This window comes from Caulobacter sp. DWR2-3-1b2, assembly GCF_049896345.1.
GTDB lineage: Bacteria > Pseudomonadota > Alphaproteobacteria > Caulobacterales > Caulobacteraceae > Caulobacter.
The window spans coordinates 1,105,786-1,160,633 of the sequence record NZ_JAFCUC010000001.1 but is presented as its reverse complement, the minus strand read 5'-3'; the positions used below and the strand labels follow the sequence as shown (position 1 = coordinate 1,160,633).

The window sequence follows — 54,848 nt, the reverse complement described above, 5'->3', positions numbered from 1 at the left end:
ATGGATGTGTTCAAGGACCCGGCGGCCCTGGTGCGCGGCTTCGCGGGCTTTCTGGCTGGCGAGACGGTCGAGATCGACAAGACCGTCGCCGCCTCGGAGCTGGCCACCGCCCACCAGAACCGCGCCATCGCCCATCTGATGCGCGGCAAGGGCACGATCAGCCACGACCCGGAAGCCGTGGTCGCCGCCTATACCCGCCAGTGCGCCCTGACCATGAGCTGCCGCCAGCTGGCCCGCGCCATGCTGCCCCTGGCGGCTGGCGGCTTCTCGCCCCTGGCCCAGGAGACGATCTTCCCCGAGCGCCTGACCCGGCGGCTGAACGCCCTGCTGCTGACCTGCGGCATCTATGACAGCGTCGGCAGCTTCGCCTATCGCGTCGGTTTGCCGGCCAAGAGCGGGGTCGGCGGCGGCATCGTCGCCGTGGTCCCCGGCAAGGCCACCATCGCGGTGTGGTCGCCGGAACTCGACCGCTTTGGCACCTCGGTGGTCGGCACGGTGGCCTTGGAGCGGTTCACCCAGCTGACCAATTGTTCGGTGCTGTAGGGGGTAACGGCCCGTGGACCCAATCACGACTCCGGCGCGTTGACCCGGCTCATCTTCCAATCAGGAGCACGGCGACCATGGGCATCTTCAGCAACATCATGGACAAGATCTTCCATCACAAGCCCAAGGTGGCCCCCGCGCCGACCACCCCGACGCCCGCGCCGCAAGCCGCTCCGACCGCCGCCGCGCCCGCCCCGGCCCCGCAGGTCATCGACGTCACCGCCTCGCTCGACGACATGGCCGCCAATGCCGGGCAGCAGCTGGACTGGCGCCATTCGATCGTTGACCTGATGAAGCTGGTCGGCATGGAGAGTAGCCTGTCGGAGCGCAAGGAACTGGCCGACGAGCTGGGCTATAGCGGCGACAAGAACGACAGCGCGGCCATGAACATCTGGCTGCATAAGCAGGTGATCAAGAAGCTCTCGGAAAACGGCGGCAAGGTGCCGGCCGAGTTGATGGACTAAACGAGCACGCAAGACTCCCTCCAGCCCTCCGCGCCATCTCCCCCTCTGGGGAGCCGTCGCGAGCGCCCGAGGGGGTCTTCACTCCCCTTCGTACCCCACCCCCGTCAGATACAGTCCGTCGGCCGGCGCGACCGGCCCACAGGCCGTGCGATCCTTGGCTTCCAGCGCCTCGCGCACGTCCTGAGCACTCCACCGCCCGATCCCGACCTCGGCCAGGGTCCCGGTCATCGACCGCACCTGGCGATGCAGGAACGACCGCGCCTCGAACACCAGATGCACCTCGTCGCCGACGCGGGACACCCGCGCCACGTCCAGCGTCTTCAGCGGCGACTTGGCCTGGCAGGCCATGTCACGAAACGTGGTGAAGTCGTGCAGGCCCACCAAATGCCGGGCCGCCGCCTGCATGGCCTCGGCGTCGATCAGTTTCTTGACGTGCCAGACCTTGCCCGCCTCCAAGGCCGGCGGGGCGGGGCGGTTGAGAATGCGGTAGAGGTAGCGACGCTCGACCGCCGAGAAGCGGGCGTGCCAGTCGCCCGTCACCACCACCGCGTCGAGCACGCTGACCGCCTCGCGCGCCAGGTGGGCGTTGAGGGCGTTCACCACCGTCTGAGCGGGCCAGTCGCGCTCTAGATCCAGATGCACCACCTGGGCCGTGGCGTGGACGCCGGTGTCGGTACGGCCGGCCGCAGCGATGCGGATCTCCTGGCCGCAGAACGCCTTCACCGCCGTCTCGATCGCCCCCTGCACCGACGGCAGCGCGGCCTGGGCCTGGAATCCGTTATAGGGCCGGCCGTCATATTCGATCGTCAGGCGGTAACGAGGCATCAGGCCAGCGCCGTGCCGGCCGCCAGCGGGAAGCCTCGAACGAAGACCTCGGCGTCCTGGGCGCCCTTGCCCTCGCGCTGGGCCTTGAGCAGGCGCACCGCGCCGTCGCCACAGGCGATGAGCAGGGCGTCGTCGAGCACCGCGCCCGCCGCGCCGTCACCGTCCTCAACCCGCGACAGCAAGGCCTTGACCCGCACCGGCCCCTTGTCCGACGGCGCCTCGAACCAGGCCCCGGGAAAAGGCGAAAGCCCGCGGATGTGGCGGTCCACCTCGGCGGCCGAGCGGGTCCAGTCGATGCGAGCCTCGGCGGGCTTGATCTTCTTGGCGTAGGTCACGCCCTCGTCGCTCTGCGGCGTCTCGCGGGCCCCGCCGCGCTCGATGGCGGCCAGGGCGACGGGCAGGATGCGCGAACCGACGGCGGCCAGCTTGTCGTGCAGCGAGCCGGCGGTCTCCAAGGCGTCGATCCGCACCTGCTCGCCCATCAGCACAGGGCCTTCATCGAGGCCGACGCTCATCCGCATCACCTGGACCCCGGTCACCGCGTCGCCGGCCATGATCGCCCGCTGGATCGGCGCGGCGCCCCGCCAACGGGGCAGCAGGCTGGCGTGCAGGTTGAAACAGCCCAGGCGCGGGGCGTCGAGCACCTCGGCCACCAAGATCTGGCCAAAGGCGACCACCACGGCGGCGTCGAGGTCCAGGGCCTGAAAGGCTGCGATCTCCACGGGCGACTTCATCGACACCGGCGTGCGGACTGGCAGGCCCAGGCTGTCGGCGAAGGCGTGGACCGGCGAGGGCTTGAGGTCCTGCCCGCGACCGCGCGGCGCGGGGGGTTGGCTGTAAACACAGGCGATCTCGTGCCCGGCGGACATTAGTTCGGCCAGGCAGGCGACGGAGAATTCGGGCGTCCCGAGGAAGGCGATGCGCATGGCCGCCGGTTTAGACGGCTCGGCGTCCTGGGGAAAGCTTGAGAGTCGGAACCTTCACCATGGACCGCCGTTATAGGAAGCGACCTTTTCCAAGGAAGAACCGTCATGCGCTCCATCGCCCTCATCGCCGCCGCCGGCCTGGCCGCCCTCTCGCTGGCCGCCTGCTCGGACGAGCACGCCGCCCAGATCAAGGAAGGCGCCAAGGCCGCCGGCTCCGAGATCAAGCAGGCCGCCACCGACATCAAGAACGATCCCGACGTCAAGGAAGCCGGCACGGCCCTGAAGGAAAGCACCAAGGAAGCCGCCGCCGACGTCAAGGTCGCGGCGGGTGAAGCCGTCGATGCGACCAAACAAGCCGGCGCCAAGGCGGGCGACGCCACCAAGGAAGCGGCGGGCGACCTCAATCGCGAAGCCAAGGAAGCCGGCCAGGACGCCAAGCAAGAAGTCCATAAGGCGACGCGGTAAATCACGGACGGGGACACGTCCTCGGGCGTGTCCCCGATAGAGCTAAGCCGCGCGGCGGGCCTTCTTGACCTTGCTGATCGCCCGGTCGCGCTTCAGGCGCGACAGATGGTCGATAAACAGCACGCCGGCCAGATGGTCCATCTCGTGCTGGAAGCAGACGGCGGAGAGGCCCTCGGCCTCTTCCTCCACCGTCTCGCCCTGGTAGTTCAAATAGGTCAGCTTGACCTTGGCCGGACGCTCGACCTCGTCGTAGACCTCGGGCACCGACAGGCAGCCCTCTTCGTAGACATAGAGCTCTTCCGACGCCCAGGTGATCTTGGGATTGACGAAATATAGCGGAGCCGGCGGCTCGCCTTCGCGGGCCAGGTCCATGACGATCACGTTGAGCGGCTCGCCCACCTGCACGGCCGCCAGGCCGATGCCGGGGGCGTCGTACATCGTCTCCAGCATGTCATCCATCAGGGCGCGCAGACCGTCATCGACGGCGGGGACGTCCTTGGAGACCTGCTTGAGAACCGCCAGATCGGCGGCGTTATCGACGGTGAGGATGCGACGTATAGCCATGATGGTGCTCAGGTAAGGGCCGCGCCGCCCGGGGTCAAGACGACGGAAGGGCGCGGGGGAGCGTCACGCCTGTTTCAAAATCCGCTCATCCCGGCGAATGCCGGGACCCCGATCCCGTAGCGGTGTGGCCGATTGGAGGGGCTCAGCGCTCATGGCCTCAGCCTCAGAGCCATCCCATCTGGGTCCCGGCATTCGCCGGGATGAGCGGAGAAAAAAGCGCTAGAGGTTCGCTTGCAGCTTCGGCGTTTCGTCCACCGCCAGCTTGATCAGCGGCCGTACCGAGCCCTCGACCGGCGTCAGCTCGCCGATCTCCTTGCCCTCGTGGTCCACCGACAGGTCCTCGAAGCGGCGGGCCTGGGTCAGCACCTGGCTTTCCAGCGAGCCGACGAACTGGTTGTAGCGACCGACCGCCGCCTCCAGCGCCTTGCCCACCGAGCCGGCATGGGCCCCCATCACGGCGATCCGCTTGTAGAGCTCGCGACCGACAGCCACGATATTGGCGGCGTTCTTGGCCTGATCCTCGGCCCGCCAGCCATAGGCGACGGCCTTGCACAGGGCGAACAGGGTGGTGGGGGTGACCAGCAGCACCCGGCGGTCCATGGCCTCGGTCATCAGGTCGGGCAGGCGGTCCAGGGCGGCCGCGAGAAAGCCGTCGCCGGGCACGAACATCGCCACGAAGTCGGGCGAGCCTTCGGACGCGAACTGGTCCCAATAGGCCTTGGCCGACAAACCCTGCATGTGGTTCCGGACGCTGGCGGCGTGGCGGATCATGGCGGCTTCGCGCAGGGAATCCTCGGTGGCCTCCTGGGCCTCCAGAAAAGCGTTGAGCGAGCACTTGGCGTCGATGACGAACACCCCGCCGCCGGGCATCTTGACCTTGACGTCGGGCCGGCGACGGCCCTCGTCGCTCTCGACGCTGAACTGCTCCTCGAAGTCGAAGCGGTTCGTGAGGCCAGCGGCCTCAAGAACGTTACGTAAAGTCTGCTCGCCCCAGCGGCCTTGTACGCCGGCCCCGCGCCGAAGGGCGGCCGACAGCTTGCGGGCCTCGAACTGGGTGGCCACCGAGGCTTCCATCAGGGCGGTGATCTGGGCCTTGAGGCCGCCGGTCTCTTCGGCGCGGGCCTTTTCGACGGCGGTAACCTGGGCCTCGAACTTGGCCAGGGTCTCGGCCACCGGCTTCAGCTGAGCTTCAAGACGGGCCTGAGACAGTAGTTCGCGGCTTTTGAAGTTCTCCTCGGTGCGCTTGATCAGCGCCTCGGCGACGGTGTTGGCGGTCATGGTCGCCTGCTGGGCGGCCTGGGCGCGGATCAGTTCGCCTTGGGTGACGGCCTGGTCTTCCAGCAGCCGGGCCCGCTCGTCGGCCTGGACCAGCCGGGCGTTCAGCTCCCAGGCGCGGCCATCGGCGGTGGTCGCCCGCTTCTGGCTGTCCAGGGCCCACAGCACGGCGCCGGCCGCCAGCAGGGCGAAGACCAGGGTGAGGATCAGGAACGGATCGGAAAAGTTCATGCTCCGTTCCTATAGGGAGTCGGACGATCTAGGAAGCGGCGGACTTGCCCCCTACGGACCGCTTCGCGGTCGTCTTCCCCCACAGGGGGAAGAGCCTTTGGTTGAAGCCGCGCTGGAGGCTCCGCCCCCTATGGGGCGGACAGACGGCGCAGCCGTCGGGTGGGGGCAAGTGTGCGAGCTCTAAGCCGGCCGCCGGGCCCGCAACGCCTGGGCGATCGTCCCATCGTCGAGCCAGTCCAGGTCGCCGCCCACCGGCACCCCTCGCGCCAGCATGGTCACCGACACCCCCGACGGGATCAGCCGATCGGCCAGGTAATGCGCGGTCGTCTGGCCATCGACCGTGGCCGGCAGGGCCAGGATAACCTCGGAAATCTCGCTGCCGGTCGCCCGGCTCAGCAGCTCGCCCACCCGCAGGGCCTCGGGGCCGATGCCGTCCAGCGCCGACAGCAGCCCGCCCAGCACGTGGTAGCGGCCCTTGAACGACTGCCCGCGCTCCATGGCCCACAGCGACCCCACCTCCTCGACCACGCAGATCAGCCGCGGATCACGGGTCTGGTCGGCGCAGATCGCGCAGGGATCGGAGGTGTCCAGCGAGCCGCACACCGAGCAGGTGCGCACCTTGGCCTGGGCGTCGACCAGGGCGGCCGTCAAAGGCGCAAGCAGGGTGTCACGCTTCTTCAGCAAGGCCAGCGCCGCCCGCCGGCCCGAGCGCGGGCCCAGGCCCGGCAGTTTTGACAGCAGGGCGATCAGCCGCTCGATCTCGGGTCCGGCGGAGGCGGCCAAGGCCTAGAACTTCATCCCAGGCATGCCGCCCATCAGCCCCGCCATCGGGCCAGCGGCTTCCTGCATCATCTGGGCTTGCTGGGCGTCCAGCTTCTTCTTGGCGTCGGCATGGGCGGCGACGATCAGGTCGGCGATGACCTCGCCTTCGCCGGGCTCGATCAGGCTCTCGTCCAGCACCACCTTGAAGAGTTCGCCCGAGCCCTTCAGCGTGACGGTGACCATGCCGCCGCCCGAGGTGCCGTCCACGGTCAATTCCGCGAGCTTGGCTTGGGCGTCAGCCAGTTTCTGTTGCATGGCCTGGGCCTGCTTCATCAGGCCGCCGAGGTCTTTCATGGGTCTAGGCTCCGCTCTTATGCCCCCCTCCCCCTTGATGGGGGAGGGGCTGGGGGTGGGGGTGACAGCGTCGGCGGGCCTTGGCGCGGCAGGGCCACATCCTGAAACGCTTTCACCCCCATCCCCGACCCTTCCCCCATCAAGGGGGAAGGGAGATTTCTATTCTTCCAGCTCGTCCGGCTCGATCGGCGGCGCCTCGGGCGTCAGGATCTTGCGGATCTCGACGATCTCGGCGCCGGGGAAGGCGCTGAACACCGAGGCCACGAACGGGTCGGACTTGATCGAGGCCATCTCCTCGCGGTCTTCGCGCTTTTGGCGTTCGATCAGGCTCTCGGCCCCGCCGCCGCCCTCGGCCGCCACCAGCCAGGGCTGGCCGGTCCATTCCTTGAGCGCCCGCACCAGCCGGCCGGCCAGGTTGCCGGGCGCGCCGGGGGCGGGTTCGAAGGTGATCGCCCCGGGCCGGAAGCTGATCGGACGGACATATTGCTCGACATCCAGCCGCAGGCCGATGTCGCGTTTCTCGGCGATCAGCTTCACCACGTCGTCGAAGGACGACAACACCGGAAGAGCCGAGGCGGCCGGCGCGGCCATCATCCGGGGCTGAGCGCTGACCGCGCCGCCATTCCCGCCGCCGCCGACCGAGCCGCCGCCGCCGCCGCTAGGACCGCCACCAGCGGGCAGGCCGTCGCGCAGAGCCTTCAACGCCTCTTCCGGGCCCGGCAGGTCGGCGGCATAGCACAGTCGGATCAGCGCCATCTCTGCGGCGGCCCGGGCATCGGGCGCGCGGCGCACCTCGTCATGGGCCTTGAGCAGCATCTGCCACAGCCGCGACAGGGTCCCGGCCGAGGTCTGGGCCCCGATCGCGGTCAGGCGGGCCGCCTGTTCCTTGGGCAGGGTCAGGGCGTCCGGCCCCAGGGCCTTGGCCACCGAGGCGCCGTGGCAATGGTCCAGCAGGTCGAGCATGACCACCGCCGGATCGGCCCCGAAGCCCCACAGGGCGCGGAAGCCGGCCAGGGAGTCGCCGGGCTTGCCGCTCATCACGTTCTCGAACAGGGCGATGGTCTGGCCGCGGTCGGCCAGGCCCAGCATGTCGCGGACCACGGCGGCGGTGACGGTGGAGCCGCGCTCGCCTTGAACGATGGCCTGGTCCAGCAGCGAGAGGCCGTCGCGCACCGAACCCTCGGCGGCGCGGGCGATCAAGGCCAGGCCGTCTTCCTCGACCTTGGCGCCCTCATTGGCGGCGATCTTGGCGAAGTGCTTGACCAGCACGTCGGGCTCGACCCGGCGCAGGTCGAAGCGCTGGGTGCGCGACAGGATGGTCACCGGCACCTTGCGGATTTCAGTCGTCGCAAAAATGAATTTGGCGTGCGGCGGCGGCTCTTCCAGCGTCTTCAGCAGGGCGTTGAACGCCGCCGTCGACAGCATGTGCACTTCGTCGATGATATAGACCTTGTAGCGCGCCTCGACCGGGGCGTAGCGCACGCCGTCCAGCAGCTCGCGCATCTCGTCGACCTTGGTGCGGGACGCGGCGTCGAGCTCCAGCACGTCCATGTGCCGGCCCTCGATGATCGACTTGCAGTGCCGGCCCTCGACGGTCAGGTCGACCGAGGGCTGGTGCACGGTGTCGGTCTCGTAGTTGAGGGCCCGGGCCAGCAGGCGGGCGGTGGTGGTCTTGCCCACCCCCCGCACGCCGGTGAGCATGAAGGCGTGGGCGATGCGCCCGGTGGAGAAGGCGTTGGCCAGGGTGCGGACCATCGCCTCCTGGCCGATCAAATCCTCGAAGGTGCGCGGCCGGTACTTGCGGGCCAGCACGGTGTAGGCGGCAGCGGGATCGGACGCCTGGGAGGTCATGGGTGTGACGGCGGGCGCCGCTTCAGCCGGAAGCGTCGCCACGGGCGCGGCGATGGGCGCGGCCCCGAAGATGTCGGCGGTGTTCGCGTCGCGCTCGTGCTCTGCCCCAGGGGGAGCTTCATCCCACGGCGGCGCGGAATCGGTGAGGTCGTCGTGGTCGGCCATGTCTCGACTGTAGAGCGCGGAGAGGCGCAGCAAAAGGCTCGGCCCGCGCTTGCAGGCCAGATGCTGTCAGATTTCAGGGGGAAGGTGGAGACCGACAGCCGACCCGAAGGTTAACTCGTTGTGGCTGCTGCCTCTCGGCCCTGACCAGATTGGCGAGCGCTTCGCCCGTCGCCGATCTCCGAGGCCTATATCGCGACTCGTCGTGAAGGATGCAAGACATCAAGCGCCGGGCCGTGACGACTCTTCGTCGCGGATGCTACAGAAACGCCATGGCTCTTTCGATCATCACCAACATCTTCGCCGGCAACCCGCTGGACCGCGCCGGCGAGCGGCGCGGCGACGAGTCGTGGCTGGCCGAGAAGGCCGACGATCCGCATTCGCTGGCCGTGGCTCTCTGGAATGGCAAGCCGCTGGTCGAGGACGCGCCTGCGTCCCAAGACAAGGATGGCGAGGACAAGCCGGCCAGCGTCCAGATCGCCTATCTGCGGGCCGACATGGCCAAGGACTTGGCCGGCACGCCCGAGCGGCTGCTGTTCATGGGGCTGTGGAAGGACATCGCGGTGTTCGCGGTGGATCTCGAAGGCTCGGCCGATCCCGTCGAGGGCCCGCTGCAGGGCCTGGGCCGGTTCGAGGAGCTGCGAGGCGTCGCCCCGATGCTGCCGCCGCCCGACGCAGGCATATTGGCCACCGCCAAGTCGATGTTCGAATGGCGTCGCAAGCACCGGTGGTGCAGCGCCTGCGGCCAGGAGACCGCCGTCACCGATGGCGGCTGGAAGCGGCTCTGCCCGGCCTGCCACACCGAGCACTTCCCGCGCACCGACCCGGTGGCGATCATGCTGGCCCTGCACGACGGCAAATGCCTCCTGGGTCGCCAGGCCGCCTGGCCGGCCGGCATGTATTCCGCCCTGGCCGGCTTCATCGAGCCCGGCGAGACGATCGAGGAAGGCTGCGCCCGCGAGCTAAAGGAAGAGGCGGGCCTGACCGCAACCGCCGTTCGCTACCACTCCAGCCAGCCCTGGCCCTGGCCGTCGTCGCTGATGATGGGCCTGATGGCCGACGTCGACAGCGACCAGGCCGCCCCCGACCAGACCGAGCTGGAAGCGGTCAAGTGGTTCACCAAGGACGAGGCCAAGGCCCTGATCAGGGGCGAGATGGAGGGCTTCTTCGCCCCGCCGCCGCTGGCGATCGCCCACCAACTGATCAAGGCGTGGGCGGAGGACTAAGTCCTGCCCCTGTGGGGCAGGTGTCGGCGAAGGCGCCGGAGGGGGAGGATCCGGACAGTGTCCGCGCCCTAGATCGCAAGAGCCTAAAACTCCCCCCACCGATCGCCTTCGCGATCGCCTCCCCACAGGGGGAGGACCTTGTCCCATTCAGCCGCCGAACACCCTGACCAACTCCCGCACCACCATCACCGCCAGGGTGATCGTCGACAGCGAGAAGGCCAGGAACCGCAGCGCCACGACATTGGCGCTGACCTGGACCAAACTATGAACCACCCGCAGCGCCACATAGAGCCAGGCCAGACGCAGCGCCCAGCCGTCGAGGTGCCCCGCCACCTGGATCGCCAGGGCGGCGGCGTAGAAGATGGTCGGCTGCTCCATCAGGTGGTTGTAGTTGTTGGCCGCCTGCCGAACCCCGGCGGGCAGGAGGTCGAGACTGCCTGGAAATGCCGCGTCCTGCGGCTTGAGCCCCGCCTTGCTCATCGCCGGTAGGCGGCGGACATACATCCACAGCCAGATCAGCAGTGACCAGGCCACCAGCGCCATCACTGGCGCGATCATCGTATGCATAGCGTCCCTCCCAGGATCGTTTTCGGGAGGTTAGGCGCCGATTGCCCAATAGCGAAGCTTGCCGCGACGGCAGGGACGGTGCGTCCTTCGAGGCTCGGCTGCGCCTCGCACCTCAGGATGAGGAATTCAGCAACAGCGTTCCTCATCCTGAGGCGCCCGCGGAGCGCGCCTCGAAGGACGCACGGCGCTTAAACCCGATCCCGGAACGGATCGGCTGGGTATACGCCCAGGATTTCGAACTTGTCCGAGAAGAACTTCAGCTCATCGAAGGCCAGGGCCAGCGAGCGATCCTCGGGCCGGCCATCGACTTCGGCATAGAAGAAGGTCGCCGTGAAGGCGCCGCCCTCCATGTAGCTTTCCAGCTTGGTCATGTTGACGCCGTTGGTCGCAAAGCCGCCCAGCACCTTGTAGAGCGCGGCCGGCAGGTTGCGCACCTTGAACACGAAGCTGGTCACGCAGCGGTGGGTGAAGGCCGGCGCCTCCGGGGCCTTCTCCGCCGTCATCACCAGGAATCGCGTGGTGTTGTTGCGTTCGTCCTCGATGTCGCGGGCCAGGATGTCGAGGCCATAGATCTCGGCGGCCAGGGCGGGCGCGACGGCGGCTCGGGTCGGGTCGGGCTTGAGGGCCAGGGCCTTGGCGGCGCCGGCCGTGTCGCCGGCGCTCTCGTGAGCCAGGCCCAGCTTCTTGAGGCTGTGGCGGCACTGGCTGAGCGCGATCGGCATCGAGCAGGCGGTCGTCACCGTCTCCAGCGTCACGCCCTTATTGGCCATCAGCTGGAAGCGGATCGGCTTGAAACGCTCGCCGATGATCTTCAGGCCCGAAGCGGGCAGCAGATGGTGGACGTCGGCCACGCGGCCGGCGATCGAGTTCTCGATCGGGATCATACCCAGCTGGCAGGCGCCGGTCTTGATGGCCTCGAACGCCTCCTCGAAGGTGGCGCAGGGCACGGCCTCGTAGTCGGGGAAATAGGTGCGGCAGGCTTCGTGGCTGTTGGCGCCGGGCTCGCCCTGGAAGGCGATCTTCTTGAGGAGGCTCATGGGTGGTTCCCGGCGTGCAGGGTCAGGGCGAACTGGCGCGCCGCATCGAGGTCGGAAGGGTTGTCGACGGAGATCGGAGCCTCGGGCGCCACGGCGGCGTGCAGCACGAGGCCCAGCTCCATGGCCCGCAGTTGCTCCAGCTTCTCGCGCTTCTCCAGCGGCGAGGCCGGGGCGGCGTTGAAGGCCTGCAAGGCGGCGCGGCGATAGCCATAGATGCCGATGTGTCGCCAGATCGGCGCGTCGCCATAGAGGGTGGAGCGGGTGAAATAGAGGGCCCGGCCGGAAAAGCCGTCATGTTCCATGGCCAGAACGGCCTTGACCACGTCGGGATTGCTCCGGTCCTGCGGCGAGGCCTCCGGTGCGACGACCGTGGCGATGTCGCAATCGGGATAGGCGCCCAGCAGGTCGGCGCAGGCGGCCAGCATCGAGGGCTGCACGAACGGCATGTCGCCTTGCAGGTTGATCACCACGTCGTGGGCGCCGTCGGGATCCAGCACGTCCAGCGCCGCCAGGATGCGGTCGGAGCCCGAAGCCAGGTTCGGGTCGGTCAGAACGGCTTGGCCGCCCGCCGCCTGGACAGCCTCGAGGATCGCAATATCGCCCGCCGCCACGACCACCGGACCGATTCCCGCCGCCTGGGCTTGACGCAGAACCCGTACGATCATCGATACGCCGCCGATGTCGGCCAGGGGCTTGTTGGGCAGGCGGGTGGCCGCCATGCGGGCCGGAATGACGACGATGGGGTTCATGGAAACGCCGATGCTGGGCAAAACCGTTGCTGGCCGGTTGCGCCTGGGGCGGTAGCGTGTAAGAGACGCGAGCGCAACATGGAGCGTACGGGGGAACCTCCGGGCGCGAACTCGGGCCTGTCGTCAGACGGCCCCCAAGAGGCTGGTAAGGCTTTAGATGAGCGACCTGACGTTCAACAAGATCGCTGGCGGCGTACTGCTGACCGGCCTGGTCATTTTCGGTCTCAAGGAAGCGTCGGACATCGTTTTCGCCAAGCACGAAATCGAGAAGCCGGGCTATGAGATCGCGGTGGCTGAAGAAGCCGAAGCCGGCGGTCCCGCCGCCGAGGTCGCGCCTGACTGGGGTAGCGTCCTGCTGGTTTCGGCCAATATCGCGGCCGGCCAAGCGGTGACCGCCAAGTGCACCTCCTGTCACAGCTTCGCCCAAGGCGGCGCGACCATCGTCGGTCCCGACCTGTACGGCGTGGTGGGCCGCAAGCCGGGCGCGCACCCCGGCATGGCCTATTCGGCGAGCATGGTCGAGTTCGGAGCCAAGAACCCGGTCTGGGACTACGACCACCTCGACCAGTTCCTGAAGGGTCCGGGCAAGTACATCTCGGGCACCAAGATGTCGTTTGTCGGCCTGAAGAAGCAGGAAGACCGGATCGCGGTGATTTCCTATCTGCACAGCCTGGGCTCGACCCTGCCCGTGCCCGCCCCCAAGCCGGCCGGTCCGGCCCTGCCTGCCGCCGGGGCTCCGGCTGCCGCGGCGCCCGCCGCCGGCACGGCCGTGTCGGGCGGCGCTCCGGCGGCTCCGGGCGCTCCGACGACCCCGTCGCCGTCCGCCGACAAGGCCGCGACCGCGCCCGTCAAATAGGCCGACGCTTTCGCGACAAGCATCCAAGGCCGTGGGTTCGCCCACGGCCTTTTTGTTTGCGGGTCTTGCCAGGGCGCCTGTCTTGCAGGCGCCGTCGCAACGTCGTCAGCAAACCTGCCTTGCCGGCTTTTCCTATTTTGTGAGTAGGGTAACGGATCCTACAGCTTCACCGGATCCGCTCGCCCATGACGCTCGCCAAGTTCGCTCGCCCCTCCTTTGTACGGGTGTTCGCCCTCGCCGCCCTCGTCCTCGCCGCGCCGATCAGCGCCCAGGCCGCCAAGTCCCCGACCGTGAGACTGCAGTCGCTGGCCGAGTTGCCCACCCCCCTGCCCTATCCCTATGACGAGAAGGCCGACGCTGAGGCCGATGTCGCCAAGGCGATCAAGACCGCCAAGGCCAAGCACAAGCTGGTGCTGATCGACCTGGGCGGCAACTGGTGCGGCGACTGCCGGGTGTTCGCCGGCATGATCGAACAGCCCGACCTCAAGGCCTTCGTCGACAAGCATTACGAGGTCGTGGCCGTGAACGTCGGCCGCTACGACCACAACATGCAGATCCCGGCCCGCTACGGCATCGACAAGCTGAACGGCGTGCCGACCTTCCTGGTGGTCGACACCAAGGGCAAGCTGGTCAATCCCGACGCCCTGTTCGCCCTCACAGACGCCCGCCACATGACCCCCCAATCGCTGGCCGACTGGCTGGCGCAGTGGCCGAAGTAGGCCTGTAGGGACGCCCCCTCCGTCACACAGCTTCGCCGCGCGCCACCTCCCCCCGCTTCGCAAGGGAGGACGCTCGGATTTCTCCTCCCCTGCGAAGCGGGGGAGGTGGCACGAAGGGCCGGAGGGGGCGTCCCGCGCCTAAGGTCTCCTCCACCCCGTCACCGGCCCGCTTCCCGCAGCTTCGATCCGGGTGATGGCTTCGGCCAGAGGCTCGACGGCCACGGCCATGTGGTGGGCGTTGGCGTGGAGGACGGTGTCTGCGTCCAACAGGATGGCCACATGGCCTTTCCAGAACACCAGATCGCCGCGCCGACGATCCTCGGCCGCGATCGGCTTGAAGAAGGCCCGTTGCAGGTCGGTGTCGCGCGGGACCGCCCGGCCACAGGCCGCCAGGGCCTGCTGGACGAGGCCCGAACAGTCCAGACCCAGCGATTCGCGACCGCCCCACTGGTAGGGCGCGCCGAGATAGCCTTCCGCCACCGCCACATGGTCGGTCAGGGCCACGCCGACCGGCGCCAGATGGGCGGCGATGAACCAGCCCGTGCCCTCACCCTTGGCGAACCGGCCTTCGGTAGCCTCGATGGCGGTCAGGGCGTTGAGCGAATAGAGGCCCGCCGGCCGTGACTTGATGTTCGGCTCGGCGAAGGCATAGGTGCGCGGGACCGCCACCTGGTGGGTGGCCGGCGCGCCCAGGGCCGCCAGGTCGGCCTCGGCGACGAAACCGACATAGCCGTCGCGCGCCGCCTGGCCCCAGGCGAAGCCGTCCTTGATCTCCAGCACCCGGAAGTGCTCGCCGAACAGCAGTTGGTCCCACTGCTCGGCCATCGGATGGGCAGCTTTGCGCAGGGCGGCGGTCGGCATGGCGACCTGGCGCGGCTTGGGCGCCGCGTAGCGTTCGGCGGCGACCAGACCCTGCAGGTCGAGGTCGGCCAAGTCCGGGCGAGCCAGGGTGAGGCGCGGGTCGCTCATGCCGAAGCCTTCGGAAAACGCGACTTCAGCATGCCATACAGCCCGCGGATCACCTGAGCCTCGCCGCCGGCCGCGTAGCCGGGCCGGGCCTTGGGGTTCCAGGCGAAGATGTCGAAATGCACCCAAGCCCCGGTCGTCGGCGCGAAAGCCTGAAGAAACAGGGCGGCGGTGATCGAGCCGGCCTGGGCCCAGGCGTCGGGGTCGTTCTTCAGGTCGGCGATGTCGCTCTCGACCGCCTCGCGATAGCCGTCCCACAGCGGCATGCGCCAGACGGGATCGACGGCGTTGCGCGCACCCTCCTCGATCTCCAGGGCCAGGTCATCGTCTGGGGTGTAGAAGGGGATCACCTGCGGACCGAGCGCCGCGCGGGCGGCGCCGGTCAGGGTGGCGAGATCGATCGTCAACACCGGCTCCAGCTCGGCCGCCCGCGTCAGGGCGTCGGCCAGGATCAGGCGACCCTCGGCGTCGGTATTGCCCACCTCCACGCTCAACCCCGCGCGGGTGGCCAGCACGTCGCCCGGCCGCATGGCGTCGCCAGCGATGGCGTTCTCGACCACCGGGACCAGCACGCTCAGCGCCACCGGCAGGCCGGCGGCCATCACCATTCGGGCAAGCGCCAGGGCGTGCGCGGCGCCGCCCATGTCCTTCTTCATGTTGCGCATGCCGCTCGACGGCTTGATGTCCAGGCCGCCGGTGTCGAACACCACGCCCTTTCCCACGATCGCGACGCGAGGGTGGGCCGCGTCGCCCCAGCTGATCTCGATCATCCGGGGCGCGCGCGCCGGCACGGCGGCGCGGCCCACGGCGTGGATGGCGGGATAGTTCTGTTCCAGCAGGTCATCGCCGGTCACCACCGCGATGGTCGCCCCATGGTGCTCGGCGATCTCGCGGGCGATGGTCTCGATCTGCAGTGGGCCCAGGTCGTTGGCCGGGGTGTTGACCATGTCGCGGGCCAGGGCGCAGGCATGGGCCACGGCGCGGATTTCGGCAAGATCGACGCCGTCATCCGCGACCAGTCGTCGCGGGGTTTCACCGGCGCGCGGCTTGTAGCGATCGAACCTGTAGCTGCCGAGCGCGAAGGCCAGGGCGATCTGACCGGCGTCCAGGCCGTCGGGGACGGACGACAGCCGGTAGTCCCCGCCCGGCAGCTTGCCCGGCAAGGCGCGAAACAGCATGGCGTCGGCCTTGCCCTTTTCCCCCAGGCCCAGCAGCACGCGGTCCACAACCCCTTGCGGCGTCGGCAAAATCAGCACCTGGCCGGCGCTGGCCTTGAAGTCCTCCAGCGCCACGTAGCCTTTGACGAAACTGGGCCGGGCCTCGACGAAGGCCGCCAGCTCGGACTCGTACAGGCAGTGAATCGGCGTCGCCGCCCCGTCCCCGGCGGAGCGTTGCGAGGGGGCGATGATCGGTTCCGACATGGGCGCGCCTTGAAGGTGAAGACTTATGCTTAACGATTCCTTGAGGGCCGCGCGCGAGGATGCGCGAACCGTCGGGAGATCTGTCTTCATGTGTCGCAAGCGCGCGCTCCTCGCAACCGTTCTCGCCCCCCTCCTGGCATCGAGCCTGCTGATGGGCGCGATGGCCCATGCCGCCGACAAGCCGGCGCTCGGCGCCGCGACGGCCGCCGCCGCGTCGCCGCCGCGCAAGGCCAGCCCTGAACAGCGGCTCGAGATGCGCCGCGCCGATCCCCTGAGCCGCGCGGCCTTCTGGTCGAACGAACTGGAGCGGGACGGCCGCGACCTGGAGGCCGGCGTGGGCCTGTCCCAGGCGTTGCGCGCGCTGGGCCGCTACGACGAGGCCGCCGATGCGGCCAGCCGCGTGCTGATCGGCGCACCGGACAATTACGACGCCCTGATGGAACTGGCCCGGGCCAATATCGAGCGCGGCCAGGGCTTCTACGCCATCGACCCGGCTCGCAGAGCCGCCGTCCTGCAGCCGCGCGACTGGCGCCCCCAATCCCTGCTCGGCGTGGCCTATGAGCAGGCCAAGCGCGACGACGAGGCCATGGCGGCTCACCGCCAGGCCGTGGCCCTGGCCCCGGCCGAGGCTGCGGCCCTGGCCAACCTGGCCATGCATCTGGCCCAGGGCGGCGACCTGACCGGCGCCGAAGCCATGCTGCGCCGGGCCTCGGCCCTGCCCACCGCCACCATCCAGGTGCGCCAGAACCTGGCCCTGGTCGTCGGCTTGCAAGGCCGGCTGGACGAGGCCGAGCGCCTGGCCCGCCAGGACCTGCCGCCGGAGCTGGTGGACAACAACCTCGCCTGGCTCCGCGCCGCCGTCGGCCAGACCAGCCCCACCCGCTCGTGGGACGCGATGAAGGCCGGCGGGTAGGGGTTTCTCCTTCTCCCGCAAGGGAAGAAGGAAGATTCCGTCACCTTACTGTCAGGACCGACCCGTCAATGCCGACGACCATGACCCGCTGACCCGTCGCCGGCGGCAGGCCGTCCTGGACTACGGCGGCCCATTCCTTGCCGTCGGCGAACACCCGGCCGCGGCCGTGCTCGAACGCCGCGACCACCTCGCAGTCGCGGCCGATCAGCCGCAGGGTCGGGTCGTTGAGGTCGGGATGCTGGGGGCCTTCCAGCACCGGCTGCAGAAAGCGCCTCGCCAGATAGGTTGTGGCGATGGTCAGGGCCGCGAACAGGGCGATCTCGATCGGCGGACCGGGCGAGACGGCCAGGGTCAGCAGCCCGACCAGGCCAGCGCTGGCGGCCGGCCAAAGCAGCCAGCCGGTGCCGGTGGCCACCTCGACCGCCAGGAAGATCGCGCCCACCGCCAGCCAGACCCAGAACGGATGCGTCGCATAGAACAGCATCAGGCCGTGCATGGGCTCAGACTCCGCGCTTGGGCGTCGACGGCACGACGGTGCGCGCCGCGTCGCTGCCGCCCAGGGTCTTCAGCAGCTCGGCCACGCCCGCCACCGTGCCGGTCAGCCCGGCGAAGTCGGCCGGCACGATCACAGTCTTGGCGTTGGGCGACTTGGCCAGCTCGCCGAAGGCCTCGACATATTTCTGGGCGATGAAGTAGTTGATGGCGTTGACGTCGCCCTTGGCGATGGCTTCGGACACGAAGGCCGTCGCCTTGGCCTCGGCCTCGGCTTCCCGCTCGCGGGCCTCGGCGTCGCGGAAGGCGGCCTCGCGACGGCCCTCGGCCTGCAGGATGGCCGACTGCTTCTGACCCTCGGCGCGGGCGATCTGCGACTGCTTTTCGCCCTCGGCCTCGGTGATCACCGCCCGTTTCTCGCGCTCGGCCTTCATCTGGCGGGCCATGGCGTTGGTGATGTCCGGCGGCGGTGTCAGGTCCTTGATCTCGATCCGGGTGACCTTGACGCCCCAAGGGCCGGTGGCGTGGTCGATGGTGGTCAGCAGCCGGGTGTTGATCTGGTCGCGCTGGCTCAGCACCTCGTCCAGCTCCATCGAGCCGACCACGGTGCGCAGGTTGGTCTGGGCCAGCTGGGTGATGGCGTACATCAGGTTGTCGACGCGGTAGGCGGCCTGGGACGCGTCCATCACCTGGATGAACACGATGCCGTCGACCTTCACCGAGACATTGTCCTTGGTGATGACCTCCTGCTGGGGAACGTCGAGCACCTGCTCCATCATGTTGACCCGCCGGCCGATGGTCTCGGCGAAGGGGGTCAGGATGCTGATGCCGGGCTTGAGGGTTCGGGTGTAGCGTCCGAACCGCTCGACGGTGAACTCGCGCCCCTGCGGCACGATCTTGATCACATTGATCACCAGGAAGATGGCCAGGACCACCAGCACCAGCGGCACGATGAATGACATCACGACAAGCCCTCCCACAACCGTTGGAGGGAGACTAGCGCGCCGCTCCGTCGTCCGCCACGGAATCCGGCGCCGGAGCGCTGGCGGATGCGTTCCGCATCGACTGGGCCAACCGGGTCGAGAGCGCCTGGCCCTTGCGGGCCACGGTATGCTCGGCCTGGCGGCTGGCGTCGTCGCATTCGACGAACTGGCCCTGACGCGCGGCGAAGCCGGTGTTGAACTTGTCGCGCAATTGGGCGTCAAAGGCCTGGTCGGCCTTTTCCACCTGCGTCAGCCGCATCATCCGAGACCGCCAATATTGATCGCCGACTCCTTCGCAGACCTGCCGCAGGGCGTGGCTCTCGCCGATGGTGAAGGCCAGGTCCAGCAAACGTTGACGCTCGACCGCGCCGCGGTCTTGGGCCAGGACCGCACCCTCCGGGGCCAGCATGGCGAGCGCCAGGAGCGCGGAAATCAACGGACGGTTCATGGCCGCACTATCCTCATCGCCGGCGGCTTTGTCACCGTCACACGCGCGTTGAGTGAACTGCGTGGCCAAATCACGACTCACACAGGCCTTGCGAACGCCACGGATCGGAGCGACCCTGTGGATAAGTGAGGGAACGCACCGCAGGGAGGTCGACATGACTGAAGTGCATTACGGCGTGGTTCGCGTCGGAGAGACCTGGGCGATCATCGGCGATCAACTTCGGGTCGGCGCCTATTCGACGCGGCTTCAGGCCGAGACCGCAGCCCGCAGCCTGGCCGAACAGGCCACCGGCTTGGGCCTCCCCGTCCAGATGCATCTGCAGGACGACACCGGCGAACTGCTGCATCCAACGCTGCTGAGCTGATTTCCCTTCCGTTGTCATCCCGGACAAGGCCCGAAGGGCCGCCGATCCCAAATGACAAACGAGGAATGTTCAGGCCGCTTCGCCCTCCGCATCCTCGTCGCTGCCGCCGCCGAACAGCAGCCCTCGCAGTGTCTTGATTACCTGGGCCGCCGACGCCAGGAAGCCCACCACCGAGGCCGCTACCTGGAACATCGCCCAGACAGCGCCGGCCAAAGGGCTGTCGGTGAATAGCGCGATCAGCGGATAGATGATCTGGCTGACGACGATGCGGAATTGCGCGTAGGCCATCGAATACTCGATCACCACCCCGCCGATCGCCGCCACCACCAGAACCGCCAGCACCGGCGCCCACAGCAGGGGCAGCACCAGCAACAGGCCCAGAGCGACCACCAGGGTCTTGGTCGGCAGGGCCGCGCGCGACACCGCCGTGGCCCCGACCCCATAGAGCATCGCACCGCCCAGCAGCAGGAAACCGACAGGCAACACCAGGTCGGCGACGTCCACGAGATCCAGTCCGGCCACCAGACTGGTCGCCGCCGCGATGATCAGGACCAACAGGAAGGCGCCCAGCCACAGGGCGCTGTACTGGCTGAGCCGATGCCGGATAATGGCGCGATCGCGCATGGTGTCATCTCCCCCGAGAACCCGCTGTCAGGCGACCGGAAGCGTGACCGAGAAACCCGCGTTCGTCGACCGGAAACCAGTGGGCAGGAAACCCATTGCGCCGCCGCGCGCTTCTTATGCGCGAAAGTTTGACTGTCCTCCTGGGCAATCAAAGGGGAGCGACATGGCCGACACCGCCGAACTCACCACCTTGGGTCAAACCAGCCTGCTGGCCGGCTGTGAAGGCAACCGGTTGCTGGCCGCCCTGCGTCCTAGCGACCTGGCGCAACTGGCCCCGTACCTGAAGTCGATGAGCTTGACTGCCGGCGCGGTTCTGTTCGAGGCGGGCGAGGACATTCATACGACGATCTTTCCCTGCTATTCGACCATGGCCTCGCTGTTGGTGGTCACCCGCGACGGCGACGAGATCGAGGTCGCCTCCATCGGTCGCGAAGGGGCGATCGGCGGCATCGTCAGCGCCGGCTTCAAGCCCGCCTACGGACGCGCCATCATCCGCATTCCGGGCGCTGCGATAGCGATCCCGACCGTGCGGCTGGAGGAGGCCAAGATCCGCTCGCCCGCCTTGCACGACCTGTTTTCGCGCTATGCCGACGTGCTGTTGGCTCAGATGATGCAGTCCTCGGCCTGCAACGCCCTGCATAGCATCGACCAGCGCATGTGCCGCTGGCTGTTGTCGACCCACGACCGGGCCAACCAGTCGACGATCCGCCTGACCCAGGAAACCCTGGCCGACATGCTGGGCGTGCAACGCACCACCGTCACCGCCGTGGCCAAGGCCCTGCAGGATGAAGGCTTGATCCGCACCGGCCGCGGCAAGATCGAGATCCTCGACCGCGCCAAGCTGGAACGTCGGGCCTGTGAGTGCCACGGCCAGGTCGAGGCGCATTTCCAGCGGCTGCTGCCGGAAGTGAAGGTTTAATCCTTCTCCCCTTGCCGAAGAAGGTGGGCCGCGAAGCGGGTCGGATGAGGGGTCGCGCCGTCCTATCCACCGCCGTGCGCAGCTGATCTGGTCTTCGACCCCTCATCCGTCGGCTGCGCCGACACCTTACTCCCGCAAGGAGAGAAGGATCAGGATCTCAATCCCGCCACCCGCCCGATCGTCGCCTCCGCCTCGGCCATCACCCGCCGCACGATCTCGCCCGCCGGCAAGACCTCGCGGATGCCGCCGGCGCTCTGCCCCATGGCGAAGCAGGACTTGTCGGCGTCGAGTCCCTCGATCTGACCGGCTATGCCGCCCAAGGCCCCGGCCTGGATGCTGATCATGGCCTGGCGCGGAAAGGCCTGGATATCGCCGGGCCGCGCTTCCCAGTCCTCGACCCAGGCATTCTTGCGCACCCTCATCGGCTTGCCGGAATAGGACCGGGTGCGGACGGTGTCCTCGTCCGCCGCTTCCAGCACCGCCTGACGGTAGAGATCGCCGGCGTGCGCCTCGGCGGAGGCGATGAACCGGGTGCCCATCCAGACGCCCTGCGCCCCCAGGGCCAGCGCGGCGGCCAGGCCACGGCCATCGAAAATGCCGCCCGCCGCCACCACCGGAATCTCAACGGCGTCCACCGCCTGGGCGACCAGCGGCAGGGTCCCCACGAGGCCGGTGTGGCCCCCGCCCTCGCCGCCTTGGCAGATCACCGCGTCGCAGCCGGCCTGCTCGGCCTTGACCGCATGTTTCACCGCCCCGCAAACCACCATCACCTTCAGACCCGCCGCCTTCAGCCGGGCGATGATCGGGAGGGGCACCCCAAGTCCGGCGATGAAGGATGAGGCCCCGCCGGCGATGATGACCTCAACGGCGTCGGTCAGGGCGTCGGGGGTGGCGGCCAGCAGGTCGACGCCGAACGGCTTGTCGGTCAGGGCGCGGACCTCGCGCATCTGCTCGCGGATGAACTCGGGCGTGGTCCCGGCCATGCCGAGCACGCCGTATCCGCCGGCGTTGGAGACGGCCGCCGCCAGCGGGGCGTAGGAAACCCCGCCCATGCCAGCCAGCAGGATCGGATGCTCGACGCCGAGCAGGTCGCACAGCGGGGTGTGCAAGGTCATGAGAATCCTCCCGTTTTTTCGGAGGATGGGCGCTGGGGTCGTGACGGCAAGCGTGCCGCGAGGTCAGTCGCGGTTTCGTCTAGTCCCGCCGCAGGACGTCCGGCTGCGCCTCGGCTTCCGACGTCCAAAAGCAGGCGGCCATCGAGGTCAGGATCATGGCGATCAGGGCCAGCATGCCTCTGGGCGGCGCCAGGGCCACGACGTCTTGCGGGGTCATTTCTCGTTTCCTCCCGCCGACGCCCAAGTCTGATGCTCGATCTGCCGACGAGAGAAGCTTCCCACAGCCCTAAATTTTCGCAAGTGCCTTATTTATAAGGATATTTTATGGACCGCACCGTCCAGTTTTCCTTAGAAGATGGAATAGGCCCCGTCGATCACGAAGGTGTCGCCCGAGTGGTAGCTCGAAGCGTCCGAGGCCAGATAGACGGCGATGCCGCCGAAGTCCGCCGGTTGGCCCCAGCGCCGGGCGGGCACCCGGGGAATGACCTTTTCGGCGAAGGCGGGATTGTCCTGCGCGCCTTGGGTCATGTCGGTGGCGATCCAGCCGGGCAGGATGGCGTTGGCCCGCACCCCGTAGCGGGCGTGCTCGACGGCCACCGACTTCATCATCGAGATCACCCCGCCCTTGGTGGCGGCATAGGCCTGGTTGCGGGCCGCGCCCTCGATGGCGGCCAGCGAGGCCACCCCGACGATGGAGCCGCCAGCATCGCCCGATTTCGCCCGCTCTGCCATGTGGCGGCAGGCCTCGCGGAACGTGAAGAACACCCCGTCCAGATTAACCGCCAGGGTCTTGCGGTAGGTCTCGGTCTTCATCTCGATGAAGCTGGGCGCGCCATAGCCGACCCCGGCATTGGCGATCACGCTGTCGAGCCGGCCCATGGCGGCCACGGCTTCCTCCATGCCCTCGCGGACCTGGTCTTCCTGGCTGACATCCACCGTCTGGGCCTTCACCCGAACGCCGTGCTCGAGCAACTTAGCCTCGGCGGCCTGGTTGCGCTCGGCATTGCTGCCCCAGATCACGATGTCGGATCCCGCCTGGGCCAGGGCGCTGGCCATGCCCAGCCCGATGCCGCGATTGCCGCCGGTGACCAAGGCGACCTTGCCGGTCAGGTCGAAGGGTTGATAGGCCATGCGCGTTTCTCCCAAACGTTTGTTTGAGGAGAGCGGTTGTCGGCGGCGGCGTCAAGGACAGCGCGATTGACCCCATGCCGCCTCTCGCCTTAATCTGCGCCCAGGCTGATGCTGCCTGCCGCTCGCATCCTTCGGGAAGGGTGAAAGCATTGATCTTGCTGTCAGCGGATCCCTTTTGATCGGCGACCAAGTCGGCAATGCGAGCACCGATGAGGGATCGCCGAGTCGAAAAGGATCTCATGCCAACCATCGATCAGGCCAAGGCCCGCGAGTTCTATTGCGACTTCCTGGGCTTTTCGGTCGATTTCGAGCACCGGTTCGAAGCCGACATGCCGCTGTACATGGGCGTGTCGCGCACCGGAATGACCCTGCATCTGTCCGAGCACTATGGCGACGCCAGCCCCGGCGCGACCGTCTATGCGCCCATGCTGGGCGTCCATGCCCTGCACAAGGAACTCAGCGACAAGAAGTACGGCGATGGCCGTCCTGGGATCGTGCGCGAGCCCTGGGGCGACGTGCTGACGGTGCACGACCCGTTCGGCAACCGCATCCGGTTTTCGCAGGACATGGGGGGCGCGTAGGTCCTCCCCCTGTGGGGGAGACGATCGCGCATTGATCGGTGGGGGGAGTTTAATGGTCGAAGATCCGAGCGGTGATCGTCCTATCACGCCCCCCACCGCCGGCTACGCCGACACCTCCCCCACAGGGCGAGGAGCTCTGCCTGGCGGACCTTTACGCGACCCACCACATTCACCTTCAATGACCTCCCCGCCCCCCTCACCCCGAAAGCGCCTGTCCCGTCCCGTCCGCTGGGCGCTGGACGGGTTGGGCGGAAGCCTGCTGGCGATCGGCGCGGTGGGGATCGTCACGCCCGGCCTGCCGACCACGGTGTTCTGGATCGGCGCGGTGCTGTGCTTCCTGAAGACCCGACCCCACGCGGTGCGGCCGCTGCTGCGCACACCCGTGATCGGGCCGGCCATTCGCTGGTACCTGCGCTGGCGGCCGTTTGGTGGGTCGAAAAAGAAGCGCCGAGCGCCTATCTAGCCCCAACCATGACCGACGCCGCCGACAATAACACCGAGACCGAGCCTCGCCGCGCCCTGAGCAACCGCCGGGTGCTCGGCTTCATCATGCGCTTCTGGCTGCGCCGGAAAGGCCTGTTGCTGGCGGGCGTGGGCCTGACCTTGCTGGCCATCGGCTTCGATCTGGCGCTGCCCTGGGCGTCTGGTCAATTGATCGACACCGTGACCAAGGGCCCCTCGGCCGTCGACGCGGCCTGGGTGGCGTGGGCGATGTTCGTGGGCGTCTATCTGGGCTTCTCGCTGATCCGCAACCTGGCCATGCGGTTCTGGATCCCGCTGGCCGCCCGCAACATGGAAGAGATGACCAACGAGGGTTACGCCCGCGTCCAGGCCTTCTCGTCCGACTGGCACGCCGACAGCTTCGCCGGCGCCACGGTGCGCAAGCTGACCCGGGCGATGTGGGGCTATGACAGCGTGACCGACGCGGTGACCATCTGGCTGGCGCCCAGCGTCATCGTGCTGCTGGGCCTCTCCCTGATGCTGCTGGTCCGCCAGCCCCTGGCCGGCGCCGTCGCCCTGGTGGTGGTGATCGCCTATATCGTCGTCAATGTGGTGGTCACCACGCGCTATGTGCGGCCCGCCAACCTGAAGTCCAACGCCCTGGATTCGCTGATCGGGGCCAGCCTGGCCGACGCCGTGACCTCCAACCCCACGGTCAAGAGCTTCGGCGCCGAGACCCGCGAGGCCGCGCGCGTCGCCGTGGTGACCGCCGCCTGGCGCGACGCGGTGATGGTCACCTGGCACAAGTTCACCAATGTCTGGCTGGGCCAGAACCTGCTGCTGGTGCTGCTGCAAGCCGGGCTGACGGCGGCGATGATCCATGCCTGGTCGCGCGGGACGGCGACGCCCGGCGACGTGGCCTTCGCCATCACCGCCTTCATGCTGATGAGCGGCTATCTGCGCAACATGGGCGAGAACATCCGCATGCTGCAGAAGGGCCTGGACGACACCGAGGACCTGGCCGCCTGGGAAGGCCTGCCGCCGCAGATCGCCGACGTGCTGGACGCCCCGGACTTCAAGCCCAACACGGGGAAGGAGGGCCCGGGCGCCATCGCCTTCGAGAACGTGACCTTCCGCTACAAGGCGGCGGGTTCGCCGCTGTACGACCACTTCTCGCTGACCATCGCGCCGGGCGAGCGGGTGGCGCTGGTCGGGCCGACGGGCTCGGGCAAGTCGACCTTCGTCAAGCTGGTCCAGCGTCTGCACGACCTGCAGGGCGGCCGCATCGTCATCGACGGTCAGGACGTGGCCGAGGTGACCCAAGGCAGCCTGCGCCGCGCCATCGCCGTGGTGCCGCAGGACCCGGCCCTTTTCCACCGCTCCCTGCGCGACAACATCGCCTATGGCCGGCCCGGCGCCACCGACGAAGAGGTGATCGCTGCGGCGACCAAGGCGCGCGCCCACGACTTCATCCTCAAGCTGCCCCAGGGCTACGACACCCTGGTGGGCGAGCGCGGCATCAAGCTGTCGGGCGGCGAGCGCCAGCGCGTGGCCATCGCCCGCGCCTTCTTGACCGACGCCCCGATCCTGGTGATGGACGAGGCGACGTCCTCGCTCGACGTCGAGACCGAGGGCCAGGTGCAAGAAGCCGCCGAGGCCCTGATGGCCGGCCGCACCACCATCGTCATCGCCCACCGCCTCTCCACCGTTCGCGGCGCCGACCGCATCCTGGTCTTCCAGAACGGCCGGGTGGTCGAGGAGGGCCGGCACGGGGACCTGAAGGCGGCGGGCGGGGTGTATGCGCGGCTCAATGCGGTCTCGGAGGGGGTGGGTTAGAACCTTCGCCTACATCTACAACCCGCTCATCCCGGCGAATGCCGGGATGAGCGGAAATGGAGAAATGAAATGCGTTAGAACGCGTCCTCCAAAATCCACCCTTCGCAAGCCGGATCCCTCGGCGTGAGGTGCAGGCGGTGACCACCGATCTCGATATCGGTATGCGGCTTGGCTGGAACGACCCGGGCCGGCCCCGTCTTAAGCAGGCCCCGCAGTCCGTCGTTGCTGCAAGACGCCGAGGTGCGGGCAATTTCCTCCCATTCACCGGCGGGGTCGCTCTTGTATACGCCCATGCGATCGCTTGTTGAAAAGAGGACTTCATCCACGCCGTCGCCATCGACATCAATCAGCAGGGCGCTGCAGCCACGACCGCTGGAGAGGCAAAGCGCGTTGAGGTCTCTGCCAAAGGTCTTTTCGATAAAGCCTTCCGGCAGTTTCCGCCCTTGCGGATAGACTTGAACCTCAGCCACAGCCTGGGCGGAAGGCTTGTCATTACCTTTCGAAAGTTCATAGGGGCTGTTGGCCTCAAGCGCCTTGGCGGCGGGGGCGTTGACCGTAGCGTTCCTGTCCTTGCCCAAAGCTATCAGGGCGTCACGGCCAACACGACCGCCCTGGAAGCGTAGGAAGGCGTAGTCGAACGTCTCAGGTTTGACCTTCCCGACTCTAAGCCGCCCCACTTGGTCCTCCACCGACAACCGCCTCGGATCCGCCACCGGCGTGCAAAGCGCCAGCAGCACGGCGATCACCGCGAAGGCCATGGCGATGTTGGTGACCTCCAGCGTCCGCATCCAGTCGCCCGGCCGCACGGCGGCGATCGCGTAGCCGACCGCATGGCCGGCCGCGATCAGCAGGCAGGCCGCCGCGATGATCCGGTCGGGGCTCAGGCCGTATTGGCCGATGCGCAGGCTCAGGCCGTAGGCCGCCAGCACCGTGATCGGGACCAGCAGCACCCCGGCCAGTCGCGCCGCCCATTTCAGCACCAGGGCGGTCTTCTCGGTCCCGTCCTGATAGGCGGCGTTGGTCAGCAGGATCAGGAAGGCGTCGGCGGTGAGCAATATGGCGGTGGCGCTGCGGGTCTTCCACAGCGGCTCGAGGCCGGTGAAGGGCAGGGTCAGCAGGAAGGCCGCGGCGATCAGGGTCATCAGCGGCAGCAGCCAGGCCAGCAGGGTCAGGGCCACGGTGCGCACGCCGCGCACCAGATTGGCCCGCACGTCGGTCAGCTGCACGGCGGCGGCGAACATCACGGCGGTGGCGGGGAAGGCGAACCACTCGTGCCGGATCAGCTTGTCGATGGCGTCGACGCCGATCAGCTTGAACAGGGCCGAGGCCAGGAACAGCAGCAGCCAGAAGGCGCCGGTGAAGCCCAGCGACAGCACCGCCTGCACCCCGTGCTTCCAGGTCACGTCGAAATAGGCCTCGTAGCGCGCGATGCGCCTGCGCTCCAGGTCAGCGGGCTCGACGAGGTGATGGCCGATGAAGATCAAGGCGGCGATCGCGAAGACCGTCAGCGGTCCCAGGCCGTTAACCCCTTCGGCGGCGGGATCGCCGCTCCACACGCCATAGGCCCCAAGCCCGGCGGCGAGGATCGCGGCCACGGCCTTCCAGACGACCAGGGTCCGCCAGCGCAGGGCCGCGACCCCGGCCTGCACCACGAACGGCGCGAACAGGAAGACCATCAGCAGGGCGGCGAACAACTCGCGCTGGGTCGCCGGCCAGACCTTGGACTTGTCGGCTTGCCAGAGCCCGTACAGCAGCAGGCCCTGGGCCAGGCCCGTGGCCAGGCGGATGATCGTGGCTCGGCGGACGGCCCCAGGCTCGGGCGAGGGATCGGCGGGAGCGGCGTCGTGAAAGGCGTCGGTCATCTTGCTGCAACCTCGAATGTCGTGGGGCTAGAGATCACGCCGGGCGAGCGGCGCCTAGGGCCAAGCTTGTCGGCGCGTGCTTGCGACGACGCGGGGACGCCTCTAGGTTCTGCCGTTCAGGAGCGCCTCATGGCCTATCGCAGCTTGCGCGAATTCATCGCCGTCCTCGAGGCGCAGGGCGAGCTTGTCCGGGTGAGCGAGCCGGTCTCGACCGTGCTGGAGATGACCGAGATCCAGACGCGGCTGCTGGCCACCGGCGGGCCGGCGGTGCTGTTCGAACACGTCATCCTGCCCGACGGCACGCGCTCGCCGATGCCGGCGCTCGCCAACCTGTTCGGCACCGTCAAGCGGGTGGCCATGGGCGTCACCCTGGGCGGCGAGCCGCGCACCACGGCGGGCGAACTGCGCGAGGTCGGCGAGCTGCTGGCCTTCCTGCGCCAGCCCGCGCCGCCCAAGGGGTTGAAGGACGCGCTCGACATGCTGCCCCTGGCCCGCACCGTCATGGCCATGCGGCCAGGCACGGTGAAGAAGGCTCCGGTGCAGGAGGTGGTCCTGACCGGCGACCAGATCGACCTGTCCAAACTGCCCGTGCAGACCTGCTGGCCGGGCGAGCCGGCGCCGCTGATCACCTGGCCGCTGGTCGTCACCAAGGGCCCGGGCAAGGACCGCGAGGACGACTTCAACCTGGGCATCTACCGCATGCAGGTGATCGGCAAGGACCGCTGCATCATGCGCTGGCTGGCCCATCGCGGTGGAGCCCAGCACTATGCCCGCCACAAGAAGGCGGGGAAGCGCGAGCCCCTGCCCGCCTGCGCCGTGCTGGGCGCCGATCCCGGCACCATCCTGGCCGCCGTGACGCCGGTGCCCGACACCCTGTCGGAGTACCAGTTCGCCGGCTTGCTGCGCGGCGCCAAGGTCGATCTGGTGGCCGCCAAGACCGTGCCGCTGATGGTGCCCGCCCATGCGGAGATCGTGCTCGAGGGCCACGTCCTGCTCGATGAGTATGCGGACGAGGGTCCCTACGGCGACCACACCGGCTATTACAACAGCGTCGAGAAGTTCCCGGTCTTCCAGGTGACGGCCATCACCATGCGCAAGGACCCGATCTACCTGACCACCTTCACCGGCCGTCCGCCGGACGAACCGTCCGTGCTCGGAGAGGCGTTGAACGAGGTGTTCATCCCGCTGTTGCGCCAGCAGTTCCCGGAGATCGTCGACTTCTGGCTGCCGCCCGAGGGCTGTAGCTACCGCATCGCCGTGGTGTCGATGAAGAAGGCCTATCCCGGCCACGCCAAGCGGGTGATGCTGGGCGTCTGGAGCTATCTGCGCCAGTTCATGTACACCAAGTGGGTGATCGTCGTGGACCACGACATCAACGCCCGCGACTGGAAGGACGTGATGTGGGCCATCAGCACCAAGATGGATCCCGCCCGGGACATCACGGTGATCGAGAACACCCCCATCGACTATCTCGACTTCGCCAGCCCCGAGAGCGGCCTGGGCTCGAAGATCGGCCTCGACGCCACCGACAAGCTGCCCCCCGAAACCCACCGCGAGTGGGGCGAGGAGATCCGCATGGACCAGGCGGTGATCGACGCGGTGAGCGAGAAGTGGGCCCGGCTGGGCTTGCCGGGGGGCGGCAAGCCGATCTGGAAATAGGGGCAAATGGGTATCGAGAAACTCTGGGACGGGCTGCCTAAGGACGCACTGAAGCTGGCGTTGGCGCTGCATCCGTACACGCGGGTTCAAGTCTTGTGGCAACCCGCGAACACCGCGCAGTTCTTTTTCATCCGCATCAGCGTCGGCAAACCAACGACTTACCTCTTGCTTGAGGGTCGAGACGGCCAGACCGCGAGTTTGGCGAACTACGATCATGATTTCGACGTCGTCTGGGTCGGCGTTGATCGCGATGAATGGGACCTCTCGGATGCGTCTCACAGAGCTAAAGCTTTTCCGCTGGTAAGGGCCGAGGCCGTGCGCCGCGCCGCTGGGGACAGCGAGTAGGCGATGTTGTGATGTCCCTCCAACGGAGGCGGCGTCATGCGATGCTCGGTGCTAAAGATCGGCGGTTCAGCGGGCGTAATCCTGCCTGAGCCTTTTCTCGCCAGGATCGGCACCGAGGTTGGCGACTCCGTGGACGTGGTGATGGAAGACGGCCGGATCATCATCGCCGCCGGCGGGCGCGCGCCGAAAAAGCATCCGCGCGACGGTTGGGAGGAGGAAGCCAGGGCTGGCCAAGGCGGGCCTGACCGAAGAAGAACGCGAATGGCTTGAAGCGCCGCTCAGGACCGAGGCCGACGCCGAGCTCAAATGGTGACATGTGCCAAGACAGTCCTCCCCCTGTGGGGCATGGGAGGAATTGAGCTGGCCGGCCAACGGCGCCATAGGTCGGCCATGAGCACCCTCTTCCCGCCCCCCGCCGACCAGACCGCCCTCGAGCGCGGGGCCGCCATCACGCCGCGCTTCGACGCCCAGGGCCTGATCGCCGCCATCGCCCAGCATGCCGATACCGGCGAGATCCTGATGTTCGCCTGGATGAACGACGAGGCGCTGAAGCGCACCCTCGACACCGGCGTCGCCCATTATTTCAGCCGCTCGCGAAACACGTTGTGGAAGAAGGGCGAGACCAGCGGCCAGCTGCAGATCGTCACGGAGCTGCGCATCGACTGCGACCAGGACGCGGTGCTGATCAAGGTGCGCCCGCAAGGCGACGGCGGGGCCTGCCACGTGGGCTTCCGCTCGTGCTTCTACCGCGTCTGGGAGAACGGTGCCTTGGTCGAGCGCGAGGCTTAGGGCTCTCTTCATCCGAAGCAGCCTGGACCTCCGTCGTGCAGGTGGCGGCGGCCTGATGTGCAGACGCCGTCACTTTCGCCACGGCTAGGCTGAAGGGCAGGCCTGCGGCAAACGCTCCAGACGCAAGACCGTGTCGCCCGCCATGAAGACCCGGAAGTACTGCCCGTCCCGGATCGTGTCGCCGGCGTTGTGGAAACCGGAACGCCAAGGGCTGCTATTGAAGTGCAAAGCCCTGCCCGCCACCGAGAGGTAGGTGTCGGCCACGCCGTGGACGCGCTCATGCACCACGCGCTCCACGCCCCTCGTACAGCCCTCAAGTGTGACGACCCTGTCGAAATGGAAATCCAGGTCAGCCTTGGCGGCCAGAAGAAACGGCAGCATCGCGGCGCCCAGCAGGAGGGCCGCCACGCCCACCATGACTCCGCCCTCGACCCGCTGCATCGAATTGATTTCCGAAATCGGCGCGCGCCGATTCAGCCAAAAACGCACTAGCGCCGCGATGAGCGCCACCACACCGATCGCGGCAAACCCGACGGAGAATTGTTCGAACGGCGACCTTGCGTCGAAGAGCACTTGCTGAATTGCCATCGCCCATCCCCGTCACTGGAGATCGGACTATCGGCTTAGTCGCGTGTCATCAACGCTATTGACCGTGCGCCGCGCCTTCGGCCTTGCGTCGTGTGTGAAGGCCGCTGACAAAACACAATGACCACCCTCCAAGCCCTGCTCGCGTTCAGCGTCGCCGCCGGCCTGCTGACCATCACGCCCGGCCTCGACACCGCCCTGGTGCTGCGCACGGCCGCCGCCGAGGGCTGGCGGCGCGCGGCCGCGACGGCGGTGGGAATCGGGTTGGGCTGCCTGGCTTGGGGCGCGGCCGCGGCTTTTGGGGCGGGCGCGCTGCTGGTCGCCTCCCAAACCGCCTACACGATCCTGAAGTGGACCGGCGCGGCCTATCTGGTCTGGCTGGGCGTTAATCTACTGATCACACCCCGCGCCAGCTTCGACACCTCGGCGGACGAGGCCGCGACGGCCGGCGGGTTGCTCGCGGCCTTGGCCAAGGGGTTCTGGAACAACCTGCTGAACCCCAAGGTCGGGGTGTTCTACGTGTCGTTCCTACCACAGTTCATCCCGACCGGCGCCAGCCCCGCAGTCTTTGGCGTGCTGCTGGCGTCCCTGCACGTGGTGATGGGGCTGGTCTGGTCAGGTGGACTGATCCTGGCCACCGCGCCGATCGCTCGGGCGCTGCGCAAGCCGGGCGTGGTGAAGGGGCTGGACCGGGTGACAGGCGGGGTGTTCGTCGCGTTCGGGGTGCGGATCGCGCTCGAGCGGCGGTAGGCGCCGCTGACACCCCGTCCGTCGGCTTCGCCGCCACCTCCCCCGTGAAACGGGGGTAGGAGAAGAACGCTCTCACTCCTCACCCGCGAAGCGGGGAAGGTGGGCGATGCGAATACACATCGTGACGGAGGGGGTGTCCGGCGTTGGACGCCTACCCCTCGGCCAAACCCTTCACCCCGCCCTCGCCATCCGGCGTCACCACGAAGCGCTTCAGCACCTTAGTCTCGTAAGTTTCCGACAGAATCGTCGAGACCGCCATCAGCTCACCGGTCGCCCGGCCGTGCTCCAGGGTCAGTAGCAGATAGCCCTTGGCGGCGTGGTCGGTGAACTTGACCTCCTTGTTGCGGGCCACGAAGGCCTTGCCGATCGGGGCGCCGGGCAGGTAGTCGCTGTAGCCGGGGGAGGTCACCGAGGTGACCCCGAACTCGGCCGCCACCCGCGTCGTGCCCGCGTCGTCCCACAGCTCGTTGGCCCAGAAGGCGTGACTGTCGCCAGAGAGCACGATCGGGCGGGCCTGGCTGGCCTTGAAGATGTCGTAGACGCGCTGGCGGTCGGCCGGATAGCCGTCCCAGGCGTCAAGATTGGAGGGCGTGTCGATCGCCGCCAAGGCGCGGCTCTGCTCGACCGCCTTGGCGAGATAGGGCGGCAGCTTGGCCAGCAGGTCGGCAAAGGCCGGCTCGCCCATGGTCGCCTTGAGATCGGCGTTGGCTACCCGGGCCATCACCACCTGGTTGCCCAGCACCTGCCAGGCGGTTCCGCTCTTGACCGAACCATCGACCTCCCGAGCCAGCCACTGTTCCTGGCCCTGGCCCATCATCCGCCGGGCGGGGTCCTTCAGCTTGACGGCGAAGGCGGCGAAGTCCGGCTTGCCGTCGGCCCCGGCCAGATGGTGCGAATAGTCCAGCTGGTGGGTGCGGGCCGTCAGGCGGGTCTCGGTCATCAGCAAGGTGGCGACATCGCCGAACTGGAAGCCGCGCCACGAGGCCTCGGGCAGGGCGCCGGCCACCGGCTCGCGGATCGGCATCCATTCGTAATAGGCCTTGATGCCGGCGGCCTTGCGCTTGGCCCAATCGCCCTCCGTCGCCGGTTGATGGTTCTCGGCCCCGCCCACCCAGCTGTTGTCCGCGGTCTCGTGGTCGTCCCAGACCACGATCCAGGGCGCGCGGGCGTGGGCGGCCTGGGCGGCGCGATCACTCTTGTGCTGGGCGTGGCGCAGGCGATAGTCGGCCAGGCTGAGCAGCTCGTGCGGCGGGTTGGGGATCCGGGTCTTGGCGGTGGGCGAGGCCATGCCGTACTGATCGGGCGCCGCGCCATATTCGTAGATGTAGTCGCCTAGGTGCAGCACGGCGTCGACACGCGGCAGCTTGGCGATCGCGTCATAGGCGTTGAAATAGCCGGCCGGATAGAGGCTGCACGACACCACCGCCAGCACCACGTCCTTGGTCGGCCCAACCGGCAGGGTCCGGGTACGACCGACAACCGCCTCGCCCACGGCCTTGCCGTTCACCGCCTGGCGGAAGCGGTAGACATAGTCGGTGGCCGGCTTCAGGCCGATGACGTCGATTTTGACCGTGTTGTCGCGCGAGGCGTCGGCGGTGGCTTGGCCTTGCTTGACGATGTTTTTGAAGGCCGGGTCGGTCGCCACCTCCCAGCGCACGCCGACCGGGGCCTTGGCGTCCGGCGCGGTCACCCGCGTCCACAGGATGACCCGGTCAGACAGCGGGTCGCCCGAGGCGACACCATGGTCAAAGCGCGCCAGGCCTGCGTGCAAACCCTGGGGCGTGGCGGCCATCGCCTCGCCGGCCGCGCCCGCGCCGCCGAAACCGAAGAGGGTCAAGGCTCTGCGTCGATCGATATTCATGGTCGTGTTCCCCGGAAATCACGGCAGCGCTAGGTCTTGTTGTGCGTTAGCCTCAACACACAACAATCGGATGACGCACGCATGTCCAGTGAAGGCCTCCACGTTCCGCGCGAAAAGCTGCGCGGCAAGACCCTCAACCAGCACTACGCCATCACATCCTTGATCGAAGAGCTCGAGGCGGTGGATTGGTACCGTCAGCGCGCGGACGACTGTGACGACGAGGAGCTACGCAAGATCCTGCTGCACAACGCCCGCGAAGAGCTCGAGCACGCGGCCATGGTGCTGGAATGGCTGCGCCGCAGCGATCCGGAGACCGACGAGCAGTTAAAGAAATACCTGTTCAAGGACGGCTCGATCACTGGCCAAGAGGAAGAGGCCGAAAGCAAGTAGCCGCCGATGGGGACAGGCGCATGCGCCTGTCCCCAATCTCGTCCTAGTACCGCAGCGCGGCCGTCACGCCGTAATAGCGCGGGTTGCCGGCGATGAAGGTGGGAATGCCGAAGGCGTCACCGGTGTTGCCGGCGTCCTTGACGTATTTCTCGTCGGTGGCGTTGGTGACGAACGCCCCGACCTTCCAGCTGGCAAACGACGGCTGATATTCGAGCCGCAGGTCCAGCAAGCCGTAGCTGCTCTGGAATTCGTCGCGCGCCGTGTCGGGCAGCAGGTTGCTGACCTGCAGGGCGGCGATGTCGTTGTCGTCCGAGAAATAGACCTTCGACTGCCAGGTATAGGTCGGGGTGAAGGTGAAGCGCCCGCGCAGGGCGTCGGCGTGCAGGCTGGAGCCGATCGAGGCCTTGTAGTCGGGCGATAGCCGGAAGCGGTTGCCTTCGTAGATTCCGGTGTCGAACCGGCCGTGGGTGTAGCCGAAGGTCGCGAAGAGCTCGGCGAACGAGGCCGCCGCCCAGGTCGTCTGGCCCTCGAAGCCATAGGACTTGGCCTTGCCGGCATTGGTGGTCACCGGCTTGGCGTTGACCAGGATCGTGGTCTGGAAGTTGTCGTAGTCATAGGCGTAGACCGCGCCTTCCAGGGTCAGGCGACCGCCCATCGCGCGGGTCTTGGCCCCCACCTCGAAGGAATCCACGGTCTCAGCCGAGACCGGCGTGAACCGCGCCGGGCCGCCGGGCGCGGCGGGTTGGCCAACCGACAGCACATCGGGCCGCCGACCGCGGGCATAGGAGGCGTAGAGGCTGGTGCCCGTCGTCGGCTTGTAGCGGCCGACCAGGCGCCAGGTCAGGCCCTCGTCCGAGAAGTCCTGCGAGAAGATGTCGCCATTGTTGGTGGTCGGCTGCGAAACGATGCCGAACATCGGCACGGGATAGCCGGCCGAGGTCGGGATGGTCGCGGCGCCCGGCACGGCCATGGCTTGCAACAGGCCAGGACGCTGGGCTGCGGGGATCGACGACAGGGCGATCAGCCCGCCCAGGATCGAGCGATCCTCGACGCTGGAGGCGTAGCCGCTGGTCTTGTCGTCGTGGGTGTAGCGCAGGCCGGCCGAGATCTCGAACTGCTCGCTCAGCCGCCAGGTGGCGTCGCCATAGACGTCGAACGACTCGGTCTTGCCGTAGTTGGTGTAGCTTTCGCGGTGGACATGCAGGTTGTTGGCGATGCCGGGCAGCAGCGGGGCCAGCGGGCTGGTCGCGCCGATGCCGGTCAGACCGCCCACCAGCGCGGTCAGCACGGCGGGGTTGGTCAGCAAACCGGTCGGCTGGGCGTTGGGCTTGCTCAGATAGCCGGTGATCAAGGCCAGGGCGTAGCGCTCGTCGATCTGCGACGGCACGCTGGTCCGGGCGTCCTCGTTGAAATAGCTGACGCCCGCGAAGCCGCTGATCGGACCGCCGGCGTCGTAGTTGAGACGGAACTCCTGGCTGTATTGCTTGCCGCGTGCGTCTTCGGCGAAGGTCAGCATTGGCAGGGAGAAGCCGTCCGGATCGAAGGTCTCTGTGCTCTGGAACCGGCGAGCGGCGGTGATCGACGACAGCTTGAAGGCGTCGTTGAGGCTGTAGTCGACCAAGACCGTAGCGCCCGAGACGAAGCGCTTGAGGCCCAACTTCGCGCCACCGTTGAAGCCTGCGCCGGCCGACAGGGCCGCGCCATTGTTGGGGTCGCGATCGCCCAGCACCGCGCCGGTCGTCGGATCGGTGGGGTTGAAGCTGTTGGACTTGAACGAGGTCCCCGTCGGGTGGTCGGCCTCGTAATTGATGATCAGGTCGGCGTTCAGCCGGCTGGTCGGCGACCAATGGGCCGAGAACCGCAGGGCGCCCGTATCGGTCGAGCCCAAGGTCCGGCCGGTCAGCAGGTTCTCGATCGGCCCCTTGCGCTCCTTGTAGCGACCCGCCAGCCGCACGGCGAAGGTGTCGCTGAGCGGCACATTGGCCATGCCCTCGAACAACCCGTAGCCGTCATTGCCGACTTCCGCCGCCACGCGCCAGTCCAGGGCCTTGGGGTCGGCCTTGTTCTGGATGACATTGACCGCGCCGATCAGCGCCCCACGACCATAGAGGGTCGATTGCGGACCCTTGGCGATCTCGATGCGCTGGATGTCGAACAGCTCGATATAGGAGCCTCGCGACTTGGAGATCGACACGCCGTCCTGGAACACCGACACCCGCGGCTCGGTGGTGGCGTCACCGCTGTCGGAGGTGACGCCGCGCATCACGAAACCAGGGTTGTTGGGCGACTGGTTCTGGACCTGGAAGCCGGGCACGAAAAGCGACAGCTTGTCGAATTCCTGGACGCCCAGCCTGTCGAGCATGGCGCCCGAATAGGCGGTCAAGGCGATCGGCACGTCGAGCACCTTCTGCTCGCGCTTCTGGGCGGTGACCACCAGTTCCTCGACGACGCTGGGTTCAGCGGTGGCCGCAGGCGTAAGATCGGCGGCCCAGACTTGGCCGGCGGTCAGGGCCAGGCCGCTGGCGGCGGCCATGAGCAAGGTGGTGCGGATCGCGCGCATCGACTATCCCCTTCATACGCTGAACTTCGAACCTGAGCCGGTAGGCGCGGGCGATGTCGGCGCCGCGACAAACCCGTGACGGAGCCGTGAAGCCGCTGGTCCAGCCCCCCGATCCCCCGCTCGGAGACGAGATCGAGGACCCAGACGCCTTGGAAACGGGCATGCCGGCCGGTGAGACCCTGCGGATCGAGATCGGCCCCGACCTGGCCGGCCAGCGGCTGGACAAGGCCTTGGCCACCGCCGCTCCGACCCTTTCACGGGCTCGCCTGCAAGCCCTGATGGCGGAGGGCCAGGTGTCGCTGGCGATCCCCGGCAAGACGCCCGTCCCGCTGACCAGCGGCTCGGCCAAGGCCGTGGCCGGGACCTATGCGGTCAACATCCCGCCCCCGACCGCCGCCGAGCCCCTGCCCGAGAACATCCCGCTGAGCGTGCTCTATGAGGATGCTTATCTGATCGTCATCGACAAGCCCGCCGGCATGGCCGCCCACCCGGCGCCGGGCTGCGAGACCGGCACCCTGGTTAACGCCCTGCTGCACCACTGCGGCGACAGCCTGTCGGGGATCGGCGGCGTCGCCCGCCCCGGCATCGTCCACCGGCTGGACAAGGAAACCTCCGGCGTGATGGTCGCGGCCAAGACCGACGCCGCCCACCAGGGCCTGTCGGCCCTGTTTGCCGAGCACGACATAGACCGCATGTACCTGGCCCTGACCCGCGGCGCGCCTAGCCCCGCCGTCGGCACGATCCAGACCCAACTGGGCCGCTCGCCGGGCGACCGCAAGAAGATGGCCGTCCTCAAGTCCGGCGGCCGAGAGGCGACCACCCACTACCGGGTCGAGAAGACCTTTGGCGGCGGCGGCAAGCACGCGCCCCTGGCGGCCCGCGTCGCCTGCCGGCTGGAGACCGGCCGCACCCACCAGATCCGCGTCCATATGGCCAGCAAGGGCAGCCCCTGCCTGGGCGACCCGGTCTATGGGGCCGGAGCCCCCGCTGCGCCGGTCAAGGCGGCGATCACGGAGATCGGGTTCGCCCGCCAAGCCCTGCACGCCGCCGTGCTGGGCTTCGTCCACCCGATCACCGGCCAGACCCTGCGGTTCGAGACGCCCCTGCCGCCGGACATGGCGGCGCTGGAGGCCGCCCTTGAAGCGCTGTGACTCCGCCACCAGCTTCGCCTTGCGGCCACGCAACATTCAGGCCCTAATTCGGCTCACGGCCGGGTCCAGGATGGATAGGTCGGAGGTCTTGTCCATGCTCGCGTCCCGTTTCGCCCTGGCTGTCGCATTTCTGGCCGCGCCGCTGGCCCTGCCCAGCCTGGCCGTGGCAGCTACTCCTGACGACGAGGTCGTGGCCACCGCCTCGCGCGTCGCCAAGCCGCCCACCGAAGCCGAGATCGCCAAGGCCCAGGCCGACGCGAAAGCCAAGGCCGAGGCCGCCCGCAATGCTGAGCCCGTGAGCACCCAGGACCAGGTCGCCGCCTGGCTGGCCGACGCGCCGCCGATCGAACGCGGCGGCGGCGGCCCCCTCGACTATGCGGCGCCGCCGAAAGTGGACGTCAATGGCTACGCCCTGGGTCCCGACGGCAAACGCCAGATGCACGGCGAGGCCGGGGTCAGCGTCGGCACCGGCGGCTATCGCAGCGCCTATGTCTCCACCCTGATCCCGATCGGCGAAGCCAGCACCTTGGGCGTCGCCGTTTCCAAGACCGAATACGGCAAGAACGGCCGGGGCTACGGGGGCGGCTACGGCGGCGGCCACGGCTATGACGGCTTGGGCTATGGCGGCTTGGGCTATGGCGGCTACGGCCGAGGCGGCGGCTCGCAGTCCTTGGCCCTGTCACTCGACATGCGCGGCGGCGGACGGTCACGCGACGACACGCCCGAAGGCTGCGCGCCAGGCTTCCGCGACGGCGATCGCTATGTCGAACCCGTCTGGGTGACCCAGATGCGCGGCGACGCCCGGAGTTGCACGGCGGCGGCCGAACGGCCCTAGCCCCGCGCGACCAATCGCCCCAATCTTGTTTCGGCGCGGACGACCTGGATCGGCGTTCGCCTATACTTAAGAGCTTGCGGTCAAGGTGCCGGCCTGGACCAGGCTCCAGGGCACTGTCGAGCGTACGCATGCAGCCGGAAATCACCGCTTTCCACCACCCCGCCACCGGGCGGGTGACCTATCTGCTGGTCGATCCAGCCACCCAGTTGTGCGCCTTCATCGACCCCGTGCTCGACTATGATCCCCAGACCCAGGCCGTCGATACGACCTTCATGGACGCCATCATCGCCGATATTCGGGCCAAGGACCTGGGTCCGACCTGGATCCTGGAGACCGGCGTGCATACCGGCCACCTGTCCGCCGCCGGTCATCTCAAATACGAGACGGGCGCCTCGATCTGCACCGGCGCGGGTGTCCTGGAAAGCCTCAAGCGCCTGGTCCCGGTGCTGGGATCCGACGGCGTCGATCTTGACGGCTGGGACTTCGACAAGCTGGCCCAAGACGGCGAGGTCCTGCCGATGGGCGGGATCGAGATCACCGCCATCGCCCTGCCGGGCCGCCTGCCCGGCGCCACCGCCTACCAGATCGGCGACGTGGTGTTCACCGGTTCCGCTATCCTGCCGCCGGACCAGGGTCTGGACGACAGCGACGCCCCCGGCGCCGACGCGGCCGGTCTGCACGCCGCCGCTAGGCGGTTGCTGGATCTGCCGCCTCACACTCGCCTGCTGACCGGCCAGGTCGGCGCCGAGGCCGACGCCTGGGAGGCCACTGTCGCCGACCACAGGACCACAAATATCGACGCCGGCGATTCCGTCCCCGCCGAGGCCTTCGTCGCCCGCCGCGCCGCCGCACCGCCGTCGCCCGGCCCGTTGGCGGCGCCCGCCCTGCAGGTGGGAATCCGCGCCTTCCGCCTGCCCCCGCAAGGCGACGACGGCCTGCGCTTCCCGCCGATCGATATCAGTTCCATTTAAAAACCCACTTGCGTGTCGGCCAGGCGATCCCTTAGATGCTTCGTACACGAAGCAGTGAGGACGCCGCATGGCCGATCAAGATTTCAGCGCTGCCCTGACCACCGCCCAGGCCGACAACCTGCCCGGTCTGTTGGGCCTGGAATGGAGCCATGCGACCCGAGGCTTGGTTAGGGGACGCTTCACTGTGGCCAGCCGCCATATGGCCCCCAACGGCTTTCTTCACGCCGCCAGCGTCATCGCCCTGGCCGACAGCGCCAGCGGCTATGGTTGCGTGACCTCCCTGCCGGAGGGCGCGACAGGCTTCACGACCATCGAGTTGAAGTCCAACTTCCTCGGCACCGCTCGCCAAGGCGAGGGCGTGGCCTGCGAGGCCAAGCTGCTCCACGGCGGCCGCAACACTCAGGTCTGGGACGCCCTCGTCACCCACGAGACCACCGGCAAGACCCTGGCGCTTTTCCGCTGCACCCAGATGATCCTTTACCCTCGGGCCTAGTCCGGTCGGAAACCGCGCCGCGCGACACAAAAGCGTGTCACAAGCCCTTGCGCTCTTCCGGCGGCGCCGCTAGGTATCCCGCCCTCACTCAAGGCCGCCCCCGGGCGGCCCCTGAAGACCCCCTGGAGAGGTGGCAGAGTGGTCGAATGTACCGCACTCGAAATGCGGCGTGCCTGGAAGGGCACCGTGGGTTCGAATCCCACCCTCTCCGCCACCATCCCGACATCAAAATCCACCCGCGACGACCATGCTTCGGCGCGGTAGCGTTCCATCCGCACATTGAGACGGGGAGCGCTGCGTGAGCCTTGACGATGACGCGACGCCCGGCGCCACCCGCCCCTGGTGGAAGGACGCCGTTGTCTATCAGGTCTATCCACGCTCGTTCCTCGACACCAACGGCGACGGGATCGGCGATCTTCCTGGGGTCACCGCCCGGCTCGACTACCTGCAGGATCTCGGCGTCGATGTGGTGTGGCTCAGCCCGCACTTCGACAGCCCCAACGCCGACAACGGCTATGACATCCGCGACTATCGCCAGGTGATGGCGGACTTCGGGACCATGGCCGATTTCGACGCCATGCTGGCCGGGATGACGGCCCGTGGCATGCGGCTGATCATCGACCTGGTGGTCAATCACAGCAGCGACGAACACGCCTGGTTCGTCGAGAGCCGCAAGAGCCAGGACAACCCCTATCGCGACTACTACATCTGGCGCGACGGCAAGGATGGCGGTCCTCCCAACAACTATCACGCCTTCTTCGGAGGGCCAGCCTGGACGCTGGATCAGGCGACAGGCCAGTACTACCTGCACTATTTTGCCGCCAAGCAGCCGGACCTCAACTGGGAGAATCCCAAGGTCCGCGACGAGGTCCATGACCTGATGCGGTTCTGGCTCGACAAGGGGGTGTCGGGGTTCCGGATGGACGTCATCCCGTTCATCTCCAAGCAACCCGGCCTGCCCGACCTGACGCCCCAGGAGCGCCGCGCGCCGCAGTTCGTCTATGCCGCCGGGCCCAAGCTGCATGATTACCTGAGCGAGATGCGTCACGAGGTGTTGGCGCACTACGACACCCTGACGGTCGGCGAGGCGTTCGGGCTTACGCCCGACGCGGCCCAACACATGATGGACAGCCGCCGCAGCGAACTCGATCTGGTGTTCAATTTCGACATCGTGCGGATGGACATCGACGGCTGGCGCAAGACGTCCTGGACCCTGCCCCGACTCAAGGCGCTCTACAGCCAGCAGGACGCGGCGGCCGGGCCGTTCGGCTGGAACACGGTGTTCCTGTCCAACCACGACAATCCCCGAGCGGTTTCGCACTTCGGCGACGATGATCCCGAGTGGGTCGAGCGTTCGGCCAAGGTTCTGAACACCCTGATCCTCACCCAGCGCGGCACGCCGTTCCTCTATCAGGGCGACGAGCTGGGCATGACCAACTATCCGTTCCAGACCCTGGACGACTTCGACGACCTGGAGGTGTCCGGTCGCTGGCGCGACCTGCAGGGTCGGGTGTCGGAGGCGGAATATCTAGCCAATGCCCGGTCCATGGGCCGCGACAACGCCCGCACGCCTATGCAGTGGGCGGACGATCCACACGGCGGCTTCACGCTCGGGACGCCGTGGCTGGCGGTCAATCCCAACGCGGCGGCGATCAATGCGCGAGACCAGGCCGGGCGGGCAGACGCGGTGCTAAGCCACTGCCGCGACCTGATCGCGTTCCGGCGGGGGTCCGTCGATCTGCGGGAGGGGGATTATGAGGATCTGGATCCCGACCACGCGCAGGTCTTCGCCTATCGGCGCGGCGAAGGCTTGGTGGTGATGCTCAACTTCGGGCGGGCGGCGGTGGCTTACACGCTTCCCGACCACCTGACGGTGGAGGGCGTGGCGTTTGGCGAGGCGGTGGTCGAGGGTCGGATCGTGACGCTCGACGGGTGGACGTCGGTGATCCTGGCGATCCGGCTCTAATCACCAGACCTCCAAAAACGTTGTCATCCCGGACAAGCGCGTCGCGCGCCGATCCTGGATGACAACCGCCGAGAGGAAAAGGCGTCCGCCGGAGACCGACGCCTTTCAATCTTCAGTCCCGAATCCCCTACGCCTTGATGAAGGCCAGCATGTCCGGGTTGATCACCTCCGGATGGGTCGTGCACATGCCGTGCGGCAGGCCCGGATAGGTCTTCAGCGTGCCCTTCTTGAGCAGCTTGATGCCGATCAGGGCGGCGTCGGCGATCGGCACGATCTGGTCGTCCTCGCCGGTGGTGACGAAGTCGCTGCTCATGGTCTTGTCTCCTGAAGCTTGTGGCGACGCCTTGAGCGTGGCTGCGGACGATACTGCGGGCGCCCGTGACGGCAGGGCCGCCATCAGGGCCAAGCTGAAGCCGCTGGTGACGACGCAGCGGCGCGATGCGCCTCCCGGTCCGCCGGCGGCGTCGGTCTCGGGTTTGCTGCGGGAAATGGTCGTGCGCCATCCTTCGATGTCGGTTCAGCCGGTGCCTGCGGTGAACCCAGACGCAAGCCTAGGCGATCAGGTCCGGCGGCGATTGAATGGAATAGTCGTGACGTGCACGTCCTCTGGACGTTTGGCGACGGGCTGATCACAACGCTACCGCCGAGCCGGCGACGCGTTCAGGCCGCTTCGAAACGGAAGAAGCTGTTGACCGTCAGCCGGCCCGTTCGCGGGTCCAGGCTGGCCGGATGGTCTGGCAAGACGCCGGCATGCAGCAGGCGGCTGGCATAGACGATGACCCGGTTGAAGGCCGGTTCGACGACGGCGGTCTGCTCGAACAGGGCGTTGGAACCCGCGATGTAGCCGGCCGGAACCGAGGCGGTTTCGATCTCCCGGCGCAAGGCGGCGAAATAGGCCTTGCCGCGCTCGGGTCCTATGGATTCGAAACCGGTGGCGCGGTGACGGTAAAAGGCCGTGCCGCCGTGGGGCGGTCCGCACAGATAGTGCAGAATCGCCAGCTGGTCGGGATCGGTGGTGTCGATGTGCGGCAGGCGTTGGGGCAGGATGGCCTGGTCGGTCGGTAGGACCGCCATCGAAAGGGCGCTGGTGATGTGCGCCTTGCCCTCCGGCGGGGCGCCGAACACCGTCGCCAGATGGGGGCGAAGGGCGGTGACCAGAGCCTGAACATAGCCGCCCGGGGATGGCGCCCGGACGCCCGGATAGAAGTTGGCCGCCGCCTTCACGGGGGCCAGGATCGCCTGTTCGGCCGCGAAATCGACCAGATGCTCGGCGCCGGTCAGCAGGCCGTCGATCACCAGCACCGGATGGCGTTCGGCGCCGATGCGCAGGGTTTCGATGCGCGGGCCAGCGGCGGCGGCGAAGACCGGTCCGGCCGCCGGCTCGCTCATCGCCGCAGGCCCTCGGCGGCCTCGGCGCTGGCGGCGTCCCCAACCTTGGTGGTGAAGCCCTGGGTGTAGACCTGGTTTAGCAAGGCCCTGTGATCGGGCAGGCCGGCGGCGGCGCGCAAGCCGGCCTCGCGCACCTTGGCGAAATCGGCCCGGGCCAGGTCGCCATGCACGTGGGCGGCGGGATCGACGGTGGTCGCAAAGCCCATCCCGTACAGAACGTACTGATAGTTGAAGTACTTGAAGCTCTCATGGAGGCTGGGGAAATCGAAGGCGTTGGGCGGTCGGTGTTTCCACATCGCCAGGTGGTCTTGCAGGCTTTCGGGGATTGAGGCCGGATCGGCGTTGTCGGTCCAGAAGCTGTTGTCGGTGCGCTGGCTGAGGCAGTAGTGCAGCTTGATGAAGTCGATCGCCCTCAGATAGCGGTCGGTCATCGCCGCGTTGAACTGCTTGGCGGTCGCCTCCATGCCGCCCCGCCGCGGCAGGTTGCGGGCCAGCATGTAAGCGGCGGCCTCGATCAGCACGATGCCGGTGGATTCGAGGGGCTCCAGAAACCCGCCCGACAGGCCCACGGCGACGCAGTTCTTGACCCAGTGGCTGGCCCGGTGGCCCACCTTCAGCTTCAGCGGCCGAACCGTCAGCCCATCGCCGGCCTTGCCGACATAGCCGCGCAGGATCTGCTCGGCCCGATCGTCCGTGGTGTGACGACTGGAATAGACATAGCCCGTGCCGCGCCGGTCGGGCAGGCCGATATCCCAGGTCCAGCCGGCCTCGTGGGCGGTGGAGATGGTGGTGGTCGCCACCGGCCCGTCTGGGCGGTCATAGGGCGCCTGCAGGGCCAGGGCGCGATCGACGAACAGCACGTCGCTCTTGTCGATCCAGGCGCTGCCCATGGCCTCGCCGATCATCGCGCCGGCAAAGCCCGTGCAGTCGATATAGAGGTCGGCCGTCAGATCGCCGTGCTCGCGCGTGGTCACCGAGCCGATCGATCCGTCCTGCGCCTTGTTGACGCTCAGCACATTGCCCAGCAGGTGCTTGATCCCGGTTTCCTTGCCGACATCGCGAAGCAGGTTCGCCAGTTTTCCCGCGTCGAAGTGATAGGCATAGGTCATCGGCCCGCCATACTGCGGATCGTCGATACGCTTGGGACCCCGCCCAGCTTCGCAGACCTTGTCCTGCAGGGTGACAGCGCCGGAAAACGGGACGCCGCCCGCCTCGCCCATCAGCCAGTATGGCGCCAGGTCCAGGCCGCCGTTCAGCAACCGGGGCGAGGCGAAGGGGTGGTAGTAGTGGCTGTGCACACCATCCTTAGGCGCGGTCTTCCAGTCGACGAACCGGATACCCTGCTTGAAGGCCGCCCCGGCCTCGCGCATGAACCGCGCCTCGTCGACGCCGATCGTCCGCAGGGTGTTCTGGATGGTCGGAAAGGCGCCCTCGCCCACTCCGATGATGCCGATCTCGCTAGACTCGATCAGGGTGATGCGCACCCCGTCCGGTCGCATGGAGCCCAGGCGGCGAGCCAGATAGGCGGCGGTCATCCAGCCGGCCGTGCCGCCGCCGACGATCAGGATGTCATTGATCTCTGGCGTTTGGGTCATCGGCCGGCGGCAGCGCGCTGACGGAAACCGTTGCGGTAGATCTCGTCCAGCAGCGCCCGGTGATCGGGCATGGCCGCCGCCGCCCGATGGGCCGCCGACTTCAGCCGCGCGAACTCGGCCCGCGCCGCGTCGAGATGCGGATAGGCCGACAGATTGGCCGAGAGGTCGGTCTTGAAGCCCATGCCGTACAGCACATACTGGTAGTTGAAGACCTCGAAACTGTCATGGACGGTGCCGAAGTCGAACGGGTCCGGCCCACGGGTCTTCCACATCTCCAGCAGGGCCTGCAGCGAATCCGGGATCGATTCTGGCCGGGTGTTGTCGATCCAGAAGTCGCTGTCGGTGCGCTTGGTCAGGCAATAGTGCAGCTTGATGAAGTCCAGCACGCCCTTGTAGCGCAGGCCCATGGCTTCGTTGAACAGGGCGGCGGTCGGCTCCATGTCGCCCGCGCGCGGGAACAGCCGGCCCAGCATCCAGGCGGCGGCCTCGATCAGCATGATGCCTGTGGCCTCCAGCGGCTCCAGGAAACCGCCCGACAGACCGATCGACACGCAGTTCTTGACCCACGGCGTTTCGCGATGGCCGATGGGCAGCTTCAACACGCGAGCGTTCAGCCCGTCGGCCGACTTGCCGATATAGGCCCGCAGCACCTCTTCGGCCCGCTCGTCCGTGGTGTGATCATTGGAATAGACATAGCCGACGCCTCGGCGCTCGGGCAGGCCGATGTCCCAGGTCCAGCCGGCTTCGTGGGCGGTGGAGATGGTGGTGCTGGCCACTGGGGCCTCAGGGTCATCGTGCGGGACCTGGATGGCCACGGCGCGGTTGACGAACAGGGTGTCGCTGTCGTCGATGAACTTCACGCCCATAGCCTCACCGATCAGCTTGGCCGAGAAACCACTGCAGTCGACATAGAGGCCGGCGGCCAACTCGCCATGCTCACGGGTGACCACGGCGGCGATCGCGCCGGTCTCGTCCAGTCGCGCGCCCTGGACATTGCCGATCAGGTGGCGGACGCCCAGCTCCTTGCCGACGTCGCGCATCAGCACGGCCAGCTTGCCGGCGTCGAAATGGTAAGCGTAGCCAAGCGGACTGGAATATTGCGGATCGTCGATCAGCTTGGGGCCCTTGCCCGCCTCGCAGACCGTGTCCTGCAGCGTCACCGCCTCCGAGAACGGCGTATCCCCGGCGCAGCCCAGCAGCCAGTAAGGCGCCAGGTCCAGGCCCCGCAGCGTATGGGGCCGGCTGAACGAGTGGTAATAATGGCTGTGGGCGTCGCCGACGGGGGCGGTGGTCCAGTCGACGAACTTGATGCCCTGTTTGAACGAGGCCCCGGCCCCGCGCATGAACCGCGCCTCGTCGACGCCGATCTCGCGCATGGTGGTCTGGATGGTGGGGATCGTGCCCTCGCCCACCCCGATGATGCCGATCTGCGACGACTCGATCAGCGTGATCTTCACCCCATCGGGACGGTTGGCCCCCAACTTGCGGGCCAGATAGGCGGCGGTGATCCAGCCGGCCGTGCCGCCGCCGACGATCAGCACTTCATCGATCGGTTTCGTCACGTCGTTCCCCTTCCCGTCAGCCGGATCGTTTCCATCACCCAGGCAGCAGGCAGCGCACCGCCTCGCAGATCCGCTCGGCGTCAGGACCCAGCACGACGTGCACCGAGCGCTCGCCGACCCGGACCACGCCGCGTGAGTCCAGGGCTCTCAGCGCCGCCTCGTCGACGGCGGCGTTGTCGCGGACCACCAGGCGCAGGCGGCTGGAACAGGCGCCCACCGTCTCGACATTGGAGAAGCCGCCCAAGGCGCTGACCAGGCCCTCGGCCCGGCTGTCATCAATGGCGGTGGGTAGGGCGACCGCTGCCGCGGCCTTGGTCGCGGCAGGCTTGGGCGGCGCTGGCCTGCCCATGGCGGCGCGGATCTCACCGGCCACTTGGTCGGCGACCGGGCCGAGGACGACCTGTAGCGCCTTGTCCGACGGCCGGACCACACCCCGCGCTCCGAGGGCCTTCAAGGCGGGTTCGCGGACCACGGCCTGGTCGACAACGATCAGCCGCAGGCGGGTGGTGCAGGCGTCGACCGAGGTCAGGTTCCCCGCCCCGCCCAAAGCGGCGACGAAGTCGGCGCCGCGCCCGCCGGCGCTGGGCCCCACCGCCGCCTCGGCGGCCAGGTCCTCGGCCGGCTCGCGGCCAGGGGTCTTGAGATCGAACTTCAGGATGAAGAAGCGAAACAGCCCGTAATAGATCCCGCCATAGACCAAGCCGATCGGCACGAGCCACAGCGGGTGGGTGGCCTTGCTGAAGTTCAGCACATAGTCGAACAGACCGGCCGAAAAGCCGAAGCCCAGCTTGACGTCGAGCAGGTTCATCAGGGCCATCGCAACTCCGGTCAAAACGGCGTGCAGGGCGTAGAGCATCGGGGCCAGGAACATGAAGCTGAACTCGATCGGCTCAGTCACCCCGGTCAGGAACGACGTCAGGGCCAGCGAGGTCAGCATGCCGCCGACCGCCTTTTTCCGCTCGGGACGGGCCGTGTGGTACATGGCCAGGCAGGCGGCGGGCAGGCCGAACATCATTACCGGGAAGAAGCCGCTCATGAACGCCCCGGCGGTCGGGTCGCCGGCCGCGAAGCGGTTGAGGTCACCCGTCGCGCCATGGAAGTCGCCCAGGATGAACCAGACCACGTTGTTGAGGATGTGGTGCAGGCCGGTGACGATCAGTAGGCGGTTGAGGATGCCGTAGACGAACAGGCCCAGGTTTCCGGAGACGGTGACCATGTGGCTCAATCCATCGACGCCGGCCTCCAGCCAATGCCAGCCAAAGCCGAACACCAGGGCCAGCAGCACCCCGCCCAGGCCGGCGGCGATCGGCACGAAGCGGCGGCCGCCGAAGAAGGCCAGATATTCCGGGAGCTTGATGGTGCTGTAGCGGTTGTAGAGCACGCCAGACATCACGCCGGACAGGATGCCAACCGGGATCGACAGCTTGCTGATCGCCTTGGCCTTCCAGGCCGCCAGGGCCAGGTCGCCGCCCTTGGCGGCCGCCGCCGCGACCACGTCGGGCGGCACGACGATCAGGGCCTGGATGCCCTGGGTGGCCACCAGATAGGCCACGACGCCGGCCAGGCCCGCCGCGCCGTTGTTCTCGCGCGCCAGGCCCACGGCGACGCCGATGGCGAAGATCAGGCCCAGATTGGCGAAGATCGCCCCACCGGCGGCGGCGAAGACATTGGCGACCACCAGGGTCAGGCCGCCGGACATCGCCGCCAAGTGGGCGTGGCCCAGCAAGTCGGTCTGGCCGATCCGCAGCAGCAGCGCCGCGACCGGCAACACCGCGATCGGCAGCATCAGGGCGCGGCCTAGGGGCTGGAGGACTTCGAGCGGGGACTTCATCGCTTAGGCTCCAACCTTCAGGACTTGGGCCGCGAAGGCTTTGCAGAGATCTCGGACGGCCTCGGGTGAGGTCAGGTCCAGCGCCTGGCGCGCCAGGGCCTGGCAGGCCGAAATGTCCAGGATGCGGACCAGGGCCTTGACCTCGGGCACGGTCGCCGCCGTGGCGGAAAGCTCGGTGACGCCTAGGCCCAGAAGCACCGGCACGGCGACGAGGTCGGAGGCCAGGCCGCCGCAGACTCCGACCCAGCAATGATGCTTGGCGGCCCCGGCGCAGGTCTGGGCGATCATCCGTAGGACGGCCGGGTGGAGCGCGTCGATGCGGGCGGCCAGCTCCGGATTGCCCCGGTCCATGGCCAGCACATACTGGGTCAGGTCGTTGGTGCCGATCGACAGGAAATCGGCCTCGGCGGCCAGCAGGTCGGCGGTGATCGCTGCGGCGGGGGTCTCGATCATGACGCCCAACTGGACCCGCTCGGTGATCCCCATCTCGCGCTTGGTCTCGTCGAGCAGGGCGCGCACGGCGCGCAGCTCGTCGAGGCTAGCGATCATCGGGATCATGATCTTGCACTGGCCCAGCGGCTTGACCCGCAGTATGGCCCGCAGCTGGGTCTTGAGCAGATGCGGCCGCCACAGCGACACGCGCACGCCGCGCAAGCCCAGGGCCGGGTTCTCCTCGGCCGGGATCGGCAGGTAGGGCGCGGCCTTGTCGCCGCCGACGTCGAGGGTGCGGATGATCAGCGGGCGGCCGTCCAGGGCCGAGGCGATCGCCTGGTACTGGCGGGCCTGCTCGTCCTCGTCGGGGGGCGTTTCGCGCTCCAGGAACAGGAACTCGGTGCGCAGCAGGCCCGAGCCCTCCGCGCCATTGGCGGCGGCGGCCAGGGCGTCGTTCAGCGAGCCAACATTACCGAACACCTCGATGCGTACGCCGTCGGCGGTGCGGCTCTCTTGATGGGCGGCGGCCTTGGCGGCGGCCTTGCGCTCGTGGCGGGCGGCGATGGCGGTCTGGGCGGCGGCGAGCTGCGTGGCGTCGGGGGCGATGCGCAGGCTTCCGCTCTCGGCGTCAAGGATCAGACCCGTGCCCTCGGCGACATCGAGCACGCCGGCGCCCACGGCGACGATGGCCGGAATGCCCATGGCGGCGGCCAGGATGGCGACATGCGACGTCGGCCCTCCCTTGGCGGTGCAGAAGCCCGCGACCTGGCTGGCTTCGACGCCCATCAGTTGCGAGGGCAAAAGCTCGTCGGCCAGCAGGATGGCGCCGGGCGGCAGGACGCGGGCGTCGTCTTCCTCACCCGTCAGTGCCCGGAGCACTTGGCGCTCCAGGTCGATCAGGTCATCCACGCGTTCGGCCAGGCGGCGGTCGCCCAGGCCGCGCAGAGCCTCGACATAGCCGCCGACGGCGCGGCGCCAGGCGAAGCCCGCGCTCTTGCCCTCGGCGATCAGCCGATGGGCCGAAGCGCTCAGTTCGGGATCTTCCAGAAAGGCCAGGTGGGCGCCGAGGATTGCTTTGCGAGCGGTGTCGCCCTTGGATGCGGCCTTCTCGAGCTTGGCGCGGACCAAGGCCAGGGCGTCTTCCAGCGCGCGCCGTTCAAAGCCCATGCCGGCCCCGACCTCGGCGACGATGATGTCGGTTGAGACGAAGCGAACGGCTTGACCGATGGCCAAACCGGGGGCGGCCATGACGCCGCGCAACAAGCCGGGCTCGGCGGGGTGGGCGGGGCGTACGGCCTCGACCGAGACGGGCTCGGCGGTCGGCGGCAGGGCGGCGCTCTCGCCCATGCCGCCTTCGATCAGCTCGACGATAGCGATCACGGCATAATCGGCGTCCGGGCCGCTGGCGACGATGCTGATGCGGTCGCCATGGCGGATGGCCAGGGACATCATCCCGATCGGGCTCTTGGCGCTGGCCCTGCGGTTTACCGCGACGACGGCCACCTCGGCGGCGAACTTGCGGGCGCTCTCGGCGATGCGGGCTGCGGGCCGGGCATGGATCCCGTGCTGCAGGGGCACCACGACCTCGCGCGACACCTCGCCAACGGCGACCGTCGAGGTGACCACCGCGCCATTGACCGGGGCCAGCTCCATCAGGAAATCACCCACCAAAGCGGCATGGTCCTGCGCGCGGCGGATGATCTTGAAGGCGTCGGGATTGGTGATGACGATCGGGGTGATCAGGCTGCGGGCCCGCTGCGACAGCAGGTCGAGGTCAAAGCTGATCAACCGGTCGCCGGACTTCACCGCCTGACCGTCCGCGACGTGGACCTCGAAGCCCTCGCCGCCCAGGCCGACGGTGTCCAGCCCCACGTGCATCAGGATCTCGGCCCCATTGTCGGCCCGCAGGGTGACGGCGTGCCGCGTGCCGTGCACCGAGATCACCCGCGCGTCGCAGGGGGCGTGCAGGGTCGAGCCCAGGGGGTCGATGGCCAGGCCGTCGCCCAGCATGCGCTCGGCGAACACCGCGTCGGGCGTCTCGTCCAGCGGGGCGATCCAGCCCTTGAGCGGCGAGGACAGTACGAGATTGGACACGGACGCTTCCCTGCTTTCCGAAACTTTAGTTCTTGCCGCTCTTGCCGGCGGCCGTCAGCGTCACCTGGTCAAGCACCAGGGTCGGCTCCACGCTGCGTGCTGTAAAGCTCAGACACAGGTCGTGGACCCCGTCACGCCTGGGCAGCGCGCCCGAGACCGTGGCCAGGCCCGGTCCGCGCGCGGCGGCGCCCAGCGGGATGGCGGCGATCCGCTCGCCCGCGCAGCCGTCGATCCGGACTTCGAGCTCGCCGTCCGGCGTAGAGGGATCGCGCAGCGGGATCTTCCCGCGGTCGGCGCCGATCTGGAAGTTGAACGGGACCTGGCCGATGCGGGCGGACAGTTTGACGGCCTTGGACAGATCCGCGCCCTTCCACACCCAGCAGGCGTTCATCAGATTGACCGCGAACACGGCGCGGGGGCCGGCCCCGGAGCCGCTTGCTGGCGCGTCGTCCTCGAGCGAAAGGTTGATCCCGTCACCGCACAGCTCCAGCTGGTGGCTGGTGCGCGTCTGCGCCGCCAGCAGGCTGATCGGGTAGTCGCGAACGCGGCCGAGAGCCTGGCCATCGAGGAAGGTCCGAGCACGGAGCGTCTGGCCCGGCATCACGGCGAGGGGCGCGTCATAGGCCGTCGAGGTCGCCGTTGGCGCCTTGCCGTCGGTGCTGTACCGGACCTCGCCAAGCCCCAGACCGGAAGCCAGAGCGACCGAGACCTTTCCGTCGGCGGCCGGCCTCAGCGTCGCCTGCGGCTCGTAGGGCACGGTGTCGTGCGCCACGCCCAGTGCGTCGAGCCGCGCGGTCTCGGCCGGCAGTCGGCCTGCGAAATCGGCCCAGTCATGGCGGTCGCGCGGCGTCCAGCCGTTTTCTGCCAGGGCGACCAGGCGCGGGAAGCTCATGGCCTCCAGGCGCTCATCGGTGCGCATGTGCTCGGTGAAGGCCGTGGCTTCCAGCCCGAGAATGTGACCGCGCTGGGCGTCGGTCAGGGCGGCCGGCGCGGCGTCGAAATCGTAGATGTCCTTCAGGCTGGTGATCTTGATCCGGCCGGGCGGCTCGTCGGCGGAGGCGCTCTGGCGGCGGTCGAGATAGAGGGTGCTGTCGGGCGCCAGGACGGCGTCATGGCCCTGGGAGGCGGCGGCCACCGCGCCCTCCACGCCGCGCCAGGACATGACTGTGGCGTTGGGGGCAAGGCCGCCCTCGAGGATCTCGTCCCAGCCGATCATCCGCCGGCCTCGGCCGTTGATTTTCTTCTCGGCCCGCTGGATGAACCAGCTCTGCAGCCCGTGCTCGTCCTTGACGCCCAGGGCCTGGATCTGGGCCTGGACCTCGGGACTGGCCTTCCACTGGTCCTTGACCGCCTCGTCGCCGCCGACATGGATATAGGGCGAGGGAAACAGGTCCATCACCTCGTCGAGCACGTCGTTGAGGAAGGTGAACGTCGGTTCCGTGGGCTTGTAGAGATAGGGAAACACCCCCCAGTCGCCCATGGCCTCGCGCGGCGGGGTCTTGGTCATGCCAAATTGCGGATAGGCCACCAGCGGCGCCAGGGCGTGGCCCGGCATCTCGATCTCGGGGACGATGGTGATCCCGCGCGCGGCGGCATAGGCGACGAGGCCGCGCACCTGGTCCTGAGTATAGAAGCCGCCGTAGCGGGTGGCCTTGCCGGTCTTGGGATCGCGGCCCGCCGCGCCGGCCGGCACGCGCCAGGAGCCTTCCGAGGTCAGCTTCGGGTACTTCTTGATCTCCAGCCGCCAGCCCTGATCGTCGACCAGGTGCCAGTGCAGGACATTGAGCTTGTGGGCGGCCATGGCGTCGAGGATCGTCTTGATCGTCTCGACGCTCTGGAAGTGGCGGGCGCTATCAAGCATGAAGCCGCGCCAGGCAAAGCGGGGGGCGTCGTCGATGCTGACGGCAAGCAGCAGAGCCGGGCCCTTGGCCGCGTCGGTCACGGCCAACTGCCAGACGCTGACCGCGCCATAGAACAGGCCGGCGCGCTTGGGAGCGGTGATGATGACGCCGGTCGGGTCGATGTCGAGGTCGTAGGCCTCGGCCGTGTCGCCGGATGTGGCTCCCCGCGCCAGCACGATGGCGGCCTCGCCGGCGGCCGGCGCGCCCTCGGCGACGGCCAACTTCAGGCCTCGGGCCTTGAACAGCATGTCGGACAGCTGATCGGCCACCACCTTGGCCTCAGCATCGCCCTTGGCGACAAGGATCCGGGTCTTGGCGGTGAGGGCGAAGGTCCCCTGCCCCAGCTTCGCCTGGGCCGGCGCGGGGGTGAGGGTCATGGCCGGCCCCTTCACCGGCGAGGCGGCGAGGCCGGTCGAGGCAAAGGCCAGGACGGCGAGCGAACTCACGACGGCGGCGAAGGGCTTGGAGACGAGGATCATGCGAGGGCGCTCACGCTGACGGGCGGCAAAAAGCGGGCGGAGCGTGTGACCGCTCCGCCCCAGCTCCGTGCTTGCAGTCAGGAGGACTTGGATTGCGATCGGCGGCGAGCGGACAGGTCATGCGGTGATCCTGGACCATGGCGCCTCCGATGCAACGATCTTGGGAGGAAGGACGGGACCTTCGGCGCGAAGCCGAAGGTCCCGGTAAGCCACTAGAACTTGAAGCGGACGCCGCCGAAGACCATGCGACCGTTCTTGTAGATCCGGGCCGGACGGTTTTTGTCGTTGTCGTAGTTCTCGGCCATCTTCTCGTCGGTGAGGTTAATCGCATCGAGGCTCAGCGAGATGTTCTGCGTCAGGTTCACGCTGGCCGAGGCGTCCAGTGACTTGATCGAGTCCGACCACAGCTGCCGGAAGCCGCGCTCGGCGTCGTAGTCGACGAAGAACTTGGACCGGTAGTTGTAGGACAGGCGGGCGCTGAAGCGCTCGTTCTCGTAATAGCCGCTGATGTTGGCGATGGTCTTCGAGTTCGAAGGCACCGGCACGCCCGAGGCCGACGAGGCGTCGGAGTAGGTGTAGTTGGCCAGTACGCCGAAGCCATTCCACAGAGGTTTCTGCAGGCTGATTTCGATACCCTTGTTCTCGCCGCCAGCCACGTTGATCGGGCGACCGATACGGTAGTTACAGGTGTAGAGGTTGGCGCCGGTCAGAACGCACTGGTTGGCGGCGTTGGTGATCCGCGCATCGGTCGGGTCGTTCAGCTGAAGCGGCTGGCGCTCCGAGAACGCGCCCTGGACGATGTAGGTCGAGATGTCCTTGTAGTAGAGGCCGACCGCCAGGAGCGATTGCGGCGCGAAGTACCATTCCAGCGACACGTCGTACTGGTTGGCCCGGTAGGGATCCAGGTTAGGATTGCCGCCGCTGCCGGTCAGCAGAGACTCGGTCAGCGAGGTGAACGCGGCCATCTGGGCGTAGTCCGGACGCGACAGGGTGCGACCGGCGGCCAGACGCAGAACCAGGTCATCATTGATGTCGAACGAGAAGTTCGCGCTCGGCAGGATGTCCGTATAGTTCTGGCCGGCGTCGACCGGAGCGATCAGGCCGAACGGGTTGTTGACCGCGCCGGCGGTGCCAGCGGGTACGCCAACCTTCCAGGCCGAGGTCTCGACCTTGGTCTGCACGACGCGTAGCCCGACGTTACCGCGCCAGTTGTCGCCCTTGAGCTTGCCCAGGACGTAGCCGCCGAAGGTCTTCTCGTTGAACGTGAAGCTTTCCAGCGGGCCGAAGTGGTCGCAGTTCAACAAGCCGTTACAGCCGGCCGCCTGGGTGCCGCCGATCGCCGAGTTCCACACCGCCGCCTTGGGCAGGGCGGCGTAGATCGCCTCGATCTTGCTCTTGTCGGCGGTCAGATAGCCGCTGATGACGCCGGGACCCTTGATGCCGTCAAGATAGTCGCTGGGCGTCAGGCCGCCTTGCACATCGGCCAGCGTACATTTGTGGCCGCCGCAGGCAGTGGCGCCCGGAGCAGTCCAGGGCAG

At 67.9% G+C, this 54,848-nt stretch carries 53 protein-coding genes, 1 tRNA gene, 1 other RNA gene and 2 pseudogenes (2 of these 57 only partly in view); 25 read left to right on the top strand and 32 right to left on the bottom strand.

Annotated elements, in window-relative coordinates:
• Together ACP694_RS05685 and ACP694_RS05680 are read left to right on the top strand one after the other, a co-directional pair.
• A protein-coding gene (locus ACP694_RS05685) for a glutaminase (RefSeq protein WP_426011098.1) crosses the window boundary here: on the top strand, positions 1–543 show its 3' portion. 378 nt of this gene lie to the left of the window's left edge; the window shows 543 of its 921 coding nt (coding positions 379–921); its start codon lies beyond the left edge, outside the window; its stop codon occupies positions 541–543.
• A gap of 77 nt (positions 544–620) precedes the next feature.
• Positions 621–1,007 (top strand): DUF3597 domain-containing protein, encoded by a 387-nt coding sequence (locus tag ACP694_RS05680; RefSeq protein WP_426011096.1) that lies wholly within the window; start codon positions 621–623, stop codon positions 1,005–1,007.
• 78 nt (positions 1,008–1,085) lie between these two features.
• Here the strand turns inward: ACP694_RS05680 and truA are convergent, their stop codons facing one another.
• Together truA and fmt are read right to left on the bottom strand one after the other, a co-directional pair.
• On the bottom strand, positions 1,086–1,832 hold the full coding sequence (gene truA, locus ACP694_RS05675) for a tRNA pseudouridine(38-40) synthase TruA (RefSeq protein ID WP_426011095.1): 747 nt from the start codon (positions 1,830–1,832) through the stop codon (positions 1,086–1,088).
• Positions 1,832–2,758 carry a methionyl-tRNA formyltransferase gene (gene fmt, locus ACP694_RS05670; RefSeq protein ID WP_426011093.1) on the bottom strand — a complete coding sequence of 309 codons (927 nt, stop codon included), beginning with the start codon at positions 2,756–2,758 and terminating at the stop codon, positions 1,832–1,834. The genes truA and fmt overlap by 1 nt, the downstream gene beginning before the upstream one ends.
• A gap of 105 nt (positions 2,759–2,863) precedes the next feature.
• Here fmt and ACP694_RS05665 point away from each other — a divergent pair, with 105 nt between their 5' ends.
• Positions 2,864–3,223, top strand: coding sequence for a cell surface protein (locus ACP694_RS05665; RefSeq protein WP_426011091.1), 360 nt, complete (start codon positions 2,864–2,866; stop codon positions 3,221–3,223).
• 42 nt (positions 3,224–3,265) lie between these two features.
• Here ACP694_RS05665 and def read toward each other — a convergent pair whose 3' ends face one another.
• The 6 genes from def to ffs all read right to left on the bottom strand — a co-directional run bounded on the left by def (position 3,266) and on the right by ffs (position 8,606).
• Complete coding sequence (gene def / locus ACP694_RS05660) at positions 3,266–3,787, bottom strand: peptide deformylase (RefSeq protein WP_426011089.1); 522 nt, start codon at positions 3,785–3,787, stop codon at positions 3,266–3,268.
• Positions 3,788–4,006: 219 nt separating this feature from the next.
• Positions 4,007–5,293 (bottom strand): DNA recombination protein RmuC, encoded by a 1,287-nt coding sequence (rmuC, locus tag ACP694_RS05655; RefSeq protein WP_426011087.1) that lies wholly within the window; start codon positions 5,291–5,293, stop codon positions 4,007–4,009.
• Positions 5,294–5,473: 180 nt separating this feature from the next.
• Positions 5,474–6,076, bottom strand: a complete 603-nt coding sequence (gene recR / locus ACP694_RS05650) for a recombination mediator RecR (RefSeq protein WP_426011085.1) — start codon at positions 6,074–6,076, stop codon at positions 5,474–5,476.
• A 3-nt stretch (positions 6,077–6,079) separates the two neighbouring features.
• A complete protein-coding gene (locus tag ACP694_RS05645; protein WP_426011083.1) occupies positions 6,080–6,409 on the bottom strand; it encodes a YbaB/EbfC family nucleoid-associated protein in 330 nt (109 codons plus the stop codon).
• A 159-nt stretch (positions 6,410–6,568) separates the two neighbouring features.
• Positions 6,569–8,425 (bottom strand): DNA polymerase III subunit gamma/tau, encoded by a 1,857-nt coding sequence (locus ACP694_RS05640; RefSeq protein WP_426011082.1) that lies wholly within the window; start codon positions 8,423–8,425, stop codon positions 6,569–6,571.
• Between the two features lie 82 nt (positions 8,426–8,507).
• Positions 8,508–8,606, bottom strand: an RNA gene (ffs, locus tag ACP694_RS05635) — signal recognition particle sRNA small type.
• An 88-nt stretch (positions 8,607–8,694) separates the two neighbouring features.
• Here ffs and nudC point away from each other — a divergent pair.
• Positions 8,695–9,648 carry an NAD(+) diphosphatase gene (nudC, locus tag ACP694_RS05630; protein ID WP_426011080.1) on the top strand — a complete coding sequence of 318 codons (954 nt, stop codon included), beginning with the start codon at positions 8,695–8,697 and terminating at the stop codon, positions 9,646–9,648.
• Between the two features lie 147 nt (positions 9,649–9,795).
• Here nudC and ACP694_RS05625 read toward each other — a convergent pair whose 3' ends face one another.
• Entirely contained in the window at positions 9,796–10,215 is a 420-nt protein-coding gene (locus tag ACP694_RS05625; protein WP_426011079.1) for an MAPEG family protein, read from the bottom strand.
• A 98-nt stretch (positions 10,216–10,313) separates the two neighbouring features.
• Here ACP694_RS05625 and ACP694_RS05620 point away from each other — a divergent pair.
• A pseudogene (locus ACP694_RS05620) lies at positions 10,314–10,421 on the top strand (hypothetical protein); the annotation flags it as partial.
• Here the strand turns inward: ACP694_RS05620 and ACP694_RS05615 are convergent.
• Both ACP694_RS05615 and ACP694_RS05610 read right to left on the bottom strand, forming a co-directional pair.
• Complete coding sequence (locus tag ACP694_RS05615; protein WP_426011077.1) at positions 10,404–11,252, bottom strand: prephenate dehydratase; 849 nt, start codon at positions 11,250–11,252, stop codon at positions 10,404–10,406. The pseudogene ACP694_RS05620 and the gene ACP694_RS05615 sit on opposite strands and share 18 nt — an antisense overlap.
• On the bottom strand, positions 11,249–12,001 hold the full coding sequence (locus ACP694_RS05610) for a 3-deoxy-manno-octulosonate cytidylyltransferase (protein ID WP_426011075.1): 753 nt from the start codon (positions 11,999–12,001) through the stop codon (positions 11,249–11,251). The genes ACP694_RS05615 and ACP694_RS05610 overlap by 4 nt, the downstream gene beginning before the upstream one ends.
• Positions 12,002–12,158: 157 nt before the next feature.
• On the opposite strand from ACP694_RS05610, the gene ACP694_RS05605 reads away from it, so the two are divergent.
• Together ACP694_RS05605 and ACP694_RS05600 are read left to right on the top strand one after the other, a co-directional pair.
• The gene (locus ACP694_RS05605) at positions 12,159–12,857 is read left to right on the top strand and encodes a c-type cytochrome (RefSeq protein ID WP_426011072.1); all 699 of its coding nucleotides are present in this window, start codon (positions 12,159–12,161) and stop codon (positions 12,855–12,857) included.
• A gap of 185 nt (positions 12,858–13,042) precedes the next feature.
• Entirely contained in the window at positions 13,043–13,576 is a 534-nt protein-coding gene (locus tag ACP694_RS05600) for a thioredoxin family protein (protein WP_426011070.1), read from the top strand.
• A gap of 138 nt (positions 13,577–13,714) precedes the next feature.
• Here the strand turns inward: ACP694_RS05600 and ACP694_RS05595 are convergent, their stop codons facing one another.
• Together ACP694_RS05595 and ACP694_RS05590 are read right to left on the bottom strand one after the other, a co-directional pair.
• Positions 13,715–14,545, bottom strand: a complete 831-nt coding sequence (locus ACP694_RS05595) for a C40 family peptidase (protein WP_426011068.1) — start codon at positions 14,543–14,545, stop codon at positions 13,715–13,717.
• Positions 14,542–15,963, bottom strand: a complete 1,422-nt coding sequence (locus ACP694_RS05590) for a leucyl aminopeptidase family protein (protein ID WP_426011066.1) — start codon at positions 15,961–15,963, stop codon at positions 14,542–14,544. Before ACP694_RS05590 ends, ACP694_RS05595 begins: the two co-directional genes overlap by 4 nt.
• A gap of 88 nt (positions 15,964–16,051) precedes the next feature.
• Here ACP694_RS05590 and ACP694_RS05585 point away from each other — a divergent pair, with 88 nt between their 5' ends.
• Positions 16,052–16,876, top strand: a complete 825-nt coding sequence (locus ACP694_RS05585) for a tetratricopeptide repeat protein (RefSeq protein WP_426011064.1) — start codon at positions 16,052–16,054, stop codon at positions 16,874–16,876.
• Positions 16,877–16,916: 40 nt separating this feature from the next.
• Here the strand turns inward: ACP694_RS05585 and ACP694_RS05580 are convergent, their stop codons facing one another.
• Genes ACP694_RS05580 through ACP694_RS05570 form a run of 3 tightly spaced genes read right to left on the bottom strand, consistent with a single transcriptional unit; the run spans position 16,917 to position 18,799 of the window.
• A complete protein-coding gene (locus ACP694_RS05580; protein WP_426011062.1) occupies positions 16,917–17,372 on the bottom strand; it encodes an NfeD family protein in 456 nt (151 codons plus the stop codon).
• Positions 17,373–17,376: 4 nt separating this feature from the next.
• On the bottom strand, positions 17,377–18,330 hold the full coding sequence (locus tag ACP694_RS05575; protein WP_426011302.1) for an SPFH domain-containing protein: 954 nt from the start codon (positions 18,328–18,330) through the stop codon (positions 17,377–17,379).
• Between the two features lie 34 nt (positions 18,331–18,364).
• On the bottom strand, positions 18,365–18,799 hold the full coding sequence (locus ACP694_RS05570) for a TIGR02301 family protein (RefSeq protein ID WP_426011060.1): 435 nt from the start codon (positions 18,797–18,799) through the stop codon (positions 18,365–18,367).
• A gap of 154 nt (positions 18,800–18,953) precedes the next feature.
• Here ACP694_RS05570 and ACP694_RS05565 point away from each other — a divergent pair, with 154 nt between their 5' ends.
• Entirely contained in the window at positions 18,954–19,163 is a 210-nt protein-coding gene (locus tag ACP694_RS05565; protein ID WP_426011058.1) for a hypothetical protein, read from the top strand.
• Between the two features lie 69 nt (positions 19,164–19,232).
• Here ACP694_RS05565 and ACP694_RS05560 read toward each other — a convergent pair whose 3' ends face one another.
• Positions 19,233–19,787: a hypothetical protein gene (locus tag ACP694_RS05560; protein WP_426011057.1), complete on the bottom strand. Its 555-nt coding sequence runs from the start codon at positions 19,785–19,787 to the stop codon at positions 19,233–19,235.
• A 163-nt stretch (positions 19,788–19,950) separates the two neighbouring features.
• Between ACP694_RS05560 and ACP694_RS05555 the strand changes: the two genes are divergently transcribed.
• On the top strand, positions 19,951–20,706 hold the full coding sequence (locus ACP694_RS05555) for a Crp/Fnr family transcriptional regulator (RefSeq protein WP_426011055.1): 756 nt from the start codon (positions 19,951–19,953) through the stop codon (positions 20,704–20,706).
• 149 nt (positions 20,707–20,855) lie between these two features.
• Here ACP694_RS05555 and ACP694_RS05550 read toward each other — a convergent pair whose 3' ends face one another.
• The 3 genes from ACP694_RS05550 to ACP694_RS05540 form a co-directional block, all read right to left on the bottom strand.
• The gene (locus ACP694_RS05550) at positions 20,856–21,821 is read right to left on the bottom strand and encodes an NAD(P)H-dependent flavin oxidoreductase (protein WP_426011053.1); all 966 of its coding nucleotides are present in this window, start codon (positions 21,819–21,821) and stop codon (positions 20,856–20,858) included.
• Positions 21,822–21,900: 79 nt separating this feature from the next.
• On the bottom strand, positions 21,901–22,038 hold the full coding sequence (locus tag ACP694_RS05545) for a hypothetical protein (RefSeq protein ID WP_426011051.1): 138 nt from the start codon (positions 22,036–22,038) through the stop codon (positions 21,901–21,903).
• Positions 22,039–22,169: 131 nt separating this feature from the next.
• Entirely contained in the window at positions 22,170–22,952 is a 783-nt protein-coding gene (locus ACP694_RS05540) for an SDR family NAD(P)-dependent oxidoreductase (protein ID WP_426011050.1), read from the bottom strand.
• A 239-nt stretch (positions 22,953–23,191) separates the two neighbouring features.
• On the opposite strand from ACP694_RS05540, the gene ACP694_RS05535 reads away from it, so the two are divergent.
• The 3 genes from ACP694_RS05535 to ACP694_RS05525 all read left to right on the top strand — a co-directional run bounded on the left by ACP694_RS05535 (position 23,192) and on the right by ACP694_RS05525 (position 25,810).
• A complete protein-coding gene (locus ACP694_RS05535; RefSeq protein WP_426011048.1) occupies positions 23,192–23,533 on the top strand; it encodes a glyoxalase superfamily protein in 342 nt (113 codons plus the stop codon).
• 178 nt (positions 23,534–23,711) lie between these two features.
• Complete coding sequence (locus ACP694_RS05530) at positions 23,712–23,996, top strand: DUF454 family protein (RefSeq protein ID WP_426011046.1); 285 nt, start codon at positions 23,712–23,714, stop codon at positions 23,994–23,996.
• A gap of 8 nt (positions 23,997–24,004) precedes the next feature.
• Positions 24,005–25,810 (top strand): ABC transporter ATP-binding protein, encoded by a 1,806-nt coding sequence (locus ACP694_RS05525; protein ID WP_426011044.1) that lies wholly within the window; start codon positions 24,005–24,007, stop codon positions 25,808–25,810.
• A gap of 74 nt (positions 25,811–25,884) precedes the next feature.
• Here ACP694_RS05525 and ACP694_RS05520 read toward each other — a convergent pair whose 3' ends face one another.
• On the bottom strand, positions 25,885–27,672 hold the full coding sequence (locus tag ACP694_RS05520; protein ID WP_426011042.1) for a DUF4153 domain-containing protein: 1,788 nt from the start codon (positions 27,670–27,672) through the stop codon (positions 25,885–25,887).
• Positions 27,673–27,801: 129 nt separating this feature from the next.
• Between ACP694_RS05520 and ACP694_RS05515 the strand changes: the two genes are divergently transcribed.
• The 4 genes from ACP694_RS05515 to hisI all read left to right on the top strand — a co-directional run bounded on the left by ACP694_RS05515 (position 27,802) and on the right by hisI (position 30,465).
• Positions 27,802–29,331 (top strand): UbiD family decarboxylase, encoded by a 1,530-nt coding sequence (locus ACP694_RS05515; RefSeq protein ID WP_426011041.1) that lies wholly within the window; start codon positions 27,802–27,804, stop codon positions 29,329–29,331.
• A gap of 6 nt (positions 29,332–29,337) precedes the next feature.
• Positions 29,338–29,676: a hypothetical protein gene (locus ACP694_RS05510; protein WP_426011040.1), complete on the top strand. Its 339-nt coding sequence runs from the start codon at positions 29,338–29,340 to the stop codon at positions 29,674–29,676.
• A gap of 36 nt (positions 29,677–29,712) precedes the next feature.
• Positions 29,713–29,946: an AbrB/MazE/SpoVT family DNA-binding domain-containing protein gene (locus tag ACP694_RS05505; RefSeq protein ID WP_426011038.1), complete on the top strand. Its 234-nt coding sequence runs from the start codon at positions 29,713–29,715 to the stop codon at positions 29,944–29,946.
• Positions 29,947–30,066: 120 nt separating this feature from the next.
• Positions 30,067–30,465 carry a phosphoribosyl-AMP cyclohydrolase gene (hisI, locus tag ACP694_RS05500; protein WP_426011036.1) on the top strand — a complete coding sequence of 133 codons (399 nt, stop codon included), beginning with the start codon at positions 30,067–30,069 and terminating at the stop codon, positions 30,463–30,465.
• Between the two features lie 84 nt (positions 30,466–30,549).
• Here hisI and ACP694_RS05495 read toward each other — a convergent pair whose 3' ends face one another.
• Positions 30,550–31,053 (bottom strand): hypothetical protein, encoded by a 504-nt coding sequence (locus tag ACP694_RS05495; protein WP_426011034.1) that lies wholly within the window; start codon positions 31,051–31,053, stop codon positions 30,550–30,552.
• 117 nt (positions 31,054–31,170) lie between these two features.
• Here ACP694_RS05495 and ACP694_RS05490 point away from each other — a divergent pair, with 117 nt between their 5' ends.
• A complete protein-coding gene (locus tag ACP694_RS05490) occupies positions 31,171–31,800 on the top strand; it encodes a LysE family translocator (RefSeq protein WP_426011033.1) in 630 nt (209 codons plus the stop codon).
• Positions 31,801–31,951: 151 nt separating this feature from the next.
• On the opposite strand, the gene ACP694_RS05485 is transcribed toward ACP694_RS05490, so the two are convergent.
• Positions 31,952–33,661: an alkaline phosphatase D family protein gene (locus ACP694_RS05485; RefSeq protein ID WP_426011031.1), complete on the bottom strand. Its 1,710-nt coding sequence runs from the start codon at positions 33,659–33,661 to the stop codon at positions 31,952–31,954.
• Between the two features lie 81 nt (positions 33,662–33,742).
• On the opposite strand from ACP694_RS05485, the gene ACP694_RS05480 reads away from it, so the two are divergent.
• Positions 33,743–34,051 (top strand): ferritin family protein, encoded by a 309-nt coding sequence (locus ACP694_RS05480; RefSeq protein ID WP_426011029.1) that lies wholly within the window; start codon positions 33,743–33,745, stop codon positions 34,049–34,051.
• Positions 34,052–34,094: 43 nt separating this feature from the next.
• Here ACP694_RS05480 and ACP694_RS05475 read toward each other — a convergent pair whose 3' ends face one another.
• A complete protein-coding gene (locus ACP694_RS05475) occupies positions 34,095–36,611 on the bottom strand; it encodes a TonB-dependent receptor (RefSeq protein WP_426011028.1) in 2,517 nt (838 codons plus the stop codon).
• A gap of 161 nt (positions 36,612–36,772) precedes the next feature.
• On the opposite strand from ACP694_RS05475, the gene ACP694_RS05470 reads away from it, so the two are divergent.
• From ACP694_RS05470 to ACP694_RS05445, 6 genes are all read left to right on the top strand, one after another.
• Complete coding sequence (locus tag ACP694_RS05470; protein ID WP_426011301.1) at positions 36,773–37,762, top strand: RluA family pseudouridine synthase; 990 nt, start codon at positions 36,773–36,775, stop codon at positions 37,760–37,762.
• 94 nt (positions 37,763–37,856) lie between these two features.
• Positions 37,857–38,597 (top strand): hypothetical protein, encoded by a 741-nt coding sequence (locus ACP694_RS05465; protein ID WP_426011026.1) that lies wholly within the window; start codon positions 37,857–37,859, stop codon positions 38,595–38,597.
• Positions 38,598–38,725: 128 nt separating this feature from the next.
• Positions 38,726–39,568, top strand: a complete 843-nt coding sequence (locus ACP694_RS05460; RefSeq protein WP_426011024.1) for an MBL fold metallo-hydrolase — start codon at positions 38,726–38,728, stop codon at positions 39,566–39,568.
• A gap of 67 nt (positions 39,569–39,635) precedes the next feature.
• Entirely contained in the window at positions 39,636–40,061 is a 426-nt protein-coding gene (locus tag ACP694_RS05455) for a PaaI family thioesterase (RefSeq protein WP_426011022.1), read from the top strand.
• A gap of 124 nt (positions 40,062–40,185) precedes the next feature.
• Positions 40,186–40,275, top strand: a tRNA-Ser gene (locus tag ACP694_RS05450).
• A gap of 84 nt (positions 40,276–40,359) precedes the next feature.
• A complete protein-coding gene (locus ACP694_RS05445; protein ID WP_426011020.1) occupies positions 40,360–42,027 on the top strand; it encodes an alpha-glucosidase in 1,668 nt (555 codons plus the stop codon).
• 127 nt (positions 42,028–42,154) lie between these two features.
• On the opposite strand, the pseudogene ACP694_RS05440 reads toward ACP694_RS05445, so the two are convergent.
• From ACP694_RS05440 to ACP694_RS05405, 8 genes and pseudogenes are all read right to left on the bottom strand, one after another.
• Positions 42,155–42,316: pseudogene (locus tag ACP694_RS05440) on the bottom strand (alpha/beta fold hydrolase); the annotation flags it as partial.
• 371 nt (positions 42,317–42,687) lie between these two features.
• Positions 42,688–43,416, bottom strand: coding sequence for a DUF6445 family protein (locus ACP694_RS05435; protein WP_426011019.1), 729 nt, complete (start codon positions 43,414–43,416; stop codon positions 42,688–42,690).
• Complete coding sequence (locus ACP694_RS05430) at positions 43,413–45,011, bottom strand: tryptophan halogenase family protein (protein WP_426011017.1); 1,599 nt, start codon at positions 45,009–45,011, stop codon at positions 43,413–43,415. Before ACP694_RS05430 ends, ACP694_RS05435 begins: the two co-directional genes overlap by 4 nt.
• Positions 45,008–46,573 (bottom strand): tryptophan halogenase family protein, encoded by a 1,566-nt coding sequence (locus ACP694_RS05425; RefSeq protein ID WP_426011016.1) that lies wholly within the window; start codon positions 46,571–46,573, stop codon positions 45,008–45,010. The genes ACP694_RS05430 and ACP694_RS05425 overlap by 4 nt, the downstream gene beginning before the upstream one ends.
• A gap of 34 nt (positions 46,574–46,607) precedes the next feature.
• Complete coding sequence (nagE, locus tag ACP694_RS05420; RefSeq protein WP_426011014.1) at positions 46,608–48,404, bottom strand: N-acetylglucosamine-specific PTS transporter subunit IIBC; 1,797 nt, start codon at positions 48,402–48,404, stop codon at positions 46,608–46,610.
• Between the two features lie 3 nt (positions 48,405–48,407).
• Positions 48,408–50,930: a phosphoenolpyruvate--protein phosphotransferase gene (gene ptsP / locus ACP694_RS05415; protein WP_426011012.1), complete on the bottom strand. Its 2,523-nt coding sequence runs from the start codon at positions 50,928–50,930 to the stop codon at positions 48,408–48,410.
• A gap of 25 nt (positions 50,931–50,955) precedes the next feature.
• The gene (locus tag ACP694_RS05410) at positions 50,956–53,310 is read right to left on the bottom strand and encodes a family 20 glycosylhydrolase (RefSeq protein WP_426011010.1); all 2,355 of its coding nucleotides are present in this window, start codon (positions 53,308–53,310) and stop codon (positions 50,956–50,958) included.
• A gap of 212 nt (positions 53,311–53,522) precedes the next feature.
• Positions 53,523–54,848: the 3' end of a TonB-dependent receptor gene (locus ACP694_RS05405; protein ID WP_426011009.1), read on the bottom strand. It continues 1,461 nt past the right edge of the window; only the last 1,326 of its 2,787 coding nucleotides appear in the window; its start codon lies beyond the right edge, outside the window — the gene reads right to left on this strand; the stop codon is at positions 53,523–53,525.

Bases quoted from the DNA above. Each gene is read 5' to 3' on its own strand.
- ACP694_RS05680 (WP_426011096.1), top strand. From the start codon at position 621: ATGGGCATCTTCAGCAACATCATGGACAAGATCTTCCATCACAAGCCC.
- truA (WP_426011095.1), bottom strand. From the start codon at position 1,832: ATGCCTCGTTACCGCCTGACGATCGAATATGACGGCCGGCCCTATAAC.
- fmt (WP_426011093.1), bottom strand. From the start codon at position 2,758: ATGCGCATCGCCTTCCTCGGGACGCCCGAATTCTCCGTCGCCTGCCTG.
- ACP694_RS05665 (WP_426011091.1), top strand. From the start codon at position 2,864: ATGCGCTCCATCGCCCTCATCGCCGCCGCCGGCCTGGCCGCCCTCTCG.
- def (WP_426011089.1), bottom strand. From the start codon at position 3,787: ATGGCTATACGTCGCATCCTCACCGTCGATAACGCCGCCGATCTGGCG.
- rmuC (WP_426011087.1), bottom strand. From the start codon at position 5,293: ATGAACTTTTCCGATCCGTTCCTGATCCTCACCCTGGTCTTCGCCCTG.
- ACP694_RS05645 (WP_426011083.1), bottom strand. From the start codon at position 6,409: ATGAAAGACCTCGGCGGCCTGATGAAGCAGGCCCAGGCCATGCAACAG.
- ACP694_RS05640 (WP_426011082.1), bottom strand. From the start codon at position 8,425: ATGGCCGACCACGACGACCTCACCGATTCCGCGCCGCCGTGGGATGAA.
- nudC (WP_426011080.1), top strand. From the start codon at position 8,695: ATGGCTCTTTCGATCATCACCAACATCTTCGCCGGCAACCCGCTGGAC.
- ACP694_RS05625 (WP_426011079.1), bottom strand. From the start codon at position 10,215: ATGCATACGATGATCGCGCCAGTGATGGCGCTGGTGGCCTGGTCACTG.
- ACP694_RS05615 (WP_426011077.1), bottom strand. From the start codon at position 11,252: ATGAGCCTCCTCAAGAAGATCGCCTTCCAGGGCGAGCCCGGCGCCAAC.
- ACP694_RS05610 (WP_426011075.1), bottom strand. From the start codon at position 12,001: ATGAACCCCATCGTCGTCATTCCGGCCCGCATGGCGGCCACCCGCCTG.
- ACP694_RS05605 (WP_426011072.1), top strand. From the start codon at position 12,159: ATGAGCGACCTGACGTTCAACAAGATCGCTGGCGGCGTACTGCTGACC.
- ACP694_RS05600 (WP_426011070.1), top strand. From the start codon at position 13,043: ATGACGCTCGCCAAGTTCGCTCGCCCCTCCTTTGTACGGGTGTTCGCC.
- ACP694_RS05595 (WP_426011068.1), bottom strand. From the start codon at position 14,545: ATGAGCGACCCGCGCCTCACCCTGGCTCGCCCGGACTTGGCCGACCTC.
- ACP694_RS05590 (WP_426011066.1), bottom strand. From the start codon at position 15,963: ATGTCGGAACCGATCATCGCCCCCTCGCAACGCTCCGCCGGGGACGGG.
- ACP694_RS05585 (WP_426011064.1), top strand. From the start codon at position 16,052: ATGTGTCGCAAGCGCGCGCTCCTCGCAACCGTTCTCGCCCCCCTCCTG.
- ACP694_RS05580 (WP_426011062.1), bottom strand. From the start codon at position 17,372: ATGCACGGCCTGATGCTGTTCTATGCGACGCATCCGTTCTGGGTCTGG.
- ACP694_RS05575 (WP_426011302.1), bottom strand. From the start codon at position 18,330: ATGTCATTCATCGTGCCGCTGGTGCTGGTGGTCCTGGCCATCTTCCTG.
- ACP694_RS05570 (WP_426011060.1), bottom strand. From the start codon at position 18,799: ATGAACCGTCCGTTGATTTCCGCGCTCCTGGCGCTCGCCATGCTGGCC.
- ACP694_RS05565 (WP_426011058.1), top strand. From the start codon at position 18,954: ATGACTGAAGTGCATTACGGCGTGGTTCGCGTCGGAGAGACCTGGGCG.
- ACP694_RS05560 (WP_426011057.1), bottom strand. From the start codon at position 19,787: ATGCGCGATCGCGCCATTATCCGGCATCGGCTCAGCCAGTACAGCGCC.
- ACP694_RS05555 (WP_426011055.1), top strand. From the start codon at position 19,951: ATGGCCGACACCGCCGAACTCACCACCTTGGGTCAAACCAGCCTGCTG.
- ACP694_RS05550 (WP_426011053.1), bottom strand. From the start codon at position 21,821: ATGACCTTGCACACCCCGCTGTGCGACCTGCTCGGCGTCGAGCATCCG.
- ACP694_RS05545 (WP_426011051.1), bottom strand. From the start codon at position 22,038: ATGACCCCGCAAGACGTCGTGGCCCTGGCGCCGCCCAGAGGCATGCTG.
- ACP694_RS05540 (WP_426011050.1), bottom strand. From the start codon at position 22,952: ATGGCCTATCAACCCTTCGACCTGACCGGCAAGGTCGCCTTGGTCACC.
- ACP694_RS05535 (WP_426011048.1), top strand. From the start codon at position 23,192: ATGCCAACCATCGATCAGGCCAAGGCCCGCGAGTTCTATTGCGACTTC.
- ACP694_RS05530 (WP_426011046.1), top strand. From the start codon at position 23,712: ATGACCTCCCCGCCCCCCTCACCCCGAAAGCGCCTGTCCCGTCCCGTC.
- ACP694_RS05525 (WP_426011044.1), top strand. From the start codon at position 24,005: ATGACCGACGCCGCCGACAATAACACCGAGACCGAGCCTCGCCGCGCC.
- ACP694_RS05520 (WP_426011042.1), bottom strand. From the start codon at position 27,672: ATGACCGACGCCTTTCACGACGCCGCTCCCGCCGATCCCTCGCCCGAG.
- ACP694_RS05515 (WP_426011041.1), top strand. From the start codon at position 27,802: ATGGCCTATCGCAGCTTGCGCGAATTCATCGCCGTCCTCGAGGCGCAG.
- ACP694_RS05510 (WP_426011040.1), top strand. From the start codon at position 29,338: ATGGGTATCGAGAAACTCTGGGACGGGCTGCCTAAGGACGCACTGAAG.
- ACP694_RS05505 (WP_426011038.1), top strand. From the start codon at position 29,713: ATGCGATGCTCGGTGCTAAAGATCGGCGGTTCAGCGGGCGTAATCCTG.
- hisI (WP_426011036.1), top strand. From the start codon at position 30,067: ATGAGCACCCTCTTCCCGCCCCCCGCCGACCAGACCGCCCTCGAGCGC.
- ACP694_RS05495 (WP_426011034.1), bottom strand. From the start codon at position 31,053: ATGGCAATTCAGCAAGTGCTCTTCGACGCAAGGTCGCCGTTCGAACAA.
- ACP694_RS05490 (WP_426011033.1), top strand. From the start codon at position 31,171: ATGACCACCCTCCAAGCCCTGCTCGCGTTCAGCGTCGCCGCCGGCCTG.
- ACP694_RS05485 (WP_426011031.1), bottom strand. From the start codon at position 33,661: ATGAATATCGATCGACGCAGAGCCTTGACCCTCTTCGGTTTCGGCGGC.
- ACP694_RS05480 (WP_426011029.1), top strand. From the start codon at position 33,743: ATGTCCAGTGAAGGCCTCCACGTTCCGCGCGAAAAGCTGCGCGGCAAG.
- ACP694_RS05475 (WP_426011028.1), bottom strand. From the start codon at position 36,611: ATGCGCGCGATCCGCACCACCTTGCTCATGGCCGCCGCCAGCGGCCTG.
- ACP694_RS05470 (WP_426011301.1), top strand. From the start codon at position 36,773: ATGCCGGCCGGTGAGACCCTGCGGATCGAGATCGGCCCCGACCTGGCC.
- ACP694_RS05465 (WP_426011026.1), top strand. From the start codon at position 37,857: ATGCTCGCGTCCCGTTTCGCCCTGGCTGTCGCATTTCTGGCCGCGCCG.
- ACP694_RS05460 (WP_426011024.1), top strand. From the start codon at position 38,726: ATGCAGCCGGAAATCACCGCTTTCCACCACCCCGCCACCGGGCGGGTG.
- ACP694_RS05455 (WP_426011022.1), top strand. From the start codon at position 39,636: ATGGCCGATCAAGATTTCAGCGCTGCCCTGACCACCGCCCAGGCCGAC.
- ACP694_RS05435 (WP_426011019.1), bottom strand. From the start codon at position 43,416: ATGAGCGAGCCGGCGGCCGGACCGGTCTTCGCCGCCGCCGCTGGCCCG.
- ACP694_RS05430 (WP_426011017.1), bottom strand. From the start codon at position 45,011: ATGACCCAAACGCCAGAGATCAATGACATCCTGATCGTCGGCGGCGGC.
- nagE (WP_426011014.1), bottom strand. From the start codon at position 48,404: ATGAAGTCCCCGCTCGAAGTCCTCCAGCCCCTAGGCCGCGCCCTGATG.
- ACP694_RS05410 (WP_426011010.1), bottom strand. From the start codon at position 53,310: ATGATCCTCGTCTCCAAGCCCTTCGCCGCCGTCGTGAGTTCGCTCGCC.